The organism is Pseudomonas sp. SORGH_AS_0211, from assembly GCF_031453455.1.
In the GTDB taxonomy this organism is placed as follows: domain Bacteria; phylum Pseudomonadota; class Gammaproteobacteria; order Pseudomonadales; family Pseudomonadaceae; genus Chryseomonas; species Chryseomonas aestiva.
This window is the reverse complement of record NZ_JAVIZV010000001.1, coordinates 1186317-1241915: the sequence shown is the minus strand read 5'-3', so window position 1 is coordinate 1241915 and position 55599 is coordinate 1186317. Positions and strand designations below refer to the sequence as shown.

General features: G+C 66.6%; 54 protein-coding genes, 7 tRNA genes and 3 pseudogenes (2 of these 64 running past the window's edge). 28 read left to right on the top strand and 36 right to left on the bottom strand.

The genetic code is table 11. The features are described 5' to 3' along the window. Both QE393_RS05770 and QE393_RS05765 read left to right on the top strand, forming a co-directional pair. On the top strand, positions 1-36 hold the end of the coding sequence (locus QE393_RS05770; RefSeq protein WP_017640298.1) for an osmoprotectant NAGGN system M42 family peptidase. The gene continues 1152 nt to the left of window position 1, outside the view; the window shows 36 of its 1188 coding nt (coding positions 1153-1188); the start codon falls outside the window, past its left edge; it ends in the stop codon at positions 34-36. 54 nt (positions 37-90) lie between these two features. Continuing rightward, positions 91-321: a YheU family protein gene (locus QE393_RS05765; protein WP_273809445.1), complete on the top strand. Its 231-nt coding sequence runs from the start codon at positions 91-93 to the stop codon at positions 319-321. Between the two features lie 15 nt (positions 322-336). Here QE393_RS05765 and QE393_RS05760 read toward each other — a convergent pair whose 3' ends face one another. The 13 genes from QE393_RS05760 to QE393_RS05700 all read right to left on the bottom strand — a co-directional run bounded on the left by QE393_RS05760 (position 337) and on the right by QE393_RS05700 (position 6429). Continuing rightward, the gene (locus QE393_RS05760) at positions 337-666 is read right to left on the bottom strand and encodes a YnfA family protein (RefSeq protein ID WP_273809443.1); all 330 of its coding nucleotides are present in this window, start codon (positions 664-666) and stop codon (positions 337-339) included. Continuing rightward, positions 660-1802 (bottom strand): GNAT family N-acetyltransferase, encoded by a 1143-nt coding sequence (locus tag QE393_RS05755; RefSeq protein ID WP_273809441.1) that lies wholly within the window; start codon positions 1800-1802, stop codon positions 660-662. Before QE393_RS05755 ends, QE393_RS05760 begins: the two co-directional genes overlap by 7 nt. A 134-nt stretch (positions 1803-1936) precedes the next feature. Continuing rightward, positions 1937-2012: transfer RNA gene (locus QE393_RS05750), tRNA-Glu, on the bottom strand. Between the two features lie 34 nt (positions 2013-2046). Beyond that, positions 2047-2122, bottom strand: a tRNA-Ala gene (locus QE393_RS05745). Positions 2123-2162: 40 nt separating this feature from the next. Beyond that, a tRNA-Glu gene (locus tag QE393_RS05740) sits at positions 2163-2238 on the bottom strand. Positions 2239-2272: 34 nt separating this feature from the next. Beyond that, positions 2273-2348, bottom strand: a tRNA-Ala gene (locus QE393_RS05735). A 39-nt stretch (positions 2349-2387) separates the two neighbouring features. After that, a tRNA-Glu gene (locus tag QE393_RS05730) sits at positions 2388-2463 on the bottom strand. 42 nt (positions 2464-2505) lie between these two features. Further along, positions 2506-2581, bottom strand: a tRNA-Ala gene (locus QE393_RS05725). Between the two features lie 99 nt (positions 2582-2680). Further along, positions 2681-3559, bottom strand: a complete 879-nt coding sequence (locus QE393_RS05720; RefSeq protein WP_310042516.1) for a ParB/Srx family N-terminal domain-containing protein — start codon at positions 3557-3559, stop codon at positions 2681-2683. Between the two features lie 70 nt (positions 3560-3629). Continuing rightward, positions 3630-4751 (bottom strand): beta-ketoacyl-ACP synthase III, encoded by a 1122-nt coding sequence (locus QE393_RS05715; RefSeq protein ID WP_273809438.1) that lies wholly within the window; start codon positions 4749-4751, stop codon positions 3630-3632. Between the two features lie 72 nt (positions 4752-4823). Then, positions 4824-5813 carry a DctP family TRAP transporter solute-binding subunit gene (locus QE393_RS05710; RefSeq protein WP_273809436.1) on the bottom strand — a complete coding sequence of 330 codons (990 nt, stop codon included), beginning with the start codon at positions 5811-5813 and terminating at the stop codon, positions 4824-4826. Between the two features lie 187 nt (positions 5814-6000). Continuing rightward, a complete protein-coding gene (locus tag QE393_RS05705; protein ID WP_007162893.1) occupies positions 6001-6132 on the bottom strand; it encodes a hypothetical protein in 132 nt (43 codons plus the stop codon). A 57-nt stretch (positions 6133-6189) separates the two neighbouring features. After that, positions 6190-6429: a DUF2789 domain-containing protein gene (locus QE393_RS05700; protein WP_273809433.1), complete on the bottom strand. Its 240-nt coding sequence runs from the start codon at positions 6427-6429 to the stop codon at positions 6190-6192. Between the two features lie 139 nt (positions 6430-6568). Between QE393_RS05700 and cprA the strand changes: the two genes are divergently transcribed. After that, positions 6569-7720, top strand: coding sequence for a cationic peptide resistance protein CprA (gene cprA / locus QE393_RS05695; RefSeq protein ID WP_273809431.1), 1152 nt, complete (start codon positions 6569-6571; stop codon positions 7718-7720). Between the two features lie 42 nt (positions 7721-7762). On the opposite strand, the gene QE393_RS05690 is transcribed toward cprA, so the two are convergent. Continuing rightward, entirely contained in the window at positions 7763-8701 is a 939-nt protein-coding gene (locus QE393_RS05690; RefSeq protein ID WP_273809429.1) for a bestrophin family protein, read from the bottom strand. Between the two features lie 284 nt (positions 8702-8985). Here QE393_RS05690 and QE393_RS05685 point away from each other — a divergent pair, with 284 nt between their 5' ends. Next, positions 8986-9624 carry a DsbA family protein gene (locus QE393_RS05685; protein ID WP_273809427.1) on the top strand — a complete coding sequence of 213 codons (639 nt, stop codon included), beginning with the start codon at positions 8986-8988 and terminating at the stop codon, positions 9622-9624. Here QE393_RS05685 and QE393_RS05680 read toward each other — a convergent pair. Next, complete coding sequence (locus QE393_RS05680) at positions 9621-10160, bottom strand: peptide deformylase (RefSeq protein WP_273809424.1); 540 nt, start codon at positions 10158-10160, stop codon at positions 9621-9623. The genes QE393_RS05685 and QE393_RS05680 overlap by 4 nt on opposite strands. A 59-nt stretch (positions 10161-10219) precedes the next feature. On the opposite strand from QE393_RS05680, the pseudogene QE393_RS05675 reads away from it, so the two are divergent. Continuing rightward, a pseudogene (locus tag QE393_RS05675) lies at positions 10220-11408 on the top strand (serine hydrolase domain-containing protein); the annotation flags it as partial. Here the strand turns inward: QE393_RS05675 and QE393_RS05670 are convergent. From QE393_RS05670 to QE393_RS05635, 8 genes are all read right to left on the bottom strand, one after another. After that, positions 11302-12246: a hypothetical protein gene (locus QE393_RS05670; RefSeq protein ID WP_310042513.1), complete on the bottom strand. Its 945-nt coding sequence runs from the start codon at positions 12244-12246 to the stop codon at positions 11302-11304. The pseudogene QE393_RS05675 and the gene QE393_RS05670 overlap by 107 nt on opposite strands. Positions 12247-12249: 3 nt before the next feature. Further along, on the bottom strand, positions 12250-13152 hold the full coding sequence (locus QE393_RS05665; RefSeq protein WP_273809420.1) for a response regulator: 903 nt from the start codon (positions 13150-13152) through the stop codon (positions 12250-12252). A gap of 68 nt (positions 13153-13220) precedes the next feature. Beyond that, the gene (locus QE393_RS05660; protein ID WP_273809419.1) at positions 13221-15080 is read right to left on the bottom strand and encodes a M48 family metalloprotease; all 1860 of its coding nucleotides are present in this window, start codon (positions 15078-15080) and stop codon (positions 13221-13223) included. A 4-nt stretch (positions 15081-15084) separates the two neighbouring features. After that, on the bottom strand, positions 15085-15672 hold the full coding sequence (locus tag QE393_RS05655) for a LemA family protein (protein WP_273809417.1): 588 nt from the start codon (positions 15670-15672) through the stop codon (positions 15085-15087). A 122-nt stretch (positions 15673-15794) separates the two neighbouring features. Beyond that, positions 15795-16403 carry a hypothetical protein gene (locus QE393_RS05650; protein WP_310042510.1) on the bottom strand — a complete coding sequence of 203 codons (609 nt, stop codon included), beginning with the start codon at positions 16401-16403 and terminating at the stop codon, positions 15795-15797. 316 nt (positions 16404-16719) lie between these two features. Further along, positions 16720-19359 carry an aminopeptidase N gene (gene pepN, locus QE393_RS05645; protein ID WP_310042506.1) on the bottom strand — a complete coding sequence of 880 codons (2640 nt, stop codon included), beginning with the start codon at positions 19357-19359 and terminating at the stop codon, positions 16720-16722. Between the two features lie 11 nt (positions 19360-19370). Further along, positions 19371-20213: a DUF2797 domain-containing protein gene (locus tag QE393_RS05640; protein WP_273809650.1), complete on the bottom strand. Its 843-nt coding sequence runs from the start codon at positions 20211-20213 to the stop codon at positions 19371-19373. An 81-nt stretch (positions 20214-20294) separates the two neighbouring features. Beyond that, positions 20295-20558 (bottom strand): YeaC family protein, encoded by a 264-nt coding sequence (locus QE393_RS05635; protein ID WP_007162881.1) that lies wholly within the window; start codon positions 20556-20558, stop codon positions 20295-20297. A gap of 341 nt (positions 20559-20899) precedes the next feature. On the opposite strand from QE393_RS05635, the gene pdeM reads away from it, so the two are divergent. Beyond that, positions 20900-21559 (top strand): ligase-associated DNA damage response endonuclease PdeM, encoded by a 660-nt coding sequence (gene pdeM / locus QE393_RS05630; RefSeq protein WP_310042505.1) that lies wholly within the window; start codon positions 20900-20902, stop codon positions 21557-21559. A gap of 18 nt (positions 21560-21577) precedes the next feature. On the opposite strand, the gene QE393_RS05625 is transcribed toward pdeM, so the two are convergent. Both QE393_RS05625 and QE393_RS05620 read right to left on the bottom strand, forming a co-directional pair. Beyond that, positions 21578-21802, bottom strand: a complete 225-nt coding sequence (locus QE393_RS05625; RefSeq protein ID WP_027602825.1) for a hypothetical protein — start codon at positions 21800-21802, stop codon at positions 21578-21580. A 67-nt stretch (positions 21803-21869) separates the two neighbouring features. Then, the gene (locus tag QE393_RS05620; protein WP_310042504.1) at positions 21870-22751 is read right to left on the bottom strand and encodes a polyprenyl synthetase family protein; all 882 of its coding nucleotides are present in this window, start codon (positions 22749-22751) and stop codon (positions 21870-21872) included. Between the two features lie 135 nt (positions 22752-22886). Here QE393_RS05620 and fni point away from each other — a divergent pair, with 135 nt between their 5' ends. From fni to QE393_RS05590, 6 genes and pseudogenes are all read left to right on the top strand, one after another. Next, on the top strand, positions 22887-23936 hold the full coding sequence (gene fni / locus QE393_RS05615) for a type 2 isopentenyl-diphosphate Delta-isomerase (protein WP_310042502.1): 1050 nt from the start codon (positions 22887-22889) through the stop codon (positions 23934-23936). Between the two features lie 26 nt (positions 23937-23962). Then, positions 23963-25231, top strand: a complete 1269-nt coding sequence (locus QE393_RS05610) for a glycosyltransferase (protein ID WP_310042499.1) — start codon at positions 23963-23965, stop codon at positions 25229-25231. After that, the gene (gene crtY / locus QE393_RS05605; protein ID WP_310042495.1) at positions 25194-26387 is read left to right on the top strand and encodes a lycopene beta-cyclase CrtY; all 1194 of its coding nucleotides are present in this window, start codon (positions 25194-25196) and stop codon (positions 26385-26387) included. The genes QE393_RS05610 and crtY overlap by 38 nt, the downstream gene beginning before the upstream one ends. Continuing rightward, the gene (locus tag QE393_RS05600) at positions 26384-27880 is read left to right on the top strand and encodes a phytoene desaturase (protein WP_310042494.1); all 1497 of its coding nucleotides are present in this window, start codon (positions 26384-26386) and stop codon (positions 27878-27880) included. Before crtY ends, QE393_RS05600 begins: the two co-directional genes overlap by 4 nt. A gap of 2 nt (positions 27881-27882) precedes the next feature. Continuing rightward, positions 27883-28819, top strand: a pseudogene (locus tag QE393_RS05595) (phytoene/squalene synthase family protein). Between the two features lie 172 nt (positions 28820-28991). Further along, positions 28992-29525 carry a gluconate 2-dehydrogenase subunit 3 family protein gene (locus QE393_RS05590; protein ID WP_273809401.1) on the top strand — a complete coding sequence of 178 codons (534 nt, stop codon included), beginning with the start codon at positions 28992-28994 and terminating at the stop codon, positions 29523-29525. A gap of 39 nt (positions 29526-29564) precedes the next feature. On the opposite strand, the gene QE393_RS05585 is transcribed toward QE393_RS05590, so the two are convergent. From QE393_RS05585 to QE393_RS05565, 5 genes are all read right to left on the bottom strand, one after another. Then, a complete protein-coding gene (locus QE393_RS05585) occupies positions 29565-30092 on the bottom strand; it encodes a sterol desaturase family protein (RefSeq protein WP_310042493.1) in 528 nt (175 codons plus the stop codon). Positions 30093-30114: 22 nt separating this feature from the next. Further along, positions 30115-31059, bottom strand: a complete 945-nt coding sequence (gene yegS / locus QE393_RS05580) for a lipid kinase YegS (protein WP_310042491.1) — start codon at positions 31057-31059, stop codon at positions 30115-30117. A gap of 126 nt (positions 31060-31185) precedes the next feature. Then, the gene (gene glp / locus QE393_RS05575; protein ID WP_310042488.1) at positions 31186-32382 is read right to left on the bottom strand and encodes a gephyrin-like molybdotransferase Glp; all 1197 of its coding nucleotides are present in this window, start codon (positions 32380-32382) and stop codon (positions 31186-31188) included. Further along, on the bottom strand, positions 32379-32918 hold the full coding sequence (gene moaB / locus QE393_RS05570) for a molybdenum cofactor biosynthesis protein B (protein WP_007162868.1): 540 nt from the start codon (positions 32916-32918) through the stop codon (positions 32379-32381). Before moaB ends, glp begins: the two co-directional genes overlap by 4 nt. A 233-nt stretch (positions 32919-33151) precedes the next feature. Beyond that, positions 33152-33643, bottom strand: a complete 492-nt coding sequence (locus tag QE393_RS05565) for a hypothetical protein (protein ID WP_310042484.1) — start codon at positions 33641-33643, stop codon at positions 33152-33154. 205 nt (positions 33644-33848) lie between these two features. On the opposite strand from QE393_RS05565, the gene mobA reads away from it, so the two are divergent. The 3 genes from mobA to QE393_RS05550 all read left to right on the top strand — a co-directional run bounded on the left by mobA (position 33849) and on the right by QE393_RS05550 (position 34908). Continuing rightward, the gene (gene mobA, locus QE393_RS05560; protein ID WP_310042482.1) at positions 33849-34424 is read left to right on the top strand and encodes a molybdenum cofactor guanylyltransferase MobA; all 576 of its coding nucleotides are present in this window, start codon (positions 33849-33851) and stop codon (positions 34422-34424) included. Positions 34425-34533: 109 nt separating this feature from the next. After that, a complete protein-coding gene (locus tag QE393_RS05555; protein WP_059314378.1) occupies positions 34534-34755 on the top strand; it encodes a YgdI/YgdR family lipoprotein in 222 nt (73 codons plus the stop codon). Positions 34756-34831: 76 nt separating this feature from the next. Continuing rightward, positions 34832-34908: transfer RNA gene (locus QE393_RS05550), tRNA-Pro, on the top strand. A 267-nt stretch (positions 34909-35175) separates the two neighbouring features. Here the strand turns inward: QE393_RS05550 and QE393_RS05545 are convergent. Beyond that, the gene (locus QE393_RS05545) at positions 35176-35952 is read right to left on the bottom strand and encodes a cation diffusion facilitator family transporter (protein ID WP_310042480.1); all 777 of its coding nucleotides are present in this window, start codon (positions 35950-35952) and stop codon (positions 35176-35178) included. Between the two features lie 68 nt (positions 35953-36020). On the opposite strand from QE393_RS05545, the gene QE393_RS05540 reads away from it, so the two are divergent. Next, positions 36021-36449, top strand: a complete 429-nt coding sequence (locus QE393_RS05540) for a helix-turn-helix domain-containing protein (protein WP_310042477.1) — start codon at positions 36021-36023, stop codon at positions 36447-36449. A 109-nt stretch (positions 36450-36558) separates the two neighbouring features. Here the strand turns inward: QE393_RS05540 and QE393_RS05535 are convergent, their stop codons facing one another. From QE393_RS05535 to QE393_RS05525, 3 genes are all read right to left on the bottom strand, one after another. Next, positions 36559-37179 (bottom strand): LysE family translocator, encoded by a 621-nt coding sequence (locus tag QE393_RS05535; protein WP_310042476.1) that lies wholly within the window; start codon positions 37177-37179, stop codon positions 36559-36561. Positions 37180-37287: 108 nt separating this feature from the next. Next, positions 37288-37776, bottom strand: coding sequence for a hypothetical protein (locus QE393_RS05530; RefSeq protein WP_310042475.1), 489 nt, complete (start codon positions 37774-37776; stop codon positions 37288-37290). A gap of 217 nt (positions 37777-37993) precedes the next feature. Next, the gene (locus QE393_RS05525; RefSeq protein WP_273809385.1) at positions 37994-38380 is read right to left on the bottom strand and encodes a response regulator; all 387 of its coding nucleotides are present in this window, start codon (positions 38378-38380) and stop codon (positions 37994-37996) included. 234 nt (positions 38381-38614) lie between these two features. On the opposite strand from QE393_RS05525, the gene QE393_RS05520 reads away from it, so the two are divergent. From QE393_RS05520 to QE393_RS05505, 4 genes are all read left to right on the top strand, one after another. Next, positions 38615-40237, top strand: coding sequence for a hybrid sensor histidine kinase/response regulator (locus QE393_RS05520; protein ID WP_310042471.1), 1623 nt, complete (start codon positions 38615-38617; stop codon positions 40235-40237). 256 nt (positions 40238-40493) lie between these two features. After that, positions 40494-41987, top strand: coding sequence for an ATPase domain-containing protein (locus QE393_RS05515; RefSeq protein WP_273809383.1), 1494 nt, complete (start codon positions 40494-40496; stop codon positions 41985-41987). After that, positions 41984-44086: an ATP-binding protein gene (locus tag QE393_RS05510; protein ID WP_310042469.1), complete on the top strand. Its 2103-nt coding sequence runs from the start codon at positions 41984-41986 to the stop codon at positions 44084-44086. Before QE393_RS05515 ends, QE393_RS05510 begins: the two co-directional genes overlap by 4 nt. A gap of 35 nt (positions 44087-44121) precedes the next feature. After that, entirely contained in the window at positions 44122-44607 is a 486-nt protein-coding gene (locus tag QE393_RS05505; RefSeq protein WP_310042466.1) for a GNAT family N-acetyltransferase, read from the top strand. Between the two features lie 245 nt (positions 44608-44852). Here the strand turns inward: QE393_RS05505 and codA are convergent, their stop codons facing one another. After that, on the bottom strand, positions 44853-46094 hold the full coding sequence (gene codA / locus QE393_RS05500) for a cytosine deaminase (RefSeq protein ID WP_310042465.1): 1242 nt from the start codon (positions 46092-46094) through the stop codon (positions 44853-44855). Between the two features lie 10 nt (positions 46095-46104). After that, entirely contained in the window at positions 46105-47367 is a 1263-nt protein-coding gene (gene codB, locus QE393_RS05495; RefSeq protein WP_273809376.1) for a cytosine permease, read from the bottom strand. Positions 47368-47565: 198 nt separating this feature from the next. Here codB and QE393_RS05490 point away from each other — a divergent pair, with 198 nt between their 5' ends. The 8 genes and pseudogenes from QE393_RS05490 to QE393_RS05455 all read left to right on the top strand — a co-directional run. Next, positions 47566-48483, top strand: a complete 918-nt coding sequence (locus tag QE393_RS05490; protein WP_273809374.1) for a 3-hydroxyacyl-CoA dehydrogenase family protein — start codon at positions 47566-47568, stop codon at positions 48481-48483. After that, entirely contained in the window at positions 48480-49922 is a 1443-nt protein-coding gene (locus QE393_RS05485; RefSeq protein WP_273809373.1) for a sigma-54-dependent Fis family transcriptional regulator, read from the top strand. Before QE393_RS05490 ends, QE393_RS05485 begins: the two co-directional genes overlap by 4 nt. 361 nt (positions 49923-50283) lie before the next feature. Beyond that, positions 50284-51678, top strand: coding sequence for a GntP family permease (locus tag QE393_RS05480; RefSeq protein WP_158896688.1), 1395 nt, complete (start codon positions 50284-50286; stop codon positions 51676-51678). Positions 51679-51688: 10 nt separating this feature from the next. After that, on the top strand, positions 51689-52441 hold the full coding sequence (locus QE393_RS05475) for a 3-hydroxybutyrate dehydrogenase (protein WP_273809371.1): 753 nt from the start codon (positions 51689-51691) through the stop codon (positions 52439-52441). 19 nt (positions 52442-52460) lie between these two features. After that, positions 52461-53162, top strand: a complete 702-nt coding sequence (locus tag QE393_RS05470) for a CoA transferase subunit A (RefSeq protein ID WP_310042459.1) — start codon at positions 52461-52463, stop codon at positions 53160-53162. Position 53163: 1 nt separating this feature from the next. Next, positions 53164-53790: a CoA transferase subunit B gene (locus tag QE393_RS05465; protein ID WP_077173209.1), complete on the top strand. Its 627-nt coding sequence runs from the start codon at positions 53164-53166 to the stop codon at positions 53788-53790. A gap of 13 nt (positions 53791-53803) precedes the next feature. After that, positions 53804-54985 (top strand): acetyl-CoA C-acetyltransferase, encoded by a 1182-nt coding sequence (locus QE393_RS05460; RefSeq protein WP_310042456.1) that lies wholly within the window; start codon positions 53804-53806, stop codon positions 54983-54985. 154 nt (positions 54986-55139) lie between these two features. Further along, positions 55140-55599: pseudogene (locus tag QE393_RS05455) on the top strand (short-chain fatty acid transporter) (it continues 963 nt past the right edge of the window).

The following is a 55599-nucleotide window of genomic DNA, read 5'->3' as shown; positions in this document are numbered from 1 at the left end:
CCGCTGGAGGAGGTCGTCGGCGACGGCAGCAAATAGCGTTCGAATATCGCGCCTGGGGTATCCTGGGCGCCTTTTTCCAGGTCCTTCTCCATGATCATTCCCCACGACCAGCTCGCTGCCGCCACCCTCGACAACCTGCTGGAAGACTTCGTTACCCGCGACGGCACCGACAACGGTGACGAGACGCCGCTGGCGACCCGTACCCAGCGCGCCCGGCGTGCCCTGGAGACTGGTGAAGCCGTCATCCTCTTCGATCCGGACAGCGCGCTGTGCCAACTGGTGCTGCGCCGCGACGTGTCGCCCGAACTGCTGAACGACTAGCGCGTCTCGCGTCTGTCAGGCACTGCCGCGCGGCGCCAGCAGGATCACCAGCGCCCCGGCCATGCACAGCAGACCGCCCGCCAGATCCGTCCAGGTCGGCCGGGTGCGCTCGACCAGGGCCAGCCACCCCAGCGAAGCCACCACATAGATACCGCCATAGGCCGCATAGGCGCGTCCGGCATAGGCCGACTCGATACGGGTCAGCAGCAGGACGAAGAGCACCAGGCTGGCAAGCCCGGGCGCTATCCACCAGGGGCTGCGATCCAGCCGCAGCCAGAGCCAGAAGGCATAGCAGCCGGCGATCTCGAACAGCGCGGCCAGCAGGAACCAGAGATAGTTCAGCATGGCGCCGCGCCATCGTCCTGGCGATAGGGCAAGGCCTCCGCGGCCCGCTGCGCATAGGCCTGGACACCGTCGCGCTCCTGATCGAGAAACTCCGCCACCGCCGCTCTCAGGCCCGGATGCACCAGGTAGTGCCAGGAACGGGTCAGGGTCGGCTCGAAGCCGCGGATCAGCTTGTGCTCGCCCTGGGCGCCGGCATCGAAGCGCTGCAGCCCTTCGGCGATGGCGTATTCGATGCCCTGGTAGAAACAGGTCTCGAAATGCAGCTGGTCGAACTCCTGCAGGCAGCCCCAGTAACGGCCATAGAGGGTGTCGCCGTCCCTGAGGTAGAAAGCCATGGCCACCGGCCGACTGCCCTGGCGGACCAGCACCACCCGAATCGCCTCGGGCAGCCGTTCGGCCAGCAGGCTGAAGAAGGCGCGGGTCAGATAGGGATCCTGGCCACGCACCTCGTAGGTGTTGGCGTAGCAGGCATAGACGAAGTCCCACTCGGCTTCGCTCAGCTCGGCGCCCTTACGCCACTCGAAACTCACCCCCAGGCCGGCCACCTGGTCACGCTCCTTGCGCAGCTGCTTGCGCTTGCGCGAGGTCAGGGCCGCGAGGAAGTCGCCATAGTCGCGATAGCCGCGGTTATGCCAGTGGAACTGGCAGCCAAGACGCGCCAGCCAGCCTTCGCGATCCTGGAGCAGGGCATCGGCCTTGGGATCGGTGAAGTTCACATGCAGGCTGGAGAGCTCCAGATCGGCCAGGCTGCCCGTGGTGGCGTCGAGCAGCGTCGCGCAGGCAGCCGGATCGCCCAGCAGGCGCGCGCCCTGCACCGGTGAAAAGGGCACGGCGGCCAGCAGCTTGGGATAGTAGTCGATCCCGGCACGGCGGCAGGCGTCAGCCCAGGCCCAGTCGAAGACGTATTCGCCATAGGAGTGCATCTTCAGATAGGCCGGCATCGCGGCCCGTAGCTGCCCCTGGTCATCCTTGAGGATCTGGTGCGCCGGCTGCCACCCGGTTCCCTGCCCCAGGCTGCCGCTGTCTTCCAGGGTGGCGAGGAATTCATGCCGCAGAAAGGGCTGGTCGTCCGCCAGCAGCGCGTTCCACTGGGCGGCAGGTACCTGGGCCAGGCTGTAGAGATACTCGACGGTCATGCCACTCCCCTTGCTTGAACTCGGCCGACAGGTCTAACACAGATCGGTACCCGGACGGGCACCTGTGAAAGACTCTGGCGGCTGGCTTTCGTGCGGACGAAAAAAAACCGCCAGGAGGCGGTTTCTTTCTAGTGTGGCGTCCCCTAGGGGACTCGAACCCCTGTTACCGCCGTGAAAGGGCGGTGTCCTAGGCCACTAGACGAAGGGGACGTTACCCGGGTGCGATCCTTGCGGATCACGAAATTGGTGGAGCTAGACGGGATCGAACCGTCGACCTCTTGCATGCCATGCAAGCGCTCTCCCAGCTGAGCTATAGCCCCAAGTACAGCATCTTGCCACGCCTGGGATGCGTGACCGATATGGCGTCCCCTAGGGGACTCGAACCCCTGTTACCGCCGTGAAAGGGCGGTGTCCTAGGCCACTAGACGAAGGGGACGTTACCCTGGTGCGATCCTTGCGAATCACGAATTTGGTGGAGCTAGACGGGATCGAACCGTCGACCTCTTGCATGCCATGCAAGCGCTCTCCCAGCTGAGCTATAGCCCCGCGTACAACGCTCGCCACGTCTGGGATACGTGACAGATATGGCGTCCCCTAGGGGACTCGAACCCCTGTTACCGCCGTGAAAGGGCGGTGTCCTAGGCCACTAGACGAAGGGGACGAAACCTTCTACCGATCCCCCCCCGCAGGCGGAACCGAAATTTGGTGGAGCTAGACGGGATCGAACCGTCGACCTCTTGCATGCCATGCAAGCGCTCTCCCAGCTGAGCTATAGCCCCGTCGGTCAGGACGGGGCGCATGTTAAGAGGCCCGGCCTCCCCTGTCAACACCAATAAGAAAAAAACCTGCTAGTAACAGGCACTTAAGCCGGAAAACGACTAGATCGCCCGCGCCAGGGCCGCACGCTGGGCGCGGGCGGCCAGCAGGTAGGTGAACTTGCCGTCGCTGGCGGAAAGCTTGCGCAGCACCTTCTTGTCCAGGGCGCGATACCCCCCCATCTCCAGGGCCGTGCGCCCCGAGCTGCCGATCAGCATGCCGGGGTTGGCCACCATCAGCTTGGCGGCCTGCTCCACGGCCTTGGCGTAGCTCTTGCGCTCGTCGAGATCGTAGCCCTGCAGGGGCAGCAGCATGCGCAGCCACTCGGCCCAGTAGAACTCGAGGAATTCCGACGGCAGCACCCGACCGTCCGGGGTACGCGGCTTGTCGTAGCCGATCTGGCGGGTGAAATACACCAGCGCGCGGTAGGGATCGTCGGCCATGGCGGTGAGGCCCAGGGTTTCCGGGAGCTGCTCGGGCAGGATCGGGCGGCCCTGGGGGTCCTTGAGCCAGGCCTTGCGCTCGTCGAGCAGCCGAATCCAGAACTCCGCCATGCTCGCAGCGCCACTGAAGTCGTCGGTGACCCTGACCCATACCGGGGTCTCCGGGCCGCCACCGGGATGCTCCCAGAAAGCGGAAAAGGTGTGGTGGCCATCGGTGAGATAGAGCTGCCGTCCCGGCCCTATGACGACGGTCTTCATCTCGTCCGGGCAGGTACCCGGCGGCCGCAAACCAAGGGCGTCACCGGCCGAGCGCAGGCTGGTGCTCGGCTGGCCGCCACCACTCAGGTGCTGGCCGTTGGCTTCGCAGTAGTCGTCGAACAGCTTGCGCCGGTCGCAAGCGTACTTGCCAAGCTTGTACAGCACCTGGTCATGGCCGATCGCGGGCTGGGTGGGGCGCAGCTGACGCAGCTGGACCTGGAGCAGGCTTCCTGGCGGCACGGGGTTTCCCTATTTCAAGATGTCTTCCCAGGTCCGACAACGGTCATCCCGGGAAGACTCCTGCCGTCGATCAGACCTTGCGCAGCACCACGCTGCCGATGGAATAGCCGGCGCCAAAGGAGCTGAGCACGCCCAGGCTGCCACTGGCCAGGTCCTCGTGGTGCAGATGCATGGCAATGACCGAACCGGCCGAACTGGTATTGCCGTAGGTGTCGAGAATCACCGGCGCCTCGCCGGACTCGGGTTCGCGGCCCAGCAGGCGCTTGACGATGAGCTGATTCATCGCCAGGTTGGCCTGATGCAGCCAGAAGCGCGAAACCCGCGCGACGGGAATATCCAGCTCGGCCAGGTGATTGGCGATCAATTCGGCCACCAGCGGGCAGACCTCCTTGAACACCTTGCGCCCTTCCTGGACGAACAGCTTGTCCGGATGGGTCATGCCCTCCTCCGCCGCGCGGTTGAGGAAGCCGAAGTTGTTGCGGATGTTGTTGGAGAATTGGGTGAACAGCCGGGTCCCGAGGATCTCGAAGCGGTGCGCCGAGGTCGCCTGGTCGGCGCGCTCCACCACCAGCGCGGTGGCCGCATCGCCAAAGATGAAATGGCTGTCGCGGTCGCGGAAATTCAAATGGCCGGTGCAGATCTCCGGATCTATCACCAGTACCGCCCGCGCCTGGCCCAGTTGCACGGCGTTGGCCGCGGTCTGCAGACCGAAGGTCGCCGAGGAGCAGGCGACGTTCATGTCGAAGCCGTAGCCCTGGATCCCCAGTGCGGCCTGGACCTCGATGGCTACCGCTGGATAGGGACGCTGGAGGTTGGAACAGGCGACGATGACGCCGTCGATGTCGGCGGCCGTTCGCCCGGCGCGTTCCAGGGCCTCGCGTGCGGCAGCGACACCCATCTCGCAGAGGATCGAGGGCTCGTCGTTGGAACGCTCGGGGATATGCGGGACCATGCGCGCCGGATCGAGGATGCCGGCCTTGTCGACCACATGGCGGCTGCGGATGCCGGAGGCCTTCTCGATGAAGGCGGCGCTGGATTCCGGCTGGGGCGCCAGGCTGCCCTGGGCGATGGCTTCGGCATGCTCGGCATTCCACTGGCCAGCCCACTGGTTGAAGGACGCAACCAGCTCGTCGTTGGAAATGCTTTCGGGCGGCGTATAGAGCCCACTACCGCTGATGACCGCGTGCTGCACGGCTATTCCTCTTGTTGTCGGGATGACGCCGTGCCAGTTTGCCGCAAATCCGGGGTGGACGCCCGTGCAATCTCAGCGCCGATTGGCGGCCTCGGCGGCGCGCAGGACGTCGCTGCCCACTTCGCTTTCATACCGCTTGATCAGGGGCGCCACCGCCGCGCGCCAGGCCTCGCGCTCGGCAGCCGTCGGCACCAGGATCTTGCTGGTATTGGCCGCCGCTACCCGCTCGCGGGCCCTGGCGTTGATGGCTTCGGCATCGCGATTCACCGATTGGGACACCTCTTCGAGGATGGCCTCCAGCTCGCTGCGGATCTCGAAGGGCAGCCCGCTCCAGAAGGCGGTGTTGGTGATGAGCATATAGGTGAGAAAGCTGTGGTTGTCCTCGACGATATAGGGCTGCACGGTATTGATCTTCTGCCCCAGCAGATTCGACCAGGGATTCTCCGCCCCCTGCACCTTGCCGGCGCGCAGGGCGTCGTAGACCTGGGCGAAGGGCAGCTTGACCGCCTGGGCGCCCAATTGCTGGTAGTAGGCCGCCAGCACCTCGGAGGACTCGACGCGGAAGGTCAGGCCCTTGAGGTCGGCGGGGACGTGGATTTCCCGCGTGGCCGAGAGCTGCCGGCCACCGTTGTTCCAGTAGGCCAGCCCGGTGATGCCGTGGGGGACCAGGCTGCCCAGCAGTTCGCGGCTCTTGTCGCGGCGCTGGAAGCGCTTGACCGCCTCGATGTTGTCGAACAGAAAGGGCAGATCGTAGACCCTGAGCGGCTTGGCCAGGGCGTTGAGCTTGGAAACCGAGGGCGCCAGCAGCTGGACCCGATTGCTGCGCAGGGCCTCCAGCTCGTCGGCATCGCCCACCAGGCTGGAATTGGGATAGACCTCGATCCGGACCTTGCCGGCCAGCCGCTCCTGCACCAGCTTCTGCACCTGCAGGGCTCCGCGGCCCTTGGGCGTATCGTCCGTCACCACATGGGCGAACTTGATGACGATGGGCTCGGCCACGGCAAAGGGCATGGACAGGGCAAAGAGTGAGCCGGCCACGGTGGCGAAGAAGGTCTTGATCATGGGATTCCCTGCGTTGAACGATCCATCGGATCGCCCGCGCGACCCCGGTCGCGATGCGTGCGCGACGCAATCACCTTAGCAGTCGCGGCGGGAAAGGCTGGTCAACGGAGGAAAACGGCACGACGAGTGTGCAAGAAAGGCGGATCAGGGGTAGGGACAGCGCCGCCGAAACGGCGCCAGGAAACCATCAGGGCGAAATGGGATCGCTTGCGGGGAAGGTTTCCTCGACGGATTCGTCGAGCTGTTCCTCGCTCACCTCGTCTTCATCGTCGGCGACGGGCGGATCGTTCGGCTGCTGCTGGGCATGGACGGCATTCATGGCAAGTCTCCGGAAAGGGAAGGGTCTGCAGGGCTGAATGCTTCCAGCCCTGTAGCGTTAGTCATGACTATGCAGACGGACGTTCAGCTCGTCGACGATCGGTGCCCAGTCGGCGTCGCCCATGATCTCGTCCTTGAGAAAGGACTTCTGCGCCGGCGACCAGAAGTCGGCTTCGGATACCTTGACCGCGTCGGGCAGCGGGGAATGGCTGGCGATGAAATCATCGATGGCAGCCGGATCGGAGTCCAGGCCCAGTTGCTCGAAGAGGGTCGTCAGATCGTGAACGGGAAGTTCCATGGGGGTCTCCAGGCGGTTATCGGTCGTTACGCTCAGGTATCTAGAAAGACGCCAGCCTCAAGGGGTTCCCCCGCCTTAATAAATCCTTCAGCGTCGAACCTTAAGGTACGCCCACGTTCCGCCAACTAGGGCCTCCGCCATGTCGCTTCCCGTCTCTTCCATTCAATTCACCGCCGCGCCGCGTCGCATCCTAGTTACCGGGGCCACCGGCTTTCTCGGCGGCGCCGTCACCCTGCGCCTGCTGGAGCTGGGCCATGTCGAAGGGCTGAGGTTCCTGGTCCGTGCCGCTACCCCGGCGGAAGGCCTGGAGCGCCTGCTGCAGAATCTGCGCGTCCATGACGTCGACGAGCGCCTGGCAGCCCTGCTCAAGCCCGAACAGATCCTCTGTGGCGACCTGCTCGACACCCACTGGATCGACGCCGCCAAGCCGCTGCTGCAGACGCTGGACGAGGTCATCAACTGCGCGGCGGTGGCCTCTTTCTCGCGCAATCCGAAGATCTGGCCGGTCAACGTCGAAGGCACCTTCGCCCTGGCCGAGGCGTGCGCCCAGTCGCGGCGCCTGAAGCGCTTCCTGCATGTCAGCACCGCCATGGCCTGCGGCCCGCAGCGCCAATCGCCGGTCGCCGAGACCTGGGACTTCCCCGAACCGGACCAGCAGCTGGTGGACTACACCGCCTCCAAGGCCGCCATCGAGCTCAAGCTGCGCAACGAGCTGCCGCTGCTGCCCCTGGTGGTGGCGCGCCCCTCGATCGTGGTGGGTCATCGTCGTTCGGGCTGCAAGGCGTCGGGCAGCATCTTCTGGGTGTTCCGCATGGGCTTCGCCCTGGAGCGCTTCACCTGCGGGCTCGATGAGCAGATCGATGTCATCCCGGTGGACTACTGCGCCGAAGCCCTGGTGGAACTGGCGCTCAAGCCCAAGCTGAACTACAGCCTGTACCACATCTCCGCGGGCAACGCCGGCGCCTGCACCTTCGGCGAAATCGACGAAGCCTATGCCGGTGCCATGGGCGACGCCCCGGTCGGCGAGCGCTATCGCCAGGTGGACAGCGCCGACCTCAAGGAGCTGGCCGCCGACTTCAACGAGCGCATCGGCCCGGCCAATCCGCGCCTGGTACTGCGGGCGCTCAAGCTGTACGGCGGATTCGCCGACCTCAACTACCTGTTCGACAACCAGCGCCTGCTCGACGAAGGCATCGCCGCCCCGCCGCGCTTTACCGACTACCTGGATGTCTGCGTGCATTCCTCGCGGGACATCAGCATTCCGGCGCAGATGCAGTGGGATTTCAAATGAGGCGCGTGCCCGGTGCTGGCAACTGCCGGCACCGGGCCCTGCTCAGACGGTATCCTTCTCCGGTGAATTCAACCGCGAATCCCGCACGATGTCGCTGACCGAGGCATAACCCCCGCGGGCATCGCGCAGCATGGTGCGCAGGTTGCCTTCGATCGTGTTGCAGATGGTGCCCATGGTGATCTGGTGCCGACTGCGCTGGAAGGGATTCTGCAGGTCGGTACCGACCTTCTCCATGGCCAGGAAGATGAAGCCCACCACCGTGGAGGCCAGTGGCGTGTACCACTGCAGGCTTTCCACCAGGCCGATGGGCATGAGCACGCAGAACAGGAAGATGAACAGCCGCGGGAAGTTCACATAGGGATAGGGCAAGGGCGTGTTGGCGATGCGCTCCATGCCGCCTTGCCAGTTGGACATGTCGACGAAGGTGGCCTCCAGTCGCTCCAGGCGAATGCTGTCCAGCCGACCCGCGCGGTATTCCAGGGCGATCAGGCTGGAGGAGCCGCTGAGGATGGCATTGGCGAAGTTGTTGGTCTCCTTGCGCATGGCCCACTCCTCCTTGCCCAAGTAGGTACGGACTTCCTTGGGCAGCGGATCGCCGCTGAGCTGGCAGGCCAGGCAGCGGACATAGGCCAGGTGGCGCTCGATGAGCACCGTCTTGATCGCATTGAAATGCTCGTCGCCATCGTCGATGAGCGTCAGCACCTGGCGGGTGAAGCTGCGCGAGCTGTTGACCATGCCGCCCCAGAGCGTGCGTGCCTCCCACCAACGCTGATAGGCACTGGTGTTGCGAAAGCTGGTCAGCACGATCAACGCCGAGCCGATCAGCGTCAGCGGAATATTGGGCAACTGCGCCCGTTGCTCGACCAGCAGCATGTAGTCGGCGGTAACGGCGATGTCCCACAGCAACAGCCAGAAGACCGACCAGCCGACGTAGGTGAAGGTTTGCCGAAGGAATGTCAGGATGCGGTGGAAATAGCCCAAGGTGATAGTCCTTAGCGCGTGAAAGAAGGGGTGCCGCCATAGGAACCTGGGGTCGGACGCAGGTTCAAGGCAAGCGTCTGGAGCGCGGATCGCCGCCCAATTCACGTAATTGACCGGTGGCCATTCCATTTCCGGATATGAACGGCCATCCGGTCGCGGCCTGACGCCCATCGAGGCGGCGGGACCTGACCGGGCGCCGGAACGCCCAGGGATATCCACACCGGCACCGAACATCCGCGCCCGGGTGCGGTCCGACGCACACCATGCCCTTCCGGAGCACTGCCATGACCGCCACCCCGCGCGTTCGTCTGGATGTCTGGAGCGATTACGTCTGCCCCTTCTGCTACCTGGAACTGCCCCAGCTGGTGCGTCTGCAGGAGGAATTCGGCGACCAGTTGGCCATCGAGTGGCATGCCTTCGAATTGCGCCCCGAGCCCACGCCCACTCTCGATCCCGCCGGCGACTACCTGCGCCGGACCTGGGATCGCGCCGTCTACCCCATAGCGACGGAGTACGGCATGGTGCTGCGCTTGCCCCCCGTGCAACCGCGCAGTCGCCTGGCGCTAGAGGCGGCGGAGTTCGCCCGCGAACACGATCGCTTCGATGCCTTCCATCTGGCGGTCTTCCAGGCCTTCTTCGAGGAGGGCCGCGATATCGGCGAACTGGACGTGCTGCTCGAGCTGGCGCGGCGCAGTGGTCTGGATAGCGACGCCTTGAAGGCCAGCCTTGCCCGTGGCGATCACACCGACCTGGTGCTGCATGCCGAGGATCGCGCCGAAGCCCTGGGCATCACCGCGGTACCGACGCTGCTGTTGCGCTCCGCCGGGGCGCCCGTCGAAGCGGCTCGGGCGCTGGATGGCGCGGTGCCCTTCGCCCAATTGGCGGCGGCCGTCCGGGCGCAGCTGGAGGCGGCCGGCGCCTAGCGCTGCGCGTCCGGCATCAGCTCGGGGAAGAGCACCTCGGTAAAGCCGAAGCGGGCGAAATCCTGGATCCGCGAGGGATAGAGGCGCCCTATGAGGTGATCGTATTCGTGCAGCACCACCCTGGCATGAAAGCCCTCGGCGTCCTGGTCGACGGCGCGGCCGTCGCCATCCACGCCGCGATAGCGGATCCGCCGTGGCCGCGGCACCTCGCCACGCAGTCCGGGAATCGACAGGCAGCCTTCCCAGCCCAGTTCTTCGCGGGCGTCCAGCACCTCGATCCGCGGGTTGATCAGCACCTGCAGCGGCACCGGCGCCGCGTCGGGATAGCGGGCATTGCGCTCGAAGCCAAAGACCATCAGCTGCAGGTCCTCGCCGATCTGGGGCGCCGCGAGGCCCACGCCACCGGCGGCGGCCATGGTGTCGAACAGGTCCTGGATCAAACCGTGCAGCTCGGCCGAGCCGAAGCGCTCGGCCGCCACCGGCGGTGCCACCCGCAGCAGGCGCGGATCGCCCATCTTCAAAATGTCGCGAATCATGCGAGGATTCCTCCCTTGGCCGGTCCAGCCGCCGGCGTTTCGCCAGGAGCTTAAACCAGATGTCTTCCCTACTGCTCGCCAGCGCACTCGGCCTCGGCCTGAGTACAAACCTCGCCCAGGCCGAGGACGCCACCCTCGCCGCCCGCCTGGATCCGATCCTGGAACGCGCCGTCGCCCAGCAGCGTATCGTCGGCACGGTGGTCATGGTCGCTCGTCAGGGCCAGGTGGTGTATCGCCGCGCGGCCCGGTTTCGCCGATCGCGAAGCGCAGCGGCCGATGCGCGAGGACCAGCTGTTTCGCTTCGCCTCCCTGACCAAGCCGCTGGTGGCGGTGACGGCCCTGCGCCTGGCGGACCAGGGGCGCCTGGATCTGCAGGCCCCGGTGAGTCGCTACCTGCCCTACTTCACCCCGCGGCTGGCCGACGGCACCCCGGCCGTACCCACCCTGGTGCAGCTCCTCAGTCATACCGCCGGCCTGCACTACGGCTTTGGCGAAGACTCGAACGGTCCCTATCATCGCGCCGGGGTCTCCGACGGCCTGGATGGGGCTCCGCTGACCCTGGAAGAGAATCTGCGGCGCCTGGCGGGTGTGCCGCTGGACTTCAAGCCGGGCACCCAGTGGCGCTACTCCCTCGGGCTGGACGTGATGGGCGGCGTGCTGGCGGCCGCGACCGGGCGACCCCTGCCCGAGGTCGTCCAGCAGGAGGTGGCCGCGCCGCTGGACCTGCACGATCTGAGCTTCCACGTCAGCGACGCCGGGCGCCTGGCCACGGCCTATCGCGACGGCTATCCGCGCCCCGAGCCCATGAGCGAGCCCTATCTGCTGCCCATGCCCAAGGGTGGCATCCTCTATTCGCCGGCGCGCGCCCTTTCGGCGCAGGCCTTCGCCTCGGGCGGTGGTGGCATGCAGGGCAGCGCGGGCGACTATCTCGCCTTTCTGGAAGCGCTCCGCCAGGGCAAGCTGCTCAAGCCGGCCAGCCAGCGCCTGATCATGGAAGACCAGATCCCGGGGCTGCAACGCGACGATGCGCCGGGCTGGGGCTTCAGCCTGGGCGCGGCGGTACTGCGCGATGCGCGGGTGGCCAGGACCCCGCAGGCGCCCGGCACCCTGCAGTGGGGCGGCGTCTACGGCAATGCCTGGTTCATCGATCCGGCGCGAGAGCTGAGCGTGGTGATCCTGACCAACACCGCGATCGCCGGCATGAGCGGGCCCTTCCCCGAGGCCATCCTCGCCGCCCTCTACCGCGCGACTGAGCGGACTCCAGGCGCGCCTGGAGCGCCTGCAGCTGCTCCTGCAGCGCGGCATGCTCGTGCTGCAGGGCCTGGTAGCTGTCGGTGACGGCATCGGTATCGATGAACACCTGCTCGATGAATTCCTTTTCCACCAGGGTCCGCGACAGTTTCGCCCGTTCTGCTTCGAGGCTTTCGCGCAGGGTCTCCAGCTCCTCCTGCAATTGCCCTTCCCCCTCGGGCGAGGCCGCGGCGGCCGAGGTAATCGGCTGCTGTCGCAGCCGTTGCAGGTCGTCGCCGAGTCGCTGGACCGTTGCCTTGAGCTGATCGCGCTCGTGGCGCATTTCCAGCAGCGTGCCCTGGACCCGGTCATGCTCGAGACTCAGGCGCTGCAGCTTCGCCTCCGCGCCGCGCATCTCGCGATTCTGCACGTGCAGATTGGTGACCAGCTTGTGCGCCCGGTCCAGCTTGGACTTGAGATCGTCCAGCTTGAATTCGAGATGCTCGCGGTGGGCCAGCAGGTCGTCGATATAGGGCTGGTTGGTCTTCTTCCAGTCCGGATAGTCGTCGCCCTCGACCCCGTCGAGACGGCCCACCAAGTCCAGGCTGTCGCTCATGGCCCGGCCCAGGGGTTCGACATCCGCCTGCCGCGCCGCGTCGATCAGGCTGGCCGCGGTCTCGGCCTGACTGGCGAGCGGCACCGCCTCGCCGGGCTCGAGAGTCTCGCGCTCTTCGCTCGCCGCTTCAGGACGCGGAAAGAGCCGCTGCCAGAGCAGCGCCAGGACCAGGGCGATGAGCAGCACGTTGGACAGGGTGACCAGCAAGAAGCCCCATTCGACGAAGCGCGAGTCGTTCATTCCCTAGCTCAACAGGAAGGCGATGAAGCCGTCGCCGAGCCCGGGAAAGGACAGGCTGAAATCGGCGCGTCCATTGTTCTGCCGCCAGAGGCTGTAGAGCTTCTCGAAGGGCTTCTGCACCAGGTGACTGGTGCTCAGCACCAGCGGCGCCCCGCCCTTGCCGGCGGAGATCATGCCGCTGAGGTCGGCGAGGAAGGCGGTGGCGTTCTCGTAGATCTCGCGGCTCAGGGTCGCGCTGGCGATGGCCGCATGGATGGCCGCCGGCGAGAATCCGGCCAGAGCGCCACCGAGAATGCAGGCCGCATTGAGGTCCAGCAGGCAGACGGCTTCCAGTGCCTTGCTCTGCGGATGGCCATAGATGCCGATCACATAGGGCAAGGCCAGCCGATCGACCGGGATCGGCGCCATGGGCTCGATCTGGCAGACGATGGACGAGAGGCCAAGCAACTGGCGAATACGCTGTGGATCGGGATTGAAGCGGGTCGGGATCGGCAGGCTCTCGCGACCGGAGGATTCGATGGCCTGTTCGGCACTGGCGCCGTCCTGCAGCACGGTGAGCACCGCCTGCTGCAGGGTTTCCTGAGCGAAGGGCTTGGTCACGACAAAGGCCGCGCCATTGCGGTAGGCCGCCTCGATGTTGCGCGCCGAGGACTCGGTGGTGACAAAGCCCACATGGATATCGGCGCCCACCCGCTGGCGGATCGCCTGGAGCAACTCCAGACCGGTCATCCCGGGCATGTGCCAGTCGGTGAGCACCAGGTTGGGGGTCCAACTCTCCAGCAGCGTCACGGCTTCCTCGCCGGTGGACGCCACGCGCAATTCGATATCCCTGTAGCCGGTATTCGCCAGAATCCGCTTGATGATGGTCTGGACCGCTCGACTATCGTCTACCACGAGGAACTTCATGTTCCATCCCTGAATAATGAACACCGCGTTATCCCTCGGTGATTGCCCACCTCGGGCGCCAGTATGGATCACACATCAGATATCACATGGCCAGTATCAGCTGAACGGCGACCTTTTTGCGACGGCTTGTCATCGGCAACTGAAAGGTATTCGTCCAACGCAGGATACGGCAATTCGAGGACCGTACAATATAACCTCAACAGCTCTAGCTCCGAGGTCTGGACGCGCTCGTCCGCCTTGATCAGGCACAGCAGCCCCTCCAGCACCAGGGTGCGCGCCGCGACGCTCAGCAGGCCGAGCTGCGCCAGGGCACCATCCAGCGCTGGACGCCAGGGATGCGGGGGCTCGTAGGCACGATGCAGGCTGGGAAAGGTGCTGGCGACGGCCAGCAGAAAGGCTCGCCGAGCGGCCTGGACGTCCCTGTGGTTCTGTTCGGCGGCCACCGCATAGAGGGTGAGCACCGCGGCCTGGGCCTGGGCAAGCGTTCCCCGCCCCGACAGCCGCTGACGCCCGGGCGCCAGACTGCCGATCAGCTGGCGCTGGATGATGCGCGCCAGGCAGTAGCGGGAAAGATCCAGTTCAGGCGCAGCGGCGAAGCCTGTCTTGAGGTCGACGAGCACCTGGCGCAGGGCTGGCCGCGGCAGTTGGCGGATGGCCGGAAAGGTCAGCTGGGCAACCGGCAAGCGCAGCGACGGATGCAGGCTGTCGGCCCACTGCTGCCCTGCCCCGCCGTCGGTTGCCGACGGGCTGGCAGCCAGCGCCAGCAGCAACTCCGCCGCCTGCCGGGGTTGCCGCACGAAAGCCTGCAGGGTCGCGGGAATGTCCCGCCAGGGCGCGGCGATCGCTTCCGCCGCGAGCGGGGGCGCGGCGGACACCGGCGGCGCCACGTCGGATGCCGGATTGCCCGCGACATGGGCAACACCCATGGGCAGCAGGGCCTCGGCCCGGAGTCGCTCGAGCTGCCATTCGTCGAATCCTGGTTCCAGCTGCCGGATCCGTTCCAGGACCGGGGGATGGGTGGCGAACCAGGAGGCCTCCGAATCGCCCAGCACCATGTGGGCGACGCTGCGCGCCCGGCGGTGATAGAGCCGCCCCTGCAGCGGATGGGCCGCGATCTTCTTCAGGGCATTGGCCAGCCCCTGGGGCTGGCGGGTGAACTGCACGGCGGAGGCATCCGCCAGGCGCTCGCGCGAGCGCGCCGCCGCGGCCTGGATCAGATTGGCGAAAAACAGCCCGCAGCCGCCGATCACCAGCAGCAGGATGCCCAGCAACCAGCCCAGCAGGTGGTTGCCAGTGCCCCGGCCGGTGGCCGAGCTGCGATCGGAGAACAGTTCCCGCCCCAGGTCGGCGATCAGGCTGATGCCATGCAACCAGCCCAGCAGACGCAGATTCAGGCGCATGTCGCCGTTGAGCAGATGACTGAATTCGTGGGCGACCACCCCCTGCAATTCATCGCGGGTCAGCTGTTTAAGGGCGCCGCGGGTCAGGCACAGGGTCGCATCGGCCGGTCCGTAGCCGCTGATGAAGGCATTGATGGCCGGTTCGTCCGGCAACAGGTAGAGGCGCGGCACCGGGATGCCGGCGGCCAGGGCCATCTCCGCCACCACATTGTGCAACTGGCAGGTCCCGGGGTCGGCCTGATCGTCCAGGGGCAGCGCGCCCAGCCGCCTGACCACGGCCTCTCCGCCCAGGCGGGCGAGTTGCCGGACCTTCCAGCAGGAGGCCGCGGCGATGATGGCGGTGAACACCAGCCCGGTCTTGACCAGCGTCGCCTCGCGCCCACCCAGATAGTCGATCACCTCCCGTGGCAGGAACACCAGGGCCAGGCCGGCGCTGGCCAGCGCCATGAGCAGCACCACCAGGGCCAGCAAGGCGAGACAGAGCCGCGTGCGCCGACGCGCCGCGGCCTGGTCTTCGAGAAAGCGCACGCGCTCAGCTCAGGCTGATCCGCGGTGCCGGGCGGGCGCCTCCGTCCGGCAGGGCCAAAGGTTGCGCCAGGCGGAAGCCGAAGCGCTTGGCGACCAGCGAGCCGGGAAAGGTCTCGCAGCGATTGTTGTAGTCCATCACCGCATCGTTATGGGCCTGGCGCGCACAGGCCAGGCGATTTTCCGTGGAGCTCAGCTCTTCCATCAGCTGCAGGACGGTCTCGTTGGCCTTGAGCTCCGGATAGGCTTCGCTGACGGCGAACAACCGCCCGAGGGCGCTGCCCAGCCCCTGCTCGCCCTGCTCCAGAGCGGCCAGCGCAACGGGATCTTCCGGTCGGGTCTTGGCCTGGTGCAGACCTAACTGCGCCTGCTGCCGCGCCGCCATCACCGCCTGCAGCGTCTCGCGCTCGTGCTGCAGATAGCCCTTCACCGCCTCCACCAGATTGGGGATAAGTTCGTGCCGGCGGGTGAGCTGGACATCGATCTGGGCGAAGGCGTTGCGATAGGCGTTACGCGCCGTGATCAGGGCGTTGTAGAGGCTGATCGCGAATAGACCAATGGCGACCAGGGCAGCCAGCAGGAGCAGCAGTTTCATCGAATCGTCCTTGAAGGTGCTGAGAATCCCCAGTCTAGGGACAAGCAGCGCCGACGGTTGCGCAGCGCGACGGAGGTGACGGTTGAGGGGATGGCTGGTGATCAGGCGTCCTACACCACCGCTCAGGAGGAGGAAGGCGCACCCGCGTCAGTCGGATGGCGCGGCATTGAGTCCGCCTTGCGACCGGGCTGTAGCTCCAGCAAAAGGGCGTCACGCTCCTGGCGCAGCTGGGCAAGGCTGGTCTGGGTCCGGGTCAGCTCTTCCTGCAGCCGCTGGGCGTGGGCCTCCGAGGCGCGCAGTTCGCGATTCTGCGCGCGCAGGCCGGTCACCACCTTGTGCGCCCGGGTCAGCCGCATGACCATGTTGTCCACCTTGAGCTCCAGGGCTTCGCGGTGCGACAGCAATTCCTCGACGTAGGGGTCGTCGCTTTTCTTCCACTCGGGATAGTTGGCGTCGTACACCTCTTCCGGCCCCTCGTCGAAGAGATCGACGTTACGGTTCGCCGCCGGGCCGCTGCTAGCGGGGACCGCCGGTGGCTGGGCAACCGCAGGCAGACTGTCGACCGCTTCGGAAACCGGCGGTGCCTGCTCGTCGCTGGCAACCTCGACCCTGGATGCCGCGTCGTTGGCGACATAGCGCTGCCACAGGAGAAACACCACCAGGGCGATCAGCAGGATATTGCACAGGGTTATCAGGACGAATCCCCAATCCATCAGCTGTGCATGACTCATCTGCCGCTCCGCGCTCTTCCGGTGATTAGGGCCTGGGTACCGTTCGAAACGCCCTGCCCATCCTGTCGGCGGCGGCGCCTCGTTCTGCAGCTGATTTGAATACAGCTGGCAGCCTAAAGCATCTCTATCAGCCCAGCGGCTTCAGAGCGGAGACGAGCTGTCAGGCACGGGGCATGCGCTGCCTTTTCGCGGGCGGAGCCGGGAGCTTTGGCTGCGGAGAACAGCTGGACGAAAAAAAGCCTGACGCTGGGCGTCAGGCTTTGGGGTAGCGGGCGAGGTCGGGCTTCGCAGGGCTCAACCCAACCTACGGATGGTCCTACGCCAGGCTCTTGCTCACCACCTCGTAGACGTCGCTGGACAGCTCGCCGCTGGCCAGGATGCGCTCCAGCTCGGCGCGCATCAGTGCCTGGCGTGCGGGACCGTATTTCTTCCAGCGGGTCAGGGGCGTAAGCAGGCGCGAGGCGATCTGCGGATTGAGCCGGTTGAGGGTGATGATCTGGCCGGCCAGGAAGCGATAGCCGCTGCCATCTTCGGCGTGGAAATTGACCAGGTTGGCGTTGGCGAAGGCACCGATCAGCGCCCGCACCTTGTTGGGGTTCTTCAGGGTGAAGACCGGGTTCTCCATGAGTGCCTGGACGCGCGCCAGACCGCCCGGCAAGGAGCTGGAGGCCTGGACGCTGAGCCAGGTGTCCATCACCAGCGGATCGGCCTTGAATTCCTCGAAGAAGCGCGCCAGCACCTCGGACTTTTCCTGCTCGAAGCCGGAGTTGACCAGCGCGCCCAGCGCGGCCAGGCGCTCGGTCATGTTGTCGGCGTGCTCGAATTGCTCCAGGGCGGCGTCGCGCGCCTCCGGCTCTTCCAGCAGCATCAGATAGCCCAGGGCGGCGTTCTGCAGGCTGCGGCGAGCGATATGGTCGGCGCTGGCCTGGTAGGGCGTGGCGCGCGAGGCTTCGCGGGCACGGCGATAACGCTGCCAGAGCACGTCGCGCAGGGACTCGGCGATGGCTCGCCGCGCCTGGCGACGAGCACCGTGGATGGCACCCGGATCGGCCTGCTCGGACAGCTCCACCAGGTAGGCCTCGGACGGCAGCGACAGCATCTCGGCGACCATGGCCGGGTCGAGGGACTCGTCCGCGGCCACCGTACGCAGGGCCTCCACCAGCCGCGTGTCCAGCGGCTCGCCAGCGATCATGCCCTGCAGCACCTGTACCGCCAGCTGCTGGCCGGCGTCCCAGCGATTGAAGCCGTCGCTGTCGTGCTGCATGAGGAAGGTCAGCTGCTCGCGACTGTAGGGGAAGCTGAGCTTGACCGGGGCGGAGAAGCCCCGCAGCAGCGAAGGCAGCGGTTGCTCGGGCACATCGACGAAGGTGAAGGTCTGCTCGGCCTGGGTGACCGACAGCACCCGGTCGGTACCCTGGGCGGAGCTCTCACCGTCCAGGCGCAGCGGCAGGTCGCGGCCCTGGCCGTCCAGCAGCCCCAGCTGGACCGGGATGACGAAGGGCTCCTTGGTCGGCTGGCCCGGAGTGGGCGGGCAGCTCTGGCGGAAGGTCAGGCGATAGGTCCTGGCCGCCGCATCGTACTGCTCGCTGACCGCCAGGCGTGGGGTGCCCGACTGGCTGTACCAGCGCTTGAACTGGCTGAAGTCGGCGCCGTTGGCGTCTTCCAGGGCCTTGATGAAGTCGTCGCAGGTCACGGCCTGGCCATCGTGGCGCTCGAAGTAGAGATCGGTGCCCTTGCGGAAGCCCTCCGGCCCCAGCAGGGTGTGCAGCATCCGCACCACCTCGGCCCCCTTCTCGTACACCGTCAGGGTGTAGAAGTTGGAGATCTCGATGAAGTGATCCGGGCGCACCGGGTGGGCCATGGGGCCGGCGTCCTCGGCGAACTGGTTGGTGCGCAGGAAGGCCACGTCCTCGATGCGCTTGACCGTGGGCGAATTCATGTCGGAGCTGAAGCCGGCGTCGCGGAACACGGTGAAGCCTTCCTTGAGCGACAGCTGGAACCAGTCGCGACAGGTCACGCGGTTGCCCGACCAGTTGTGGAAGTACTCGTGGGCGACGATGGCCTCGACGCGCTGGTGGGCGGCGTCGGTGGCGGTGCGCGGACTGGCCAGCACGGCGCTGGAGTTGAAGATGTTGAGCCCCTTGTTTTCCATGGCGCCCATGTTGAAGTCGTTCACCGCGACGATCATGAAGATGTCCAGATCGTATTCGCGGCCGTAGACCTCCTCGTCCCAGCGCATGGACTTCTTCAGGCTGTCCATGGCGTGCTGCAGCTTGCCGATGTTTTCCGGTTCCACATAGATGCGCAGGGCCACGTCGCGACCGCTACCCGTGCGATAGCTGTCTTCCACGGACCGGAGGTCACCGGCCACCAGGGCGAACAGATAGGCCGGCTTGGGGAAGGGATCTTCCCAGGTCGCCCAGTGACGTCCGCCCTCGGCGTCGCCGCTGGCCACGGGATTGCCGTTGGAGAGCAGGATCGGGTACCTGGCCTTGTCGGCCTCCACCGTGGTGGTGAAGACGCTCATCACGTCCGGCCGATCCAGGTAGTAGGTGATCTTGCGGAAGCCCTCGGCCTCGCACTGGGTGCAGAACATGGTGCCGGAGACGTACAGCCCTTCGAGAGCGGTATTGCTTTCCGGATGGATGCGCACCGCAGTCTTGAGCACGAAGGCCTCGCCCTGCGGCTGCAGGGTCAGGCTGCCCGCCTCGACCTGGTAGTCGCTCGCCGCCAGGGTCTGGTCGTCCAGCGCCACCGTCAGCAGTTCCAGTTCCTCGCCATGCAGCACCAACGGCGGCAAGCCCGCGCCACGCGTCGGGTTGCGCTGCAGGCGCAGCTCGGCATGCACCAGGGTCTGGTCGTCATGCAGCTCGAAGCGGAGGCGGGTTTCCTCGATGAGGTACTCGGGTGCCTGGTAATCCTTCAGGTAGATGGTCTGGGGCTGGTCGGTGCGCATGGCTTACGTCCTTACATCTCTGCTGCGGAGGCGGACACGGCCAGCTGATAGGCCGTGTACTTGCGAATGTTGATCACGCCGGTATCGAACATCAGGTATTGACCCTTGATGCCCAGCAGCGTGCCTTCCACCACGGGGGTCTTTTCCAGGTCATGGCTGACCACCTTGGTGGGATAGACCGTCACCGGATAATGGATCTCGATGGGCGCCATGTCGACCACCGGCTGGATCGCCTGCAGGCCGAAGCGACCCTGGAGATCGTCCAGGCCCTGGGCACAGGCATCGAAGATCCGCTCGCGCACCGCGACCAGGTCTTCCGGCGCGGCCACGCCCTTGAGCATGGCCCGCCAGTTGGTGCGATCGCCTACCTGGCTGCGCAGCACGTCTTCCACCAGGCCGGACTGCTGGCGGGTGGCGACCCTCAGGATCGGCAGCGCCTGGTAGGCGCCCTGGTCGATCCAGCGGGTGGGCAGCTGGGTGGCGCGGGTGATGCCGACCTTGAGGCCCGAAGAATTGGCCAGGTAGACGATGTGGGGCACCATGCAATAGGCCTCGCCCCACTCTGGCTGGCGGCAGGTGCCGTGTTCGTAGTGGCACTTCTCGGGGCTGACGATGCAGCTGTCGCACTGGGCCAGGGCGGTGAAGCAGGGATAGCAATAGCCCTGGCTGAAGCTCTTGCGGGTCTTGCGTCCGCAATGGGTGCAATGGATGGCACCCAGGTATTCGAGCCGCACGCGACGGCCGATCAGCGGATTGACCGGCACCTCGCGCTCATCGAGGCGAAAGGCATAGTTGACGGGGTCGGCCAGGGTCACGGCCATCTTGCGCAGGGCGCCACGGCCCAGTTCGGTCATCACGGTGGGAATTTCTCTGTTTCTAAAAGACGCGAGGCGCCTCTTCGCGACGAAGGGCGCCTCATCGTTGGCTCGGCGGGATCAGTGAATGGCGTCGGACTTGAACAGGATGTTCTCGATGGGCACCGACTTGGAGGCGCACTCCTGGGGACCCATGTAGCCGGTCCGCTGGTCTTCGGGCAGGTGCTTGGCCTCGTAGGCGATCACCGCCTGCAGGCAGAGCTCGACCTGGTCGCGACTGAGCTTGCGGCCGTCCGGCCACTTGCCGATCTCCACGGCCAGCTTCAGGCCCTCGTAGATATCGGGGGTGATGTTTTCCAGCATCTGGGCGAAGGATGTCGACATGGGTCGCTCCGGACTCTAGTGAACCGTCAGTTTACCGGGCTGCCAGCGACGGTGCACCTGGCCTGGTTCAATGGTGGTCATAGGTTGTTTCTGGGCTCCAGGCCCAGGGTCGCGGTAGGTCGGGTTGAGACGGCTCCCTCGTCGAAGCCCAAGGGTGACGATGCCGATTGGGCCGTTGGGCTTCGCTGCGCTCAACCCAACCTACGCGGGTGCGTATCCCGTAGCGTGGAAAACGACACAGCCTCTATCCCCGAGTCATCCGAGGTAAGGCCTACCCTCCAACAGGTCTGAACCCTGGCACCTGGCCGCCATCAGAGCAGGAAGCGCTTTCTGGAGACCCCATGCCTGCCTACCACTCCCTCATCCTCGCCGGTGTCGAACTCTGGCTGCTCGCGGAAAAGGCCATCTACTGGCCGGCACGCCAGGCGTTGCTGGTGGCGGACATCCATTTCGGCAAGGCGGCGGCCTTCCGGGCCCTGGGCCAACCGGTGCCCCACGGCACCACCGCGGGCAACATCGCCCGACTGGATAGCCTGCTGGCTCGGTACGACTGCCAGGAGATCATCTTTCTCGGTGACTTCCTGCACGCCCCGGAATCCCGCGCGCCTCTGACCCTGGACACCCTGGAGCGCTGGCGGGAACACCAGGCCCATCTGCGGCTGCTGTTGATCCGTGGCAACCACGATCGCCGTGCCGGAGATCCGCCCGCCGCCCTGGGCATCGACGTGGTGGGCGAACCGCTGGAACTGGATGGTCTGTCGTTGCAGCACGAACCCGATCCGCACCCGCGCTTGCCGGTGTTGGCCGGCCATATCCATCCGGCCTTTCGCCTGCAGGGCCGCGGGCGCCAGGCGCTGCGCCTGCCCTGCTTCTGCCTGGAAAATGACGAGGTGCTAATCCTGCCAGCCTTCGGCGATTTCACCGGCGGGCACCTGCTGGCACCCGATCCGGCGCGACGGATCTTCGTAGTGGGGGATGGCGGTGTCTGGCCCTTGCGCTAGCGCCAGATACCCAGGAGATCAGCCTTCTTCGGTGATCCCGGTGATGGTGATGCCGTGGCGCTCCAGCAGGGCTACCGTGGGCTCGTCGTAATCCCGTGGCACTTCGCTGTCGTCGTACTCTTCCAGGGCATCGTCACGGACGATCTGGGCGACCCGCTCCATGTCCGGCTTCTGGTCAGCATCGGTGGTGACCACCGAGGTATTGCCATCAACGTTGCTGTAAGCAATTTTCCACTTCGACATCTCAGGACTCCTCACACGAAAACGGGGCTATCGAAAGATTAGAGGGCCGGATGCCCAGTAATTCGCCCTAACGCGGACGAAAGACGATATCCAGCAGTCCGGCCAGGGCGCCCTCGGCGCAACCGGCCGCGGCCAGAGCCTCGCGGGCCTGCCTGAGGTGACTTTGTAACTGGCGTTGAGCATGGTCGCGGCCGAGCAGGCTGACCAGCGTGGACTTGTCGCCATCCTTGCCGGCGTCCTTGCCCAGGCCCTTGCCGTCGTCGAGATCATCGAGCAGCTGGAAGGCCAGGCCGAGCTGGCAGGCGAAAACGTGGAAGGCTTCGCGTTGCGTGGCGGTGGTGACCAGGGTGACACCGGCCATGCCCATGGCCGCAGAAAACAGCGCACCGGTCTTGAGCTGGTTGGTCAGGGCGATGGCATCGGCCGGACGCGTCTGGCGACCGCCGTGCAGGTCGTGGTACTGGCCGCAGACCAGACCAGCGGTGCCGACCGCATCGGCCAGTTGGCAGACCATCTGGGTACGGGTTTCCGCCGGTACGCCCGAGAGTCCCGCGACCAGGCGCAGGGCATGGCTGAGCAGGGCAACCGCGGCCAGCATGGCGACGTCTTCGCCGAATTCGACGTGCAGCGTCGGCCGACCGCGACGCAGGCGGGCATCATCCATGCAGGGCATGTCATCGAGGAACAGCGAGGCGGCGTGGACCATTTCCACGGCGCAGCCCAGGTCGAGGACGGCTTCGTCGGACTGACCCAGGTCCTCGGCGGCCAGCACCATCAGCAGCGGACGCAGCCGCTTGCCCGGTGCCATGACCCCACTGCGGATCGCTGCGGCGACCGGATCGCCACCGGACGGTAACAGTACTGCCAGACGCTCGTCGATACGGGTACGCTGCCACTGCAGCGCAGCGGCAAAATTGTCTGTCGCGTTCGGCACTAATACGGTCGCCATGAGTCGAGATACTCCATATGTGGAACCGACGAACGGTCGCACCTCGGTGGATTAGGTCTTCGCAAAGCGAACCCGTCGTCCCCTACCAGACCACAACGACCGACGAAAGGTCATTCAGGGCGGACTCTAGAAGACATGGTGGATTGGGAACTGGCAAGCCGCAAGAACGATCATCTGGACATCGTGCTGGATCCCCACAAGGCCCGTAGCGCCGTCACCACGGGCCTCGACGCCTACCGCTTCACCCACTGCGCCCTGCCCGAGCTGAATCTCGACGAGGTCGACCTGGGCACCCGCCTGTTCGGTCGTCCCCTGGCCGCGCCGCTGCTGATCAGCTCCATGACCGGCGGGCCAGAGCGGGCAGCGCTGATCAATCGCCACCTCGCCGAAGCGGCCCAGACCCTGGGCATCGCCCTGGCGGTCGGCTCCCAGCGCATCGCCCTGCAGCAGGGTGGCGATCAGGGCCTGACCGGCGAATTGCGCCGCCTGGCGCCGGACGTGCCGCTGCTGGCCAACTTCGGCGCCGCGCAGCTGGTGGCCGGCTACGGCCTCGACGAGGCGCGGCGCGCGGTGGAGATGATCGAGGCAGACGCCCTGATCGTGCATCTCAATCCCCTGCAGGAAGCCGTGCAGGCGGGGGGCGATCGCCGCTGGCGCGGCATTCTGGCAGCCCTGGAAAATCTGGTTACACAACTGTCCGTGCCAGTGGTCGTCAAGGAAGTCGGCGCCGGTCTGTCGGGCCGGGTCGCCAGGCAACTGCTCGAGGCCGGAGTGGCGGTGCTGGATGTCGCCGGAACCGGTGGCACCAGTTGGGCCGCGGTGGAAGCCGAACGTGCCCGTGACGAGCAGCAGCGCGCCATCGCCCGCGCCTTCACCGACTGGGGTATCCCCACCGCCGAAAGCCTGCGCCAGGTGCGCACCGCCTGCCCCCGGGCGACGGTGATCGCCTCGGGCGGCATCCGCGATGGTATCGACGTGGCCAAGGCCATCCGTCTCGGCGCGGACCTGGCCGGCCAGGCCGCCGCGGCCCTGCCCGGCGCCACTGAATCCACCGAGGCGGTGATCGCGCATTTCCGGGTGGTGATCGAACAGCTGCGCATCGCCTGCTTCTGTACCGGCTCGGCGGATCTGGCCGGCTTGCGCCAGGCCGAGCTGCTGGACGCCGCGCCGCGGCGGTGCCCATAGTGGCCGACACCCGACCGGACGCCGCCATGCATGTCGCCCTGATCTCGCCGCCGCTGCCGAGCCACCTGTCCACCCATCTGGTGCTGGGCGAGGCGCTGGTCGCGCTTGGCCACCGGGTCACCCTGCTGCACCAGGTGGACGTGGGCGATCGTGCGCTGCCGGCAGGTATCCAGTTCCAGGCCCTGGGCGCGACCAGCCATCCGCGCGGCAGCCTGGCGCCCCTGCTGGCACGTACCGCCAGCAGCAAGCCTTGGTCGGTATTCGGCGTGATCGCCGACATGGCGCGCAATACCGAATTGTTCTGCCGCGAAGGCCCGGCCGCCCTGCGTGATCTCAAGGTCGACTGCCTGATCGCCGACCAGATGGAACCGGCCGGTGGACTGCTCGGCGACCACCTGGGCCTGCCCTATGCGTCGCTGGCCTGCGCCGTGCCGATGAATCGAGAGCCCCACCTGCCGCTGCCCACCCTGCCCTTCGCCTATCCCGGCACCGAACGGGAGCGGCAGATCGTCCAGGGCGCCACCCAGGTGTTCGACCTGATGATGCGCGGCCAGGGCAAGGTCATCCAGCGCCAGGCCCAGGCCTTCGGCCTCGGCGAGCGGCGGACCCTCGACGACTGCTTCTCGCCGTATCTGCAGCTGAGCCAGTGCCTGCCGGGCTTCGACTTTCCGCGGCGTGCCCCGCCGCCGCATTTCCACGAAGTCGGGCCGCTGCGTTCGCCGGCGGTGCGTGAGCAACGGCTGGACCTGGAGATCGATCCGCGCCGGCCTTTCGTCTTCGCCTCCTTCGGCACCCTGCAGGGTGGCCGGCTCCCGCTGTTCCGCCGCATCGCCCAGGCCTGTCGCCAATTCGACGTCCAGGTGCTGATCGCCCACTGCGGACGTCTGGAGGCCAGTGCCGAACGCCGCCTGCTGGACGACGGCGCCACCTGGGTCACCGACTTCGCGCCCCAGGAAGCGGCCATTGCCCGCGCCGACGCGGTCATCACCCATGGTGGCTTCAATACCGTGCTGGACGCCCTGGCGGCTGGCAAACCCATGCTCGCCCTGCCCATGGTGTTCGACCAGCCGGGCATCGCCCGGCGCCTGGAGCGGGTCGGCGCCGGCATCTGCCTGGCACCGCGCCTGGCCAGCAAGGCCCGCCTGACCCAGGCCCTGGGCGCCGTGCTGGCCGACCCGGCGTATCGCCGGGCGGCCGAACGCTTCGTGCCCATCACCCAGGCGGCCGGCGGTGTCGCGGCGGCCGCCCGCCTGGTCGATGGCCTGGCCCAACGAGGACTCGAACGTGCGTCCTGACCTGCTGATCGTCGGCGGCGGCCTGGCCGGCGGCCTGCTCGCCCTGCGCCTGGCGGAAACTCGTCCGGAGCTGGACTGGCGCCTGGTGGAAGCCGGTCCGCGGCTGGGCGGCAACCACACCTGGTCCTTCCACGAGCCGGATCTCACCGCGCCGCAGCATGCCTGGATCGAGCCCCTGGTCGCCCACCGCTGGCCGGGCTACGAGGTGCGCTTCCCCAAGCGCCAGCGGCACCTTGGCAGCGGCTACGCCAGCATCAGCGCCGACCGCTTCCATGAGGTACTGAGCGCCCGGCTGCCGGCCGAGCGCCTGCTGCTGGGCCGCGAGGTGCTGCGCCTGCAGGACGATGGCGTGGTGTTCGCCGATGGCTACACCCTGGCCGCCAGCGCAGTGATCGACGCCCGTGGCCCGCGACCCGATCCGGCGCTCTGGCTCGGCTATCAGAAATTCCTCGGCCAGGAGGTGCGCCTCGTTAGCCCCCATGGCCTGGCCGAACCCATCGTGATGGACGCCACCGTCGATCAGCTGGACGGCTATCGCTTCGTCTACAGCCTGCCACTGGCGCCCGACCGGCTGCTGATCGAAGACACCTACTATGCGGACGGCGAAAGCCTCCCGGCTGAACGCCTGCGCCAGCACCTGGCCGACTATGCCCGGCAACAGGGCTGGGAGATCGCCGAGGTGCTACGCGAGGAACAGGGCGTGCTGCCCATCACCCTGGGCGGCGATCTCGACCGTTATTGGGACAACGTCACCGCCGGCGCCCCCATTGGCCTGGCCGCGGGACTGTTCCACCCCACCACCGGTTACTCGCTGCCGGAGGCGGTGCGCCTGGCGGAGCATCTGGCCGCCCAGCCCTTCACCTCCAGCGCCGTGCTGCGCGACAGCCTGCGGCAGTACGCTCAGAGCCGTTGGCAGGGCCAGGGCTTTTTTCGCCTGCTCAATCGCATGCTGTTTCTCGCTGGCCGTCCCGAGCACCGGGTGCGCGTCATGCAAAGGTTCTACGGCCTCGGCGAACCGCTGATCCAGCGTTTCTACGCCGGCCGCCTCACCGCCTTCGATCGGCTGCGCATCCTCTCCGGCAAACCGCCGGTACCGCTGAAACCAGCCCTGGATGCCGCGCTGGCTCGTCCCCCTCAGTCCAAGGAAGCACCATGACCCAAGGTAACGGGCCCAAGCGGGCCATCGTCATCGGCGCCGGCTTCGGCGGTATCGCCCTGGCGATCCGCCTGCAGTCGGCCGGTATCGCCACCACCCTCATCGAGGGCCGCGACAAGCCCGGCGGCCGTGCCTACGTCTATGAAGAGGCGGGCTTCACCTTCGATGCCGGCCCCACCGTCCTCACCGATCCCTCGGCACTGGAAGAGCTGTTCGCCCTGAGCGGCCGGCAGATGAGCGACTATGTGGAGCTCTTGCCGGTCAGCCCCTTCTACCAGCTGTGCTGGGAAGACGGCACCCGCTTCGACTACGTCAACGACCAGGCCCGGCTGGACGAGCAGATCCGCGCCCTGGAGCCGGACGACGTGGCCGGCTACCAGCGCTTTCTGGCCTATTCCCAGGCGGTGTTCGAAGAAGGCTACATCCGCCTTGGCGCCAAGCCCTTCCTCAAGGTCGGCGACATGCTCGCCGCGGGTCCCAAGCTGGCCAAGCTCACTGCCTGGCGCAGCGTCTACACCCAGGTGTCGCGCTTCGTGAAGAGCGAGAAGCTGCGCCAGACGCTGTCCTTCCACACCCTGCTGGTGGGCGGCAATCCCTTCGCCACCTCCTCGATCTATGCGCTGATCCATGCGCTGGAACGCAAGTGGGGCGTCTGGTTCGCCAAGGGCGGCACCCATCAGCTGGTCCTGGGCCTGCTGAAGCTCTTTACCGACCTCGGCGGCGAAGTGCGCCTGAACACGCCGGTGGAGCGCATCCTCACCGAAGGCAATAGAGCGACGGGCGTCTGCCTGGCCGATGGCAGCCAGATCGAGGCCGACCTGGTGGCCTCCAACGCCGACGTGGTGCATACCTATCGCAAGCTGCTCGGCCACCACACCCATGGCGTGGTCGAGAGCAACCGCCTCAAGCGCAAGAGACACAGCATGTCGCTGTTCGTCATCCACTTCGGCCTGAGCCAGCCGCCGGTGGGCCTCGAACACCACATGGTCTGCTTCGGCCAGCGCTATCGCGGCCTGATCGACGAGCTGTTCAAGGGCCCGGGCGTACCGGACGACTTCTCGCTCTACCTGCACTCGCCCTGCGTCACCGATCCGTCGCTGGCACCGCCCGGGCACAGCTCCCACTACGTACTGGCGCCGGTGCCGCACCTGGGCAATGCCGACGTCGACTGGAGCGTGGAAGGTCCGCGCCTGCGCGACAAGATCCTCGCCTACCTGGAGGAGCGCTACATGCCCGGCCTGCGCGAGCACCTGGTCACCTCGCGCATCTTCACCCCGGCCGATTTTCGCCAGGAGCTCAATGCCCACCTTGGCTCGGCCTTTTCCCTGGAGCCCATCCTCACCCAGAGCGCCTGGTTCCGGCCGCACAATCGCGATAGTGTCATCCCCAACCTCTACCTGGTCGGCGCGGGCACCCATCCCGGGGCCGGCGTTCCGGGCGTGGTCGGCTCGGCCAAGGCCACCGCCAGCGTCATCCTCGAGGAGCACGGTTAGCCATGCCAGCCACCCATGACGTCGTCGACCACGCCGAGCAGAGCATCGCCGTCGGCTCCAAGAGCTTTGCCGCGGCCGCCAAGCTGTTCGCACCCGAAACCCGCGAGAGCGCCGTGTTGCTCTATGCCTGGTGCCGCCATTGCGACGACGTCATCGATGGCCAGGAACTGGGCCACGGCCAGGTCGATGGCGATCGCCGTGGTGGACGCGAACGCCTGGCCGAACTGGAACGCCTGACCCGCGCCGCCTACGGCGATGAGCCGCTGCAGGATCCGGCCTTCGCCGCTTTCCAGCGGGTGGTCCGGCGCCACGGCATTCCCCTGGCGCTGCCGCTGGACCACCTCGCCGGCTTTCGCATGGACGTCGAGGAGCGCATCTATGTGGAACTGGAAGACACCCTGGAGTACTGCTACCACGTCGCCGGGGTAGTCGGGGTGATGATGGCGCGCATCATGGGCGCCGAAGACGAGGAAACCCTGGATCGCGCCTGCGACCTGGGCATGGCCTTCCAGCTCACCAACATCGCCCCGCGACATCGTCGAGGACGCCCGCATCGGCCGTATCTACCTGCCGCGGCTATGGCTCGACGAACTCGGCGTACCGGCGAGCGAACTGGCCGAGCCGCGCCACCGCGAAGCCGTCGCCCAGCTGGCCGAGCGCCTGGTACGCCTGGCCGAGCCCTACTACGACTCGGCGCGCCAGGGTCTCGCCGCCCTGCCCCTGCGCTCGGCCTGGGCCATCGCCACCGCCCGCGGCGTCTATCGCGAGATCGGCGTGCAGGTGCTGCACCTGGGCGCCCATGCCTGGGACCAGCGCGTCAGCACCAGCACCGCCGACAAGCTGCGTCTGGTCTGCCGCGGCGCCGCGCGCGCCATGCTCTCTCGCCACCAGCGCGATGAGCCGCGTCCGGCCAAGCTCTGGACCCGGCCGCGGCGCTGACGCCAGTGATCGCGCGCCGGTCACATTTGCGTGCATCTCGGGGATGCCCAACAGCAAACTTTTATGCGATAAACGGGTCGGATTAAAGCGACCCCTCGCGGGCCGCGGATGGATGGATGCCTGAGCCAGAGCGCTGCATCCGGTAGTCAGCCTACGAGTATGGGATTTGCACATGCACAAGACGGAAACGGCTGTTTCACACGATCGCTTCGCTGCCTCCTCGTCACTACTTGCCCTTGGCCTTTCCGCTAACGCGCAGTCCGGCTACAAGCCCGAATTCTTCAACGCCATCCAGTGGCGCACCCTGGTCGCCCTCTGCGCTCACCTGCAGGCCGACAGCGAACAGGCCGATACCCGCCTGCCCGAATTCATCGATCGCCACATGCTGACCCCCTACGCTCACGGCGACCGTTCCAACATCGTCGATCCCTTCGACGAGCAGGCCCAGGTGCAGCAGGGCGCCAACCTGCGCGATCTGCTGCGTGACGGTCTGGCGGTGGTGAACAGCTACTGCACCGAGCGGCTGGGTGCCGGTTTCGCCGAACTGGCAGCTGGTGAACAGGCCCAGGTGGTCACCGCCGCCGAAGCGGGCACCCTGAACCCGCCCGCCAAGGAATTCATCGATCTGCTGCGCAACGAGAGCGAGCGCAGCCAGTACGCTCATTCGCTGTTCGCTGCCTACGACGACACCCCCGCCGTCGCCTGACCCCGGCTAGCGCCTCCCTGGAGGCGCTTCCGCTCCTGCCTAGTCCGCTTCTTCCTGCACCTGATACCGGGCCTTGCGTTCGCGCGAGGAATCCAGGGCGCCGCCGTGTATCTCGCGCAACTGCTGCTTGAGCTGCTGGGTGGTCGGTGCCAACAGGAAGCCGAAGGACACGCAGCCGTCCTTGCCGTCCACCGCATGGTGCATGCGATGCGCCTGATAGAGCCGCTTCAGATAGCCGGTGCGCGGGATGTAGCGGAAGGGCCAGCGCTGATGCACCAGGCCATCGTGGGCGATGAAGTACAGCAGGCCGTAGAGAGTCATGCCGGCCCCTATCCACTGCAGGCGCCAGTAGCCGGCATTACCCAGGGCGATCAGCAGGATGGCCAGGCCGGCGAAGACGACCGCATAGAGATCGTTCTTCTCGAACCAGCCCGTGCGCGAGCGGTGGTGGGACTCATGCCAGCCCCATCCCCAGCCGTGCATGATGTACTTGTGCGACCACCAGGCGAAGACTTCCATCCCCGCCACGGTGGCCAGCACGATTCCCGCATTGATCAGTAGCTCCAACGTTACCTCCGCAGGCGCCTGCTCAGGACGTCGCCGCCGGTTCGGCCAGGGTACCGGCGGTCGCGCCCAGCAGGGGCGAATCCACCGGTAGACAGACCTGCAGGATACCCGGACGCACCTCGAATCTCACCCGGTCTCGCTTGACCGGTTCGCCGTCGAGGTTCATGTCCAAACCTTCTGCGGCTTCCAACTCCACCCAGGGCAGCCGCGCGCGGACAAACATCTCTTCGGTGCTGAAGCCCTTGCTGAGGAATTCGCCAAGGGTACCGAGCACGTCCTGGGACGCTGGCAGGATGCCCACGTCGAGCAGGCCATCGTTGACCACGGCGGTGGGACAGAGCACATGGCCACCGCCGGCCTGGCGACCGTTGCCGATGCCCAGGGCAAGGAATTCACCCTCCCACTCGAAGCCGGGACCGCGGAAGCGGCCATGGGCCGAATGCACTTCGGCGAAGCGGGTCAGGCCGGTGAGGAAGTAGGCCGCGCCACCCAGCAGGCGCTTGAGTTCGCCGGGGGTATTGGCAGTGACCTGGGAGCCGAAGCCGCCGGTAGCCATGTTGAGAAACAGCTGGCCTTCCGCTTCGACCAGATCGATGGCACTGGTCGGGCCATCCAGCAGCGCCAGCGCCGCCGCAGGCTCCGCCGGCACACCCGCCGCCCGGGCGAAGTCGTTGGCGGTGCCCAGCGGCAGCAGGCCGAGGCGTGCCTGGCTGTGATTCTGCGCCATGGCTTCGGCCACGGCGCGCAGGGTGCCGTCGCCACCGGCCGCCACCAGGGTGCCATAGCCTTCGCGGGTCGCCTGCTCGACGAAGCGCGCGGCATCGTCTTCTTCCCAGGTCACCCGCACATCGATGCGATGACCGGCGGCACGCCGTTCGAGAATGGCCTCCCGAACGTCCTCGTTACCGGTTTCCTTGCCATTGAGAATGACCAGGGCTGCGTCAGCCAGGGTGCCTGTCGTCGTCATGTCTGTCGTCCAAGGTTGGCTCTGCGCGGCGAGATGCCGCGTCAGGTACCGGGCAGCGCCCGGCGAGCGAATCTGGAGACTAGGACTGTGGCCCAACGGCCACGTTCAGTCCTGACTGCCGGTTGGCTAGGCCTTGAGCAGTTCGGCTAAGGGGATGAAGCGCACCGGATCACCGACGGCGAAGGTACGGTCCTCACGGATCTCCACCAGGCCATGGGCCCAGGCCGCCGTCTGCAGCACATTGGAGCCCTGGTTGCGATGGGGTACCGCCCGGCCATTTTCCAGGCGCGCCCGCTGGTATTCGCGGCGCGCACCGGCACGCGGCCAGTCGAACCCCGCCGGTACCTCGACGCTCAGCGGTGCCACGTCGATCTTGCCGGCCCGGCGCAGCAGATAGGGGCGTGCCAGCAGGCCGAAGGTCACCAGGGTGGACGCCGGATTGCCCGGCAGGCCGATCAGCGGGATACCACGAAAGCGTCCGCAGGTGAGCGGCTTGCCCGGCTTGAGCGCCAGCTTCCACAGGGTCAGCTCGCCTTCTTCGCGCAGGGCCTGGCCCAGATAGTCGGCCTCACCCACGGAGACACCGCCGGTGGAGAGGATCAGATCGGCCTGCAGCGCGCCCAGCCGCCTGCGGGTCTCGGCGAGATCGTCCGGCAGGATGCCCTGGTCCGACACCTCGCAACCCAGCCGCCGCAGCCAGCTGATGAGCAGGGCGCGATTGCTGTTGTAGATCTGCCCCGGACCGAGCGGCTGTCCGGGCGCCACGAGTTCATCGCCGGTGGACAGCACCGCGACCTTGAGGCGGCGAAAGACGTTCAGCTGGGCGCGCCCGAGGGACGCGGCGACCCCCAGCTCCGCCGGACCCAAAGCGGTACCGGCCGACAGCACCTCGTCACCCACCTGGACCTCGTTGCCGCGGCGGCGGATGTTGCGACCCGGCCGCAGCTGCTCGACGAAGCGCACCCGACCATCGTCCAGCACCTCGGTGTTTTCCTGCATCTCCACGCAGTCGGCACCCGCCGGGACGGGCGCGCCGGTGAAGATGCGCGCACAGGTGCCCGGCTCCAGGGGCGCCGGTGCCTGGCCGGCGAAGATGCGCTGGGAGACCTGCAGCGGCTCGCCCTGCCAGTCGTCCAGGCGCAGGGCATAGCCGTCCATGGCACTGTTGTCCCACGGCGGGAGGTCCAGGTCGGCCACCAGGGGTGCGGCCAGGATGCGCCCGTCGGCGTTTTCCAGGGCCACCTGCTCATGGGGCAAGGGACCGTCCTCGGCCGCCAGGGCCAGCAGCCGGGCCAGGGCCTCTTCCAGCGACAGCAGGCTCATCCGCGCGGTCCGCAGGGCTCGGCCTGCTTGAGATGCGGCACGAAGTTGCAGGGGCGATGACGGTTGTCCAGCTGCTCGGCGAGGATGCCGTCCCAGGCGGTGCGGCAGGCGTTGGTCGAACCCGGCAGGCAGCAGACCAGGGTGCCATTGGCGAGTCCGGCCAGCGCCCGGGACTGCACGGTGGAGGTGCCGATGTCGGCCACGGAGATCTGGCGGAACAGCTCGCCGAAGCCATCCACCTGCTTGTCCAGCAGGCAGGCGACGGCTTCCGGGGTGCTGTCGCGACCGGTGAAGCCGGTCCCGCCGGTGATCAGCACCACCTGCACCTGGTCTTCGGCGATCCAGTGGGCGACCTGGGCGCGGATCCGGTAGAGGTCATCCTTGAGCAGCACGCGGTCGGCGAGGAAATGACCGGCGGCCTCCAGGCGGTCGACGAACAGCTGACCCGAGGTATCGGTCTCGAAGGTACGGGTGTCACTGACCGTCAGGACAGCGATGTTCAGCGGTACGAAAACCGCCTCGGCTTTGTGGCTCATCTGGTTGGATTTCCGAAGAGTGCGAAGGAAAGGGTGCAGCGGAAGACCGCTGGACGGGCAGCGGGTTTCCCGAATGGGGTGAGCATTGGACTGGCAGCGACCGGGTGGTGGCCGCACCGACAGTGAGGGTAACTGTTGACCCCGATCGACGTGAAGGTCCGGGAAGGCTGCATCGTCACAGCCTAGAGGAAAAGCCGACGCCCCTTCAACCGAGAGGGCGCCGCTGGCGTGACCTAGCGCTGGCGTTGCTCGCCTTCGGCGTGAGTCTCCCACGTGATGGGACGCGGATCGGCGATGTCGTTGGCATCCTGACTGAAGCGACCGTATTGCGGGGCGATGTTCGGGTCCTCTTCCCAGGTCGCCTGCTGGGTGAAGGTGCCGGCCTTGCGATCGAACGTGAGGAAATGCCGGGCCGTCTTCCCGCCCCAGTCCGCGGAGGGCAGGGAGATGAAATCCACCTGGTACTGGTCGTCGGTCAGCCTGCCGTGCACCACGTAGACGCCATAGTGCTCTTCGCCGGGCGAGATGATCTTGTAGACGCCATTGCTGTAGTAATAGAGGGTGGCGTCGGGATAGGGCTTCTTCTCGTAGAGCTTGTCGTAGAACAGCTTCTGCCGGACGGTCGGCTGGCCAAAGGTGACCTTGACCGAAGGGGGTTCACCACCGCCGGCGCCAAAGGCGGGCAAGGCAGCCAGGGCCAACGCGGAAAGCAGCATCGTCTTCATCGTTTGCAAACTCCTTCTGGGCAGGGACTCCCCGCCACCGCGCGGCAGGGATCAAAGGTGTCTAGCACACCCCTTTGCACGGGACGCGCTCGAGTCTAGCCCAGCAGTCCCGCCCGGATAAAGCCTGCCCTGGCCGGCCCCCGGCGGCGAAACCAGGCTAGGATGGACGCCCGATCCCGGCGTCCGAAAGCCCGAGGCCTCCTGCATGCCACTGCTCCCCTCTTCCATCCTCATCCTGGCCGGCGGTCGCGGCCAGCGCATGGGTGGGCGCGACAAGGGCCTGGTGGAATGGCAGGGCCAGCCGCTGGTGGCCCAGGTGCAGGCCGCGGTACGGGCCCTGACCGATGACCTGGTGATCTCCTGCAATCGCAATGCAGAGCGCTATGCCCAGTGGGCCGATCAGCTGGTCGCCGATGCCGAACCGGACTTTCCCGGCCCCCTGGCCGGCATCCTCGCCGGGCTCGCCGTGGCGCGGCATGACTGGGTGCTGCTGCTGCCCTGCGATGCGCCGCGCATCGATGCCGCCCTCGCCCGCCAGCTGCTGACCGCGGCCCAGGCGAGCCAAGGCCCGGTGATGGCGCGCCAGGGCGGCTACTGGCAACCGCTGTTCAGCGCCCTGCCACGGCGCCTGCTGCCCGCCTTGCGCCAGGCCTGGGCGGACGGCGAACGCAGTCCGCGTGGCGCCCTGCTGCCGCTGGGCCTGACCGCCGTGGAGTTCGCCGAAGACGATAGTCGTCTGGCCAACTTCAACGATCCCGCGGCCTTGGAAAACGCGCTCTGAACCCGGCGATCCACCAGGCCAGAGGCCGTGACCCAGCGGTTCCGGGACGAACTCGGCCCCGCACCCGCGGTCCTAAGCCCGCTTGGTTGCCAAGAAAGGAGACCGTCACATGAACAAGCACCTGCTCCCCGCCGCCCTGCTGGTCGTCGCCAGCGCCCTGCTCGCCGGCTGCTCCACCCCCAGCGTCATCACCCTCAACGATGGCCGCGAGATCCAGGCCACCGACACGCCGAAGTACGATGACGACTCGGGTTTCTATACGTTCAAGCAGCTCGACGGCAAGCCGACCCGCATCAACAAGGACCAGGTTCGCACCATCAAGGAGCTCTGATTCCTGCCCGGCGCGATTTTTTTACCTAACCCCTTGTGCTTGCATGAGTTTTAGGTAGAATGCGCGCCATCCATTACGGAGCGTAGCGCAGCTTGGTAGCGCGTCTCGTTCGGGACGAGAAGGTCGCTGGTTCGAATCCAGTCGCTCCGACCAATCTGATCCGCAAGGATCACCCAAGGCCCGCCCAGTGCGGGCTTTGTCGCTTCTGGCGTCTGGCTATTTGCTCTGGCGGCGCTCGCCTCTTTTCTCTCCTGCACGACGGCTCCGGCAGGCGCTGGTCTTGGTCTCCGGCATGCCAAACCGGGAAACGGATGCCATGGTGGTGGATCGTCCGTGCGCCAGGAGGCGAGAAGATCAGCTGGCCCGACCCTGCCTGGACAGCGACAGACCCCCTACGGGCAGCCTCCCTATTTCAAGGCTTCAAGAGCCACCCTTGCTAGCGGAAGCGCAGCACGGAGCAGGCGGAACGCGCTGTCCAGGCTCCACGATGACAGCTGGCGCCTTACCGCCGCAGCAGGAAGGCACCGGCGTCTCCTGCAACGGCGCGGCTTGCCGCTCTTGCGCTGGCTTTCCCTGCCCTTCCGAAGCAAGCAGCCATGCGCGGTAGGCCTCACGACTGACCTGCCAGGCCGAGTGCAGGAACAGCGCGGCGATGGCCAGACCGACCAGGACGTCTGGCCACAGGCTGCCCGTGACAGCCACCAGGATGGCGGCCAGCACCACGCTGGTATTGGCGACCAGATCGTTCCGTGAACAGATCCAGGTGGACCTCATGTTCAGATCGTCCGCGCGATGGCTATACAGCAGATAGAAGCAGTAGGTGTTGGCGAGAAGCGCGACGAGTCCCACAGTGCCCATCCAGTCCGCCTGGGGCACCTCCTGCAGCATCACCTTGTATACGGCATCCGCGATCACCAGCACGCCGAACACCAGCATGAACCCACCTTTCACCAGGGCCGCACCGGCGCGGGCGCTATCGCTGCGATGCAGCACGAACAGCGTCAAGGCATAGACCGAGGCATCGCCGAACATGTCCAGGGAATCCCCGAGCAGCGCGGTGGAACCTGCAAGCCAACCGGCGGCGAACTCAACCAGGAACATCACGGCATTAATCGCCAGCACACTGTAGAGGACGCGACTCTGGCGACTTCGTAGCTGAGCCAGCTCACCGGCCTTGTTTTCGCAGCAACTGTCCACGGCACCCTCTCCGCAACGCTCAGGATTTGGCTTAGGCTGAGGGTTATAGTCGCTATAAGGTCAATGCCATGAACGCCGCTGCCTACACCATCGGTCAGCTAGCCAAGGCCACGGATACCAAGACCGTTACCATCCGCTACTACGAAAAGGAAGGCTTGCTGCCGTCTTCGACGCGCTCCGCGTCCGGCTACCGGCTGTACGGCCCAGCCGAGCGGGATCGGCTGCTCTTCGTCAGACGTGCCCGCAGCCTGGGCTTCAGCCTGGAGGAAGTGCGCGAGCTACTCGGCCTGGCGGATCGGCGGCAGGCGCCTTGCGATGCCGTGGATAGTCTGGTGGCAGGACACCTGCAGCAGGTGCGGCAGCGGCTCGCCGACCTGCGCGCCCTGGAAGGCGAATTGCAGCGGCTGTTGGCGTGCTGCCAGGGCGGGACCATAGCGGAATGCCGGATCATCGAGTCCTTGGCTGGTGCGTCGAAGCATGGGGCGTTGGCGCCCTAGCCAAAAGGGGCAGCCACCTGCACGCTTACGCCCCAAAGCCCGCCGAGTGCGGGCTTTGTCGTTTCCGGGGTTGGCTTTTACACCCCGAGGTAGCGCAGCCCTCCCCGCTCTACCGCCGACTCAACGCCAGCTTGGCGGCGAACAGCAGAAAGACCACCCCCGTCACCCGGTCCAGCCAGCGGATCACCGCCGCCTTGCGCAGGGCTTCGCCCAGGGTGCGAGTGGCGCCGATCAGGGTCAGGGACCAGAGCAGGCCCAGCGCCACATGGATGGCGACCAGGCCGAAGGTCCAGGCGATCAGGGGTTGGCCCTGGGGAATGAACTGGGGCAGGAAGGACACATAGAAGATGCCGACCTTGGGATTGAGCACATTGCCCAGCATCCCCTTGAGAAACCAGTTGGAGCCTGTCCCGCCCTCGCCTGTCGCGGGGGCGATGGCGTCACGGGGGCGCAGCAGCAGGTTGAGGCCGAGCCAGCAGAGGTAGGCGGCGCCGCAATACTTCAGCGCCGTGTAGGCCAGTTCCGAGACCGCCAGCAGCGCGCCCAGGCCGAAGGCCACGGCGGTGCCCCAGAGCAGGCAGCCGGCATTGATTCCCAGGGCGGCACGCCAGGCCTGGGCGCGGCCTTCGACGGCGGCGGTGCGCAGGATCAGCGCGGTGTCGAGGCCCGGAGTGATGGTGAGCAAAGACGCGGCCAGGGTGAAGGCCAGCAGGTTGTCGACGAGGGCCATGGTGGGGCTCGTTTCGGCTGGATAGGCTCGAAACGGTAGCACGGGCCGGAACGGCGATCAGCCTGTCCCGGCACCGCGATGGCCGCCCACAGGCGGCCATGCCGAGGCTCAGCCGGCGGCGCGGAAGGCGGGTTCCTGGTCGGCGATGTAGCGAGCGGCGGCGCGACGGGCTTCCAGCTCGAAGGCCTGGGGATTGCGATCGACGATGCGCTCCAGGGTCCCGCGGGGGATGCCGTCGGCCTCGAAGTCGGTGCGACACTGCAGGGCACCGGCGTGGCAGACGTTACGCTCGACCGCTTCGATCAGGCCGCCGGCACGCAGGGTCTTGACGATGTTATGGGGCAGGCGACGGCTACGACGCAGGGCGGCGGTGGCCATGGCCAGGACGTCAAGGATCTCGTTTTCCACCGGGGTGAAGGGACCGTTGCCGAGCTTGCCCTTCTGCATCAGGTAGCGGCGCGAGAGCAGCTTGCCCTGGCGTTCGAGCGCTTCTCTGGCCGCCAGGTCGAGGCGACCGCGGCTTTCCAGGCTGCGCTCCAGCGCAATGAGAAATTCCCAATCGGTGATCTGAGAAATCTGGGTGATGACTGCGTCCATGAAGCGCTCCTTGCCAGTCGGGAATAGATGGCACATTGATAGCGTTCAGCGCTTTTGGTTCCCTGCAAAGCAGGCATGCCGACGGACGTCATATCATTTGGCCACTCGAAACGGGGCACTGCCGACGAGCGTGTCTATTCGGGGGACGAAAGGAGGCGTGACCCGCCCAGGGCGGCAGGCCGGCACGGGCAATTCGCGCCACCCATGCAGCAGGAACCTAGCGACGCGGCAGCAGGCTCTCGACCAGTTGACTGAGATCGGCCACGCTCCAGGGCTTGGGCAGGAAGGCCGCGCGGCGTGGCAGGATGGCGAGATCCTGGTCGATGTAGCCGGAGATGATGATGAAAGGCACCGTGGGCCAACTGACGGCGGCCAGCTGGGCGAACGCCAGGCCGTCCAGCATGCCCGGCACGTTGACATCGGCGATGACCATCTTGGTATCGCTGCCGCGGGTATCCATGTGGGCCAGGGCCTCATCACTGGAAGCGACCGCCACGACATCCAGGCCCTGTTCGGTGAGGATTTCGGTCAGCAGCTCGCGCTGCCCCGGATCATCTTCCAGAACAAGAATTTGTCTTTGTATTTCAAGGCTTCTCGGCTTCATGGCAGGTCAGACAGCGGAGGTTGGAGAGGTTCTCCGGAAACTTACCTAACGGTCGCCCCAGGCAGGCGAGCGGTACGCTGGCAAATGGCCGCCAAAGCCGCGCCACGCCTGGCTTTCAGCCTCGAAAACGGTGATGCCAGACGGCCTCGCGAGGAGCACAAATGAAGTTTTTTCGCCGCTTGGCTGTCTGAAGGCCAAGACGCCCAATTTTGCCTGCGCAAGGATTCCGCCCCCGTGAGCCAGAAGCACCCACCCCGCAAGGCGCGGGTCGACAATTCCGCGACGAGCGATGTCTCGCACGAGGGCAAGAACATCTTCTTCGCCGCCGTGGAAACCACGCGGATGCCGATGCTGATCACCGATCCCAACCAGCCGGACAACCCAATCCTCTTCGCCAACAATGCCTTCACCGAGATGACCGGCTACCAGGTGGACGAGCTGCTGGGGCGCAACTGCCGTTTCCTGCAGGGCCCGGAAACGGATCGCTCGGTGGTCGCCCAGGTTCGTGAGGCGGTGGAGCAGGAGCGCGAGATCTCGGTGGAGATCATCAACTATCGCAAGGACGGCTCGACCTTCTGGAACGCGCTGTTCGTCTCGCCGGTGTACAACGATGCGGGCGAACTGACCTACTACTTCGCCTCCCAGCTGGATGTCAGCCGCCGTCGCGACGCCGAGGACGCCCTGCGCCAGGCGCAGAAGATGGAAGCGCTCGGCCAGCTCACCGGCGGGATCGCCCACGACTTCAACAACCTGCTGCAGGTGATGATGGGCTATATCGACATCATCCAGCGCACTGCGGAGAAGACCAGCTTCGACCAGGATCGCATCGTCCGCAGCGCCACCCACGCCAAGTCAGCGGCCGAACGCGCCAGCACCCTTACCCAGCAACTCCTGGCCTTCTCGCGCAAGCAGAAGCTCGAAGGCCGGGTGCTCAACCTGAACAACCTTATTCGATCCTCCCACGAGTTGGCCGAGCGGACCCTGGGCGACGTGGAGATCCGCACCCAGCTGGACCCCGAGCTGTGGAATTGCCGCATCGATCCTACCCAGGCCGAGGTAGCGCTGCTCAACATCCTGATCAACGCCCGCGATGCCCTCGCGGATCGGCCACGGCCCAGCGTGGGCATCGAGACGCGCAACGTCGAGGTGCGCGAGCTGGCGAACATGTCCTACGACGGCCTAATGCCCGGTCGCTATGTCAGCCTGGCGATCACCGACAACGGCCATGGCATGCCCGCCAGCATCCGCAACCGGGTGATGGATCCCTTCTTCACCACCAAGGAGGAAGGCAAGGGCTCGGGCCTCGGACTGTCGATGGTCTACGGCTTCGCCAAGCAATCCGGTGGCACGGTACGCATCTATTCGGAAGAGGACGTCGGTACCACCCTGCGCCTGTACTTCCCGGTGGATGACAGCCTCATCACCCATCAGCAAGGGGAGCAGCGCTCGGAGCGCCGCAACGGCACGGAACGCATCCTCATAGTGGAGGACCGCCCCGATGTCGCCGAGCTGGCCAAGCTGGTGCTGGAGGACTACGGCTACACGGCGCAGATCACCTTCAACGCCAGCGAAGCCCTGCGGGTGCTGCGGGTGCTGCGGGAAAGCGAGCAGCCGTTCGATCTGCTGTTCACCGACCTGATCATGCCCGGCGGCATGAACGGCGTGATGCTGGCACGCGAGGTGAAACGGCTGTTACCAGGCATCAAGGTGCTACTCACCACCGGCTACGCCGAAAATTCCCTGGAGCGTACCGACATCGGTGGTTCGGAATTCGACGTGATCTCCAAGCCCTATATCCCCAACGATCTGGCGCGCAAGGTGCGCCGGGTACTGGATGGGCCCAACGGGATAGCCTGATACCCAGCTGGGCTCGCCAGTGCCTGGCGGCCTGGCGCAACCGTGCTGTATCGAAGTGGCCGGAGTCGAGCCAGGGTATTAGACTTACAATCAAATCAGTGCGGATCCTGTATCCGCCTTCTCCCGCCGTCGACTCGCGGCGTGACGTCATCACTGCCTGCACCTTGCCGCCAGATTCTCGGGTTTGCCCGGAGCTCAGGCTGGGCCGCGTTCATGCTGTCCCTTTCGCTTCCGCCACCTCGAGGTCCGGTTACCCATGAATTCCCCTAGCCCGTCTATTATCGCGACAGGCAATACCGGTCTGGATCAGGTGTTGCGTGGTGGTTTGCCCCGCGATCGCCTCTATTTGCTCGAGGGTACACCGGGATCGGGCAAAACCACCCTGGGCCTGCAGTTCCTCTTCGAAGGCGTGCGCCAGGGCGAGTCGGTGCTGTACATCACCCTGTCGGAAACCAGCGAGGAATTGCAGAGCGTGGCCGAATCCCACGGCTGGAGTCTGGACGGCGTAGCGCTGTTCGAACTGTCCGCCGCCGATGCCGTGCTGGGCGGTGCGCAGGAGCAGACCATCCTGCATCCCTGGGAATCCGAGCTGGGCGACACCATCGAGCTGATCCAGGCGCGAGTGGACGAACTCAAGCCGAGTCGGCTGGTGTTCGATAGCCTTTCCGAGATGCGCCTGCTGGCCCAGGACGCCTTGCGCTACCGGCGCCAGGTCCTGGCGCTCAAGCAATTCTTCGCCGGGCGCGGCATCACGGTGTTGCTGGTGGACGACCTGACCACCAGCCCGGGGGGGCGTGACAACCACTTGCACAGCCTTTGCCACGGGGTGCTGACCCTGGAACGCCTGACCCTGGACTTCGGTGCCGCCCGTCGTCGCCTGCAGGTGCAGAAGTTGCGTGGCCGGGATTTCATCGCCGGCTATCACGACTTCACCATCCGCCGCGGTGGGCTGGAGATCTATCCGCGGATGATCGCCGCAGGGCGCTACGAGGAATTCCTCGGCGCGGTCGTCCCCAGCGACATCGCGGATCTGGACGCGCTGCTGCACGGCGGGCCCTTGCGCGGCACCAGCACCCTGATCACCGGTCCGGCCGGTGCCGGCAAGACGACGCTCGCCCTGCAGTTTGTGATGGCTGCCTGCGGCCGCGGGGAAAGATGTGCCATCTACGAATTCGACGAGCGTATCGGCACCCTGCTCAAGCGTGCGGAAAGCATGGGGATGCCGTTGCTGCGCTATATCGAAGAAGGTCTGCTGGTGGTCCATCAGATTCATCCCGCCGAGTTGTCTCCGGGCGAATTCGCCTGGCGCGTACGGCAGGACGTCGAGGAGAACAACTGCCGGATGCTGGTGCTGGACAGCCTCAATGGCTACCTCGCCGCCATGCCGCAGGAGCAGCAGTTGATCCTGCAGTTGCACGAATTGCTCGCCTACCTGAGCCAGTCCGGGGTGGTGACCTTTCTCATCAATCCCCAGCATGGTCTGGTCGGCTCCATGACCTCCAATCTGGATATCTCCTACATCGCCGATACGGTGGTGCTGGTCCGCTTCTTCGAGGCGCATGGCCGTCTGCGCAAGGCCATTTCCATCCTCAAGCACCGCGGTGGCGGTCACGAGGACGCGATTCGGGAATTGCGCATCGACACTAGAGGTATCCGGGTGGGTCAGCCGCTGGTGGACTTCCGCGGGGTGCTGACCGGCACCCCGGAATACTTCGGTGCCAGGCAGCCCCTGATGGAAGAGCGCGATTGACCGAGTCCAAGACGCCTGCCTGCGAGCTCATCATCTGCGCCCCGCTCCGCGGTGACGCGGCCAACCTGCAGCGGCTTTTCACCCAGGGCTATCTCACCCGTTACCTGTCCACCCTCGACGAGGTCGCGGCTGCCATGGGCGAAGACACCGGCATCATCGTCTTCACCGAGGAAGCCCTGCGTCAGGACATGGCCTCCCTCGCGGCGGCGCTGGAGCAGCAGCCGGCCTGGTCGGATATCCCGCTGGTATTGCTGGCGTCCGACGCCAAGCGTTCGGGGCGCGGCAACGATCTCCTGCGCCGACAATTGCCAGCGGCGACCACCAACCTGGTCATCCTCGAACGGCCGCTGAGTGGCGCCTCGCTCCTGAGCAGCGTCGCGGCGGCCTGGCGCTCGCGCCTGCGTCAGTTCGAGATGCGCGACCGCCTCGCCGAACTCGCCCAGGAGCGCGAACGCCTGCAGACGCTCCTGGAGAATCTGCCCGTCGGGGTGTGCTTCATGGATACCGAGGGTCGGACCTTGGTCAGCAATCCTCTCTATGATCAGTACGTACCGGGTCAGCACATTCCTTCCCGGCAGCCCGAGGAGGTGGTGCGCTGGACCGCGCTCGACGACAGTGGCCGATTGCTGCCACCCGAGCGTTTTCCAGGCGCGCGGGCGCTGGGTGGTGAGCGGGTCAAGGGTCAGGACTTCTATCACACCAGCGCAATCGGCGAGGAATCCTGGCTACGGGTGAGCGCGGTGCCGTTGCATGACGCCGGTCAGCAGATCATCGGGGCGACCACGGTGATCGCCGATGTCAGCGATGAGAAGCGCGCCGAACTGGCGTTGCGTCGCTTCAACGAGGAACTGGAACTCCAGGTCGAGGAGCGCACCCGCACCCTGGCCCTCACCCTCAGCGAATTGCAGCGGGAAACCGCCGAACGCAGTCGCGCCGAGGAACAGCTCCGCCAATCGTTGAAGATGGAAGCGGTCGGCCAGCTCACGGGCGGTATCGCCCATGACTTCAACAACATGCTCACCGGGGTGCTGGGCGCCCTGGATTTGATGAAGATCAAGAACAAGGGACAGCTCGCAGGCCTGGAGCGGTACATGGAGGCCGCGCAGTACTCGGCGCACCGGGCGGCAGCCCTTACCCAGCGGCTGCTGGCCTTTTCCCGCCGGCAGTCGCTGGAATCCCGGCCGATGTCCGCCAACGAGCTGATCCTGGCGCTGCAGGAACTGCTGCAGCGCACCGTGAGCGAACAGATCTCCGTGAGGCTGGCGCTGGGCGATGACCTGCCCTGGATCCTGGCCGATGCCAACCAGCTGGAGAATGCCCTGCTCAACCTGGTGATCAACGCCCGGGATGCCATGCCGGATGGCGGTGTGGTGACCCTGACGACCTCGCTGCTGACAGTCACCGAGCCAGGGATCGAAGACGATGCCCTGGCGCCGGGTGACTATGTCTGCATCGAGGTGCGGGACACCGGCACCGGTATTCCGGAGCGACTGCTGGACAAGGTGCTCGAACCCTTCTTCACTACCAAGCCCCAGGGCCAGGGTACCGGCCTGGGGCTGTCGATGGTCTATGGCTTCGCCCGGCAGAGCAATGGCCGTCTCACCCTTGCCAGCGATGCCAGCGGGACGCAGGTCTGCGTCTTTCTGCCGACGGCCGAGCAGCGCCGAGAGCCGCAGCGGCCCGAACCGGCGGAGCTCGCCCAGGGCGCCGGACAGACCATCCTCCTGGTGGAGGACGACGTCGCGGTCCGGCTGGTCAATCAGGAAGCCTTGGAAGCCCTGGGTTATCGGGTGTGGAGCGCAGCCGAAGGCAAGGCCGCGTTGCGGCTGCTGGATCAGATTCCCCAGCTGGACCTGCTGGTGACCGATGTCGGTCTGCCGGGTCTCAACGGTCGCCAGCTGGCGGAGGTCATCCAGCAGCTCAGGCCGCGGCTGCCGGTGCTGTTCCTTACCGGCTACGCCGAAGGTGCGCTCAGTAGGAATTCCTTCCTGGGTGGTAACATGGAGTTGATGACCAAGCCCTTCACCCTGGACCAGTTGGCCGCGCAGGTGGCCGCCATGCTGGCCGGGTCCGCCAATCGGGCAGTGGTGCCCTCCTGAGGTCGGCGCCGCCCCGCGACCAGACCAAGGTACCCATGACCACCCAGATCCGCCCCGCCCGCCGCGAAGACGCCACCCGCATCCACGAACTGATCGTCGAATTGGCCGACTATGAAAAGGCCGTCCACGAGGTACTCGCCAGCCCGGCCCAGATCGAGGCCACGCTGTTCGCCGCCGATACTCCGACCCGGGCGCTGGTCGCCGAGCACGAGGGCGCGGTAGTGGGCTATGCCGTGTACTTCTACAGCTATTCCACCTGGCTGGGCCGCAACGGCATCTACCTGGAAGACCTCTATGTGAGTCCCAGCGCCCGCGGCACCGGCCTGGGCAAGGGGCTGCTGCGCGAACTGGCTCGGGAGGCGGTGGCCAACGACTGCGGCCGCCTGGAATGGAGCGTGCTGGACTGGAACACCCCGGCCATCGACTTCTATGAAAGCCTGGGCGCCAAGGCGCAGGGCGAGTGGGTGCGCTATCGCCTGGACGGTGCGGCGCTACGGGATTTCGCGGAAAGCGGGCGGTAGGTTTTCGCAGGTTGGGTTGAGCGCCAGCGAAGCCCAACACCGCCAACGTTGGGCTTCGACGATACCGCCCTCTCAACCCAACCCAAGGTGATCGTGACCGCGCCTGCGTAGGCCCGGCCCCCTCTCCCAGAGGGAGAGGTTTGTCCGAGTGATGATCAGGTCTTTTCCGGTCCCGAAAAATCGCCAGCGACTGGCATAAGCCGGTCCGCATCTGCGGACCACCGGACCGCCCTGACCGTCACCCGTTAGCGATCCGCCAGCTCCACCTGGGCCGGGCGGCGCTGCATCAGCACCTTGCCGTTACGGATGGAATACAGCGGCAGGCCCTGGCTGCGGACCATCTCGTAGTCGCTGTCGGCGGACAGCACCAGCAGGTTGGCTGGCCGCCCCTCCTCCAGGCCATAGCGGTCGCCCAGGCACAGCGCCTTGGCACTGTTCACCGTGACCAGGTCCAGCGCCGATTGCAGGTTGCGATAGCCGAGCATGTGGCAGATGTGCAGCCCAGCCTCCAGCACGCGCAGGATGTTGCCGTTGCCCAGCGGATACCAGGGATCGACGATGGAATCCTGGGCGAAGCAGACGTTCAGGCCGGCCTCCAGCAACTCGTTGACCCGGGTTACGCCACGGCGCTTGGGAAAGCTGTCGAAGCGGCCCTGCAGGTGGATGCTCTCGGTCGGGCAGGAGATGAAGTTGATGCCGGCATGGGTCAGCAGGCGGAACAGCTTGGCGCAGTAGGCGTTGTCGTAGGAACCCATGGCGGTGGTGTGGCTGGCGGTGACCCGGGCACCCATGCCGCGGCTGCGCGCCTCTTCGGCCAGTACCTCGAGAAAGCGCGAGTGGGGATCGTCGGTCTCGTCGCAATGGACGTCCACCAGGCAGCCGGTGCGCTCGGCCAGGTCCATGAGGAATTTCACCGAGCTCACGCCCTGGTCACGGGTGTATTCGAAGTGCGGGATGCCGCCGACCACATCGGCGCCCAGGCGGATCGACTCCTCCATCAGCTCGCGCCCGTTCTTGAAGGCCTCGATGCCCTCCTGGGGAAAGGCGACGATCTGCAGGTCGATCAGGTGGCTGGTTTCCTCGCGCACCTCCAGCATGGCCTTGAGCGCGGCGAGCGAGGGATCGGTGACATCGACATGGGTACGCACGTGCTGGATGCCGTGAGCGGCCAGGGCGCGGATGGTGCGCGTGGCGCGGGTCTTGGTGTCTTCCTGGGTGATGGTGGCCTTGCGCTCGCCCCAGCATTCGATGCCTTCGAACAGGGTGCCGCTCATGTTCCAGCGCGGCTCGCCGGCGGTCAGGGTGGCATCGAGGTGGATATGCGGCTCGACGAAGGGCGGCACCACCAGGTTGCCGCCGGCGTCGAGGTCGTCCGGCCCCACCGCGGGAGGCATGAGTTGCTCGGCGATGGCGGCGATGCGTCCGCCTTCGAGGCGGATGTCGTACAGGCCTTCGCGGTCACGCAGGCGGGCGTTGAGGATGCGCATGGTCGATCTCCTAGAGCGAAGCGGGGGCGGCGGTACGACGACCGCGACTCAGGCCATTGAACACGCCATAGCCGAGCGCCGCCACCCCGATGCCCACCAGGGGCGCGACCCAGGGTGAGCCGAAGGCGGCGACGGTGCCCAGCCCATAGGCGGCCAGACCCGGCCAGTTGTAGTGCGGCAGGCGGGCCTCGGCGAGCAGCGGATAGCGGCCGCGGTGGCGCAGCCAGAAGTCGGCGACGATCACCCCGCCGATGGGCGGGATCACCGTGCCGAGCAGGACCAGATAGGGCACCAGCAGGTCGTACATGCCCAGCAGCGCCAGGGCGGTGCCGATCAGGGCGCCAGCCAGGGTCACCGTCTTGCGGCGGCTGGTGCGCACCAGGTTGCAGCCGGCCACGGCGAAGTTGTAGATGGTGTTGTCCTGGGTGCTCCAGATGTTGAGCAGCAGCATGGCCAGGGCGGCGGTGGCGAAGCCCTGCAGCATCAGCACCTCGACCACGTCCGGTTGCTGGTAGACGATGGCGCCATAGGCGCCGATCAGCACCATCAGGCCGTTGCCGAGGAAGAAGCCGATCAGGCTGGCCAGTACCGCCACCCGGGTGGAGCGGGCGAAGCGCGTCCAGTTGGTGGCCTGGGTGGCACCACTGACGAAGGTGCCGAATACCAGGGTGATGGCGGTGGACAGGTCCAGGCTGCTGCTGGGCTGGATCGCCAGCAGGCCGGCCAGGCCACCGGCCTTGGCGGTGGTCACGCTCATGGACAGGATCAGCAGCAGCGCCATGGCCGGCACGGCGATCCAGGAGAGGATCTCCAGACCCCGGTAGCCGATGTAGGCGGTGGCGCAGAAGCCCAGGCCGAACACCGCCATCAGCGCCAGCACCGCGCCCTGCTCCAGGCCGAAGTACTTGCCCAGCACCACGGCGGCGGTGGCCGTACCCCAGGCGTACCAGCCGATCTGGGTGAAGCCGAGGATGAGGTCGCACAGCTTGCTGCCGCGCTCGCCGAAGGCGAAGCGCCCCATCAGCACCGAGTTGAGGCCGCTGCGACAGGCGATATGGCCAAGGGCCGCGGCATAGAGACCCAGCAGCAGATTGCCGAGGGCGATCACCAGCAGCAGGTCCGCGAAACCGAAGGCCACCCCCAGCTTGCCACCGGCGAACATGGTGGCGGTGAAGAAGGTGAAGCCCAGCAGCACCATGGCCAGGGAGGCCAGCCCCTTGCGGGCGTGGGGCGGGACTTCGCTCAGGGGATAGTCGTTGCCGGCGTTGCTCATAAGGGACTCCTCGAGATGGACGTGCCTGTCCTGTAGCAGCGCCCATGCCAGACCCTGCCAAGGGGCGTGACAGAGCCCGGGGTCCTGTACCGAATCCATTACCGGGGCCCGCCTTTGGTGCAAGGCAGCGCGCCGTGCCTTGGCCGGGGGCAGTCAAGTGTGAGACGGTTGCCGCGGCCGTCTCACAAGGAAAAGATCATGACCACGCCACGCCTCGCCGTCCTGGGTTCCGGTCTCATGGGCATCGGCATCGCCGTGCACCTGGCGCGCCACGGCCATGCCGTGCGGCTGCAGGACGTCGACCCCGCCCGCCTCGCCGAGGTGGCCGCCACCGCACGCACCCTGCTCGCCGAGCTGGAAGAAGCCGACATCGCGGTGGACACCGAGGCGATCATCGCCCGCCTGACCACTACGACCGACCTGGCCGATCTCGCCGACTGCGACCTGCTGTTCGAAGCCGTGCCCGAGCGCCTGGAGCTCAAGCACCAGCTCTATGCGCAGCTCGAAGCCGTGCTGCGCCCCGAGGCCCTGATCGCCAGCAACACCAGCGGCCTGCCACCGGACGAGCTGGCCGCGCACCTGCGCCATCCCGAGCGCCTGCTGATCGCCCACTTCTGGAATCCGCCGCACTTCATCCCTCTGGTGGAGCTGGTGCCTGGCACGGCCACCCTGCCCGCTCATCTGGAGGCCGTACGCCAACTGCTGGAAGCCGCCGACCTGGAAGCCGTGGTGCTGCAGCGCGCCATTCCCGGCTTCGTCGGCAATCGCCTGCAATTCGCCCTGCTGCGCGAGGCCCTGCACATCGTGCAGAGCGGCGCGGCGGATGCCGAGACGGTGGACCGGGTGATGCGCGCCTCCCTGGGTCGGCGCTATGCCATGGTCGGTCCGCTGGAGGCGGCGGACATGGGCGGCCTGGACACCTTTCGCGACATCGCCAGCCACCTCTGGCCGACCCTGGCGCGGGACGAGGCCCCACTGCAGCTGCTGGAGGATCAGGTGGCCGCCGGCCGCACCGGACTGCGCAGTGGTGCGGGCTTCTATGATTGGGACGCGGCGCGGCGCGAGCGTATCGTCCAGCGGCGCCTGCACCAGCTGCGCCATGCGCTGAAGCCATGAGTCGCACCCCGCCGGGTCTGCCCGGGCTGGAAGACTACGCCGAGATCCGCCAGCGGGCGATCCGCTCGCTGTTCGAAATCATCGAGCAGACCAGCAACGGCACGGTGATCGTCGACCGCGAGGCGCGTATCGTCTGGATCAACCAGAGATACGCCCAGCACTTCGGCCTGCCGGATGCCGCCGCCGCCATCGGTCAGCCGGTGGAACAGATCATTCCCCACAGCCTGCTGCGCGAGGTGGCGCGCAATGGCCAGCCGATCCTGCTGGACATGCTGGAGACCCGCAACGGACCGCTGGTGGTGATGCGCCTGCCGATCCATACCGACGAGGGCGAGTTGATCGGCGCCATCGGCTTCGCCCTGTTCGACCAGCTGCAGCAACTGGCACCGCTGGTGACCCGCTACCTGCGCATCCAGGAGGAGCTGGCCACCACCCGGCGCTCGCTGCAGCATGCCCGCACCGCCAAGTACGGCTTCGGCCACTTCGTCGGCAGCGGACCGGCCAGCCTGGAAGTCAAGCGTCGCGCCCGCCGCGCCGCCGCCAGCGAGGCCGCGGTGCTGCTCTTGGGCGAGACCGGTACCGGCAAGGAGTTGCTGGCCCACGCCATCCACGGCGCCTCTCCACGCGCCGGGCGGCCCTTTGTCAGCATCAATGCCGCGGCCATCCCGGAAAGCCTGCTGGAAGCGGAATTCTTCGGTACCGCGCCCGGCGCCTTTACCGGGGCCGAACGGCGCGCACGACCGGGCAAGCTGCAGATCGCCCAGGGCGGTACCCTGTTTCTCGACGAGATCGGCGACATGCCGCTGGCCTTGCAGGCCAAGCTGCTGCGGGTATTGCAGGAAAAGGAGTACGAGCCGCTGGGCTCCAACGAGGTGCTGGCCTGCGACGTGCGCATGATCGCCGCCACCTCCCGCGACCTGGACGTCGCCGTGGCCGAGGGGCGCTTTCGCGCCGATCTCTATTACCGGCTCAACGTACTGCCGATCCGCATCCCGCCGCTGCGGGAACGCCTCGACGACCTGAGGGTGCTGGCCGAGGCCATCCTCGCTGACCTGCGCAAGCTGAACGGACAGCCAATGCCCGAATTCACTGCCGACGGCCTGGCGCTGCTGCAGCGCCAACCCTGGCCCGGCAACGTGCGCGAGTTGCGCAACGTGCTGGAGCGCGCCGTGCTACTGGGTGACGACAGCCAGCTGGATGCCGCCGCGCTGGCGGCGGCCCTGGGCATCGCCCCCGCCACCTCGACGACGGGCGAGGCGATCAGTTACCGGACCGGCGAAACCTACGCCGAAGCCCGCCAGCGCTTCGATCGCGAGCTGCTGCAGGGCGCCCTGGCCGCCTGCGGTGGCAAGGTGGACGAAGCGGCGCGCCGCCTGGGCCTGGGGCGGTCCACGCTGTACAAGAAGCTGGTGGCGTTGGGACTGACGTCTCAAGCATGAGACATGTCCATATATAGAGACACGACCTGTAGGAGCGGCCCATGGCCGCGATAGCTAATCAATCGCGGCCATGGGCTGCTCCTACAGAGTCACGCCGTAGGTTGGGTTGAGACGGCTTTATCGTCGAAGCTCAACATTGCCGACCGTAGGCTGATGGTGGGCTTCGCTTCGCTCAACCCAACCTACGGCGTCCACTTTTTGAGAAAAATTTTGAGCAGCTAGCTGACTTCGAAATAAAAAACTAAATAAAACAATGGCTTAACAAACTGGCACGGTTCTGGCTCCTGCGTTCGGGCGATCTCCGCATCGCCCCTATAACAACAAAAACCGCTTCGCCCCAGGCGAAGCCCTAGGAGAAGCCATGAGTGTCCTGATCGCACTCGCCGCCCTGGCGCTGCTGATGTTCGCCGCCTACCGGGGTTTCAGTGTCATCCTCTTCGCCCCGCTCGCCGCCCTCGGCGCCGTGCTGCTCACCGATCCGTCCGCCGTGGCGCCCGCCTTCACCGGGGTGTTCATGGACAAGATGGTGGGCTTTCTCAAACTCTACTTCCCGGTGTTCATGCTGGGCGCCCTGTTCGGCAAGCTGATCGAGCTGTCGGGCTTTTCCCGCGCCATCGTCGCCGCGGCCATCCGCCTGCTCGGTCGCGAGCGGGCCATCCCGGTGATCGTCGCGGTGTGCGCCCTGCTGACCTATGGCGGCGTCTCGCTGTTCGTGGTGGTCTTCGCCGTCTATCCCTTCGCTGCGGAGATGTTTCGCCAGAGCGACATCCCCAAGCGGCTGATCCCGGCGACCATCGCCCTGGGCGCCTTCTCCTTCACCATGGACGCCCTGCCCGGCACGCCGCAGATCCAGAACATCATCCCCACCAGCTTCTTCCAGACCACCGCCTGGGCCGCGCCCTGGCTGGGCTTGGCCGGTTCGCTGTTCGTCATCGCCGTGGGCCTCACCTACCTCGGCAGCGCCCGGCGCAAGGCCCGCAATAGCGGCGAAGGCTATGCCAGCGTGCCGCTGCGCAACGAGCCCGAGACCGCCGCCGACCTGCCGTTGCCCAATCCCTGGCTGGCCCTGGCGCCGCTGGTGCTGGTGGGCGTGCTCAACCTGCTGCTGACCCGCTGGATTCCCGACTGGTACGGCGCCACCCATAACCTGGCCCTGCCCGGCATGGCCAAGCCGGTGACCCAGGAGGTGGCCAAGCTGACCGGCATCTGGGCGGTGGAAGGCGCGCTGCTGGCGGGCATCCTGCTGGTGCTGGCCACCGGTTTCGGCGCCATCCGCGGCCGGCTCGCCGAAGGCAGCAAGACCGCCGTCTCCGGCGCCCTGCTGGCCGGGATGAACACGGCGTCGGAATACGGCTTCGGCGCGGTGATCGCCGCCCTGCCCGGCTTCGTGCTGTTCGCCCAGGGCCTCAAGGCCATCCCCGACCCGCTGATCAACGAGGCGGTGAGCGTGACCCTGCTGGCCGGCATCACCGGTTCCGCCTCGGGCGGCATGAGCATCGCCCTGGCGGCCATGAGCGACACCTTCATCGCCGCCGCCAATGGCGCGGGCATCCCACTGGAAGTCCTCCACCGGGTGGCGGCCATGGCCAGTGGCGGCATGGACACCCTGCCGCACAACGGCGCGGTCATCACCCTGCTGGCAGTGACCGGCCTGACCCACCGCGAAGCCTACGGCGGGGTGTTCAAGATCACCCTGATCAAGACCGTGGCGGTGTTCTTCGTCATCGCCCTCTACTACCTGACCGGCCTCGTCTAAGGAGACCACCATGGACCTCACCGGCAAGACCGCCTTGGTCACCGGCTCCACCAGCGGCATCGGCCTGGGCATCGCCCAGCGCCTGGCCGCCGCCGGCGCCACCCTCATTCTCAACGGCTTCGGCGATCCCGCTGCGGCCCAGGCCAGCCTGGCCGCCCGCAGTGGCTTCCACGGCGCCGACCTGTCCAGGCCGGAAGAGATCGAAGACCTCTTCGCCTACGCCAAACGCGACTTCGGCGGCGTCGACATCCTGGTCAACAACGCCGGCATCCAGCACGTGGCGCCGGTGGAAGACTTTCCGGTGGAACGCTGGGACGCGGTGATCGCGCTCAATCTCTCGGCGGTCTTCCACACCACCCGCCTGGCGCTGCCGGGCATGCGCGAACGGGATTGGGGCCGCATCGTCAACATCTCCTCGGTGCACGGCCTGGTCGCCTCCACCGGCAAGGCGGCCTATGTGGCCGCCAAGCACGGCGTGGTGGGCCTGACCAAGGTCACCGCCCTGGAGACCGCACGCACCGGCATCACCTGCAACGCGCTGTGCCCGGGCTTCGTGCTCACCCCGCTGATCCAGCAGCAGCTGGACAGCCGTGGCAGCGATCCGGACCAGGCGCGGCGCGACCTGCTCAGCGAAAAGCAGCCGTCGCAGGAATTCGTCACCACCGACCAGCTGGGCGAGCTGGCACTGTTCCTGTGCAGCGAGGCCGCGGCCCAGGTGCGCGGCGCCGCCTGGACCATGGACGGCGGCTGGACCGCCCAATAACGACAAGAGGATCTCCATCATGAACAAGCTCTATCCCAACGCCGCGGCCGCCCTCGACGGGCTGGTCAGCGACGGCATCACCCTGGCCGTGGGCGGCTTCGGCCTCTGCGGTATCCCCGAGGCGCTGATCGCCGCCCTGCGCGATACCGGCGCCCGCGAGCTGACCGCCATCAGCAACAACGCCGGGGTGGATGGCTTCGGCCTCGGCCAGCTGCTGGAGACCCGGCAGATCCGCAAGATGATTTCCTCCTACGTGGGCGAGAACAAGGAATTCGAGCGCCAGTACCTGGCCGGCGAGCTGGAGCTGGAATTCACTCCCCAGGGCACCCTGGCCGAGAAGCTGCGCGCCGGCGGCGCGGGCATTCCGGCGTTCTATACCCGCACCGGCTACGGCACCCTGGTGGCCGAGGGCAAGGAGGTACGCGACTTCAACGGCCTGCCCCATGTCATGGAACTGGCGCTGACCGCCGACGTGGCCCTGGTCAAGGCGCAACGCGCCGACAAGGCCGGCAACCTGGTGTTCAACAAGACCGCGCGCAACTTCAATCCGCTGTGCGCCATGGCCGGTCGCGTCTGCATCGCCGAGGTGGAAGAGCTGGTGGAAGTCGGCGAGCTGGATCCCGACCAGATCCACCTGCCCGGCATCTTCGTGCAGCGCCTGGTGGTCAACGCCAAGCCCGAGAAACGCATCGAGAAACGTACCCTGAGCGAGGAGAAGTAAGATGGCCTGGACCCGCGAACAGATGGCGCAACGCGCCGCCCGGGAGCTGCAGGACGGCTTCTACGTCAACCTCGGCATCGGCTTGCCGACCCTCGTCGCCAACTACATTCCCGCCGGCATGGACGTCTGGCTGCAGTCGGAAAACGGCCTGCTGGGCATCGGCCCCTTCCCCACCGCCGAGACGGTCGATCCGGACCTCATCAACGCCGGCAAGCAGACCGTCACCGCCCTGCCCGGCAGCAGCTATTTCGACAGCGCCGCGAGCTTCGGCATGATCCGCGGCGGCCACGTCAACCTCGCTATCCTCGGTGCCATGCAGGTGTCGGAACAAGGCGATCTGGCCAACTGGATGATCCCCGGCAAGATGGTCAAGGGCATGGGCGGCGCCATGGACCTGGTGGCCGGCGTACAGCGCGTGGTGGTGCTGATGGAGCACACCGCCAAGGGCGCCCACAAGATCCTGCCGGCCTGCGACCTGCCGCTGACCGGAGTCGGCGTGGTCGACCTGATCATCACCGACCTGGCCGTGCTGGAGGTGACCGAAGGTGGCCTCAGGCTGGTGGAACTGGCCGAAGGCGTGAGCCTCGATGAACTACGCGCCGCCACCGGCGCCCCCATCCAGGCCTGAGGAGAGTTCAACCATGCAAGACGTCGTCATCGTCGCAGCCACCCGCACCGCGGTCGGCAGTTTCCAGGGCTCGCTGGCCACTGTACCCGCGGTGGAGCTCGGCGCCACCGTCATCCGCACCCTGCTGGAGCAGACCGGCGTGGCGCCTGCCGCGGTGGATGAGGTCATCCTCGGCCAGGTGCTCACCGCCGGCGCCGGCCAGAATCCGGCGCGCCAGGCAGCGGTCAAGGCCGGCCTGCCCCACGAGGTGCCGGCCCTGACCCTGAACAAGGTCTGCGGCTCCGGCCTCAAGGCGGTGCAGCTGGCGGTCCAGGCGATCCGCTGCGGCGACGCCGAGATCGTCGTCGCCGGCGGTATGGAGAACATGAGCCTGGCGCCCTATGTGCTGCCCAAGGTGCGTACCGGCTTGCGGCTGGGCCATGCCGAGCTGGTCGACTCCATGATCAGTGATGGGCTGTGGGATGCCTTCAACGACTACCACATGGGCCAGACCGCGGAGAATCTGGTGCAGCAGTACCAGATCAGCCGCGAGGCCCAGGATGCCTTCGCTGCCCGCTCCCAGCAGCGCGCCGCGGCGGCGGTGGAATCCGGGCGTTTCCGCGAGGAGATCACCCCGGTGGCCATCCCCCAGCGCAAGGGCGAGCCGCTGCTGTTCGACACCGACGAAGGCATCCGCGCCGATACCAGCGCCGAGGGCCTGGCCCGCCTGCGGCCGGCCTTCGCCAAGGACGGCAGCGTCACCGCCGGCAACGCCTCCAGCCTCAACGACGGAGCCGCCGCGGTGCTGGTAATGAGCGCGACCAGGGCTGCCGCCCTTGGCCTGATGCCGCTGGCCCATATCGCCGCCTATGCCAGCGCCGGAGTGGACCCGGCGATCATGGGCATCGGCCCGGTCTCGGCCACCCGCAAAACCCTGGAAAAGGCCGGCTGGCAACTGGCCGACCTGGACCTGATCGAGGCCAACGAAGCCTTCGCCGCCCAGGCCCTGGCCGTGGGCCAGGAGCTGGGTTGGGATGACGACAAGGTCAACGTCAACGGCGGCGCCATCGCCCTGGGCCATCCCATCGGCGCCTCGGGTTGCCGGGTGCTGGTGACCCTGCTGCACGAATTGCGTCGGCGCGAGGGTCGGCGGGGCCTGGCGACCCTGTGCATCGGCGGTGGCCAGGGCGTGGCCCTGGCGGTGGAGCGGCGCTAGTCCCTATCGCGGCCGTGGGCCGCTCCTACAGATACGGACACACTGTAGGAGCGGCCCATGGCCGCGATATGACCCCAACCGCGTGGAAAAGGCTGCGCCGTTTTCCACGCTACGCCTGATGTTCCCCTGAAAAACAACAACAAAAGGATCTCCCATGAGTTCAACCCCCTCCCGCGATTCGCGCAGCGCGCGGTTCGCCCTGGCCTGTTCCAACTGGGCCGAGCGCTGGTTTCCCGATTCCTGGGTGTTCGCCGTGCTCGCCGTGGCCGTGGTGGCCCTGGCCGCCCTCGGCATGGGCGCGCCGGCGGCCAAGACCGCCAAGGCCTTTGGCGACGGTTTCTGGAGTCTGATTCCCTTCACCATGCAGATGGCCTTCGTGGTCATCGGCGGCTATGTGGTGGCCAGTTCCGGTCCGGCCGGGCGCCCTGATCGAGCGCCTGGCGCGGGTGCCCCGTACCGGACGCGGCGCGGTGTGCTGGGTGGCCCTGGTGGCCATGCTCGCCTCCCTGCTCAACTGGGGCCTGAGCCTGGTGTTCGGCGGCCTGCTGGTGCGCGCCCTGGCCCGCCGCGAAGAACTCAAGATGGACTATCGCGCCGCCGGCGCCGCGGCCTAC

Bases quoted from the DNA above. Each gene is read 5' to 3' on its own strand.
- QE393_RS05765 (WP_273809445.1), top strand. From the start codon at position 91: ATGATCATTCCCCACGACCAGCTCGCTGCCGCCACCCTCGACAACCTG.
- QE393_RS05760 (WP_273809443.1), bottom strand. From the start codon at position 666: ATGCTGAACTATCTCTGGTTCCTGCTGGCCGCGCTGTTCGAGATCGCC.
- QE393_RS05755 (WP_273809441.1), bottom strand. From the start codon at position 1,802: ATGACCGTCGAGTATCTCTACAGCCTGGCCCAGGTACCTGCCGCCCAG.
- QE393_RS05710 (WP_273809436.1), bottom strand. From the start codon at position 5,813: ATGATCAAGACCTTCTTCGCCACCGTGGCCGGCTCACTCTTTGCCCTG.
- QE393_RS05705 (WP_007162893.1), bottom strand. From the start codon at position 6,132: ATGAATGCCGTCCATGCCCAGCAGCAGCCGAACGATCCGCCCGTCGCC.
- QE393_RS05700 (WP_273809433.1), bottom strand. From the start codon at position 6,429: ATGGAACTTCCCGTTCACGATCTGACGACCCTCTTCGAGCAACTGGGC.
- cprA (WP_273809431.1), top strand. From the start codon at position 6,569: ATGTCGCTTCCCGTCTCTTCCATTCAATTCACCGCCGCGCCGCGTCGC.
- QE393_RS05685 (WP_273809427.1), top strand. From the start codon at position 8,986: ATGACCGCCACCCCGCGCGTTCGTCTGGATGTCTGGAGCGATTACGTC.
- QE393_RS05680 (WP_273809424.1), bottom strand. From the start codon at position 10,160: ATGATTCGCGACATTTTGAAGATGGGCGATCCGCGCCTGCTGCGGGTG.
- QE393_RS05670 (WP_310042513.1), bottom strand. From the start codon at position 12,246: ATGAACGACTCGCGCTTCGTCGAATGGGGCTTCTTGCTGGTCACCCTG.
- QE393_RS05665 (WP_273809420.1), bottom strand. From the start codon at position 13,152: ATGAAGTTCCTCGTGGTAGACGATAGTCGAGCGGTCCAGACCATCATC.
- QE393_RS05655 (WP_273809417.1), bottom strand. From the start codon at position 15,672: ATGAAACTGCTGCTCCTGCTGGCTGCCCTGGTCGCCATTGGTCTATTC.
- QE393_RS05650 (WP_310042510.1), bottom strand. From the start codon at position 16,403: ATGAGTCATGCACAGCTGATGGATTGGGGATTCGTCCTGATAACCCTG.
- pepN (WP_310042506.1), bottom strand. From the start codon at position 19,359: ATGCGCACCGACCAGCCCCAGACCATCTACCTGAAGGATTACCAGGCA.
- QE393_RS05640 (WP_273809650.1), bottom strand. From the start codon at position 20,213: ATGACCGAACTGGGCCGTGGCGCCCTGCGCAAGATGGCCGTGACCCTG.
- QE393_RS05635 (WP_007162881.1), bottom strand. From the start codon at position 20,558: ATGTCGACATCCTTCGCCCAGATGCTGGAAAACATCACCCCCGATATC.
- pdeM (WP_310042505.1), top strand. From the start codon at position 20,900: ATGCCTGCCTACCACTCCCTCATCCTCGCCGGTGTCGAACTCTGGCTG.
- QE393_RS05625 (WP_027602825.1), bottom strand. From the start codon at position 21,802: ATGTCGAAGTGGAAAATTGCTTACAGCAACGTTGATGGCAATACCTCG.
- QE393_RS05620 (WP_310042504.1), bottom strand. From the start codon at position 22,751: ATGGCGACCGTATTAGTGCCGAACGCGACAGACAATTTTGCCGCTGCG.
- fni (WP_310042502.1), top strand. From the start codon at position 22,887: ATGGTGGATTGGGAACTGGCAAGCCGCAAGAACGATCATCTGGACATC.
- QE393_RS05610 (WP_310042499.1), top strand. From the start codon at position 23,963: ATGCATGTCGCCCTGATCTCGCCGCCGCTGCCGAGCCACCTGTCCACC.
- crtY (WP_310042495.1), top strand. From the start codon at position 25,194: ATGGCCTGGCCCAACGAGGACTCGAACGTGCGTCCTGACCTGCTGATC.
- QE393_RS05600 (WP_310042494.1), top strand. From the start codon at position 26,384: ATGACCCAAGGTAACGGGCCCAAGCGGGCCATCGTCATCGGCGCCGGC.
- QE393_RS05590 (WP_273809401.1), top strand. From the start codon at position 28,992: ATGCACAAGACGGAAACGGCTGTTTCACACGATCGCTTCGCTGCCTCC.
- yegS (WP_310042491.1), bottom strand. From the start codon at position 31,059: ATGACGACGACAGGCACCCTGGCTGACGCAGCCCTGGTCATTCTCAAT.
- glp (WP_310042488.1), bottom strand. From the start codon at position 32,382: ATGAGCCTGCTGTCGCTGGAAGAGGCCCTGGCCCGGCTGCTGGCCCTG.
- moaB (WP_007162868.1), bottom strand. From the start codon at position 32,918: ATGAGCCACAAAGCCGAGGCGGTTTTCGTACCGCTGAACATCGCTGTC.
- QE393_RS05565 (WP_310042484.1), bottom strand. From the start codon at position 33,643: ATGAAGACGATGCTGCTTTCCGCGTTGGCCCTGGCTGCCTTGCCCGCC.
- mobA (WP_310042482.1), top strand. From the start codon at position 33,849: ATGCCACTGCTCCCCTCTTCCATCCTCATCCTGGCCGGCGGTCGCGGC.
- QE393_RS05555 (WP_059314378.1), top strand. From the start codon at position 34,534: ATGAACAAGCACCTGCTCCCCGCCGCCCTGCTGGTCGTCGCCAGCGCC.
- QE393_RS05540 (WP_310042477.1), top strand. From the start codon at position 36,021: ATGAACGCCGCTGCCTACACCATCGGTCAGCTAGCCAAGGCCACGGAT.
- QE393_RS05535 (WP_310042476.1), bottom strand. From the start codon at position 37,179: ATGGCCCTCGTCGACAACCTGCTGGCCTTCACCCTGGCCGCGTCTTTG.
- QE393_RS05530 (WP_310042475.1), bottom strand. From the start codon at position 37,776: ATGGACGCAGTCATCACCCAGATTTCTCAGATCACCGATTGGGAATTT.
- QE393_RS05525 (WP_273809385.1), bottom strand. From the start codon at position 38,380: ATGAAGCCGAGAAGCCTTGAAATACAAAGACAAATTCTTGTTCTGGAA.
- QE393_RS05515 (WP_273809383.1), top strand. From the start codon at position 40,494: ATGAATTCCCCTAGCCCGTCTATTATCGCGACAGGCAATACCGGTCTG.
- QE393_RS05505 (WP_310042466.1), top strand. From the start codon at position 44,122: ATGACCACCCAGATCCGCCCCGCCCGCCGCGAAGACGCCACCCGCATC.
- codA (WP_310042465.1), bottom strand. From the start codon at position 46,094: ATGCGCATCCTCAACGCCCGCCTGCGTGACCGCGAAGGCCTGTACGAC.
- codB (WP_273809376.1), bottom strand. From the start codon at position 47,367: ATGAGCAACGCCGGCAACGACTATCCCCTGAGCGAAGTCCCGCCCCAC.
- QE393_RS05490 (WP_273809374.1), top strand. From the start codon at position 47,566: ATGACCACGCCACGCCTCGCCGTCCTGGGTTCCGGTCTCATGGGCATC.
- QE393_RS05485 (WP_273809373.1), top strand. From the start codon at position 48,480: ATGAGTCGCACCCCGCCGGGTCTGCCCGGGCTGGAAGACTACGCCGAG.
- QE393_RS05480 (WP_158896688.1), top strand. From the start codon at position 50,284: ATGAGTGTCCTGATCGCACTCGCCGCCCTGGCGCTGCTGATGTTCGCC.
- QE393_RS05475 (WP_273809371.1), top strand. From the start codon at position 51,689: ATGGACCTCACCGGCAAGACCGCCTTGGTCACCGGCTCCACCAGCGGC.
- QE393_RS05470 (WP_310042459.1), top strand. From the start codon at position 52,461: ATGAACAAGCTCTATCCCAACGCCGCGGCCGCCCTCGACGGGCTGGTC.
- QE393_RS05465 (WP_077173209.1), top strand. From the start codon at position 53,164: ATGGCCTGGACCCGCGAACAGATGGCGCAACGCGCCGCCCGGGAGCTG.
- QE393_RS05460 (WP_310042456.1), top strand. From the start codon at position 53,804: ATGCAAGACGTCGTCATCGTCGCAGCCACCCGCACCGCGGTCGGCAGT.